This window comes from Pukyongiella litopenaei (assembly GCF_003008555.2).
Taxonomy (GTDB): Bacteria; Pseudomonadota; Alphaproteobacteria; order Rhodobacterales; family Rhodobacteraceae; genus Pukyongiella; species Pukyongiella litopenaei.
In genome coordinates this window covers 2,067,738-2,120,335 of the sequence record NZ_CP027665.1, presented here as the reverse complement: position 1 = coordinate 2,120,335, position 52,598 = coordinate 2,067,738, and the positions used below count along the sequence as shown (strand labels likewise).

The window sequence follows — 52,598 nt, the reverse complement described above, 5'->3', positions numbered from 1 at the left end:
TGGGGCACAACCCCGGCATAGGCTGGTTCGCGGAACGCCTGCTGGCGGTGCCGCCCGATCATCCCCGGTTTGCCGACTATCCCACCTGCGCGACGCTGGTGGCCCGGTTCCCCATTCAGGACTGGGCCGATCTGGCCTGGGGCACCGGCAAGGCGCTGGATTTCGTGATCCCGCGCGATTTGCCCGCCGCCTGAGCCCCGCTGCCCCGAGCGAACGGAAAACGCGCCGCCCGAACCGGGCGGCGCGTTCGTTGTCATGCCGGTTGACGGCCAGAGGCTGCGTCAGTGCCCGAGGTCAGTGCCCGAGATCAGTGCCCGAGGATCTGGCTGAGGAACAGCTTGGTCCGTTCGTTCTGCGGATTGTTGAAGAACTCCTCGGGCTCGTTCTGTTCGACGATCTGCCCGGCATCCATGAAGATAACCCGGTTGGCCACCTGCCGCGCGAACCCCATTTCATGGGTCACGCAGAGCATGGTCATGCCCTCCTCGGCCAGTTCGATCATGGTGTCGAGCACCTCCTTGATCATCTCCGGGTCGAGCGCCGATGTCGGTTCGTCGAACAGCATGATCCGCGGTTTCATGCACAGGCTGCGCGCGATTGCCACGCGCTGCTGCTGCCCGCCGGACAATTGGCCGGGGTATTTGTCGGCCTGTTCGGGGATCTTCACCTTTTCCAGGAAATGCATCGCCGTTTCCTCGGCCTCCTTGCGGGGCGTCTTGCGCACCCAGATCGGCGCCAGCGTGCAGTTTTCCAGGATGGTCAGATGCGGGAACAGGTTGAAATGCTGGAAACACATCCCGACCTCGGACCGGATCTTGTCGATGTTCTTGAGATCCGACGACAGTTCGGTGCCGTCGACGATGATCTTGCCCTTCTGGTGTTCCTCCAGCCGGTTGATGCAGCGGATCAGCGTCGATTTGCCCGACCCCGACGGGCCGGCGATGACGATGCGTTCGCCTTCATAGACCGTCAGGTTGATGTCGCGCAGGACGTGGAACGCCCCGTACCACTTGTTCATGCCGGTGATCTCGATGGCGACCTGGTCCGAGACATGCATCTTGGAACGGTCGATATTACGGTCGATTGCCAGTTCAGACATGGTGTCGGTTCCTTACCTGTGGCCGGTCTGAAGCTTGCGCTCCAGATACATGGAATAGCGGGACATGGAGAAGCAGAGGATGAAGAACACCGCCGCGATGAACCCGTAGAGTTCCCACACGATGCCGTTCCACGCCGAATCCGCGCGAATGTTGTTGGACAGGCCCAGCGGGTCCATCAGCCCGATGATCGAGACCAGCGTGGTATCCTTGAACACCCCGATGAAGGTCGAAACGATGCCGGGGATCGAGATCTTCAGCGCCTGCGGCATGATGATCAGACGCTGCGCCTGCCAGTAGTTCAGGCCCAGGCTGTCCGCGCCTTCATACTGGCCCTTGGGCAATGCCGCCAGGCCGCCGCGGATCACCTCGGCCATATAGGCCGACGCGAACAGCGTCACCATGATCAGCACCCGCAGGATGATATCGAAATCCGTGCCCGGCGGCATGAAGATGTTCAGCAGCAGCGAGGCCACGAACAGCAGCGTGATCAGCGGCACGCCGCGGACGAATTCGATGAACCCGACCGACAGGTATTTGACGATCAGCAGGTCCGACTGCCGCCCCAGCGCCAGCACGATGCCCAGCGGCAGCGAACAGGCGATGGCCACGACCCCGATGGTGATCGACAGCATGAAGCCGCCGAATTTCCGGCTTTCCACCGGTTCCAGCCCGATCGGCAGGATACCCGACAGCATCTCTGCCGCCGCGCCGGCCAGGAACAGCCACCAGATCGCCGCGGCCAGCACGCCGAGGATCAGCCCCAGCAGCGTGCTCATGGCGTTGTTGACGGCGGCAAAGACCGCGTAGCCGATGACGAAGCCCAGGAGCGCCATGACCGGCCCCCAAATCGGGCCGCCCCACAGCAGCCAGGGAAACAGGAACGGATAGAGCGCACTGAACCATAGCAGTTTCGCCGGCATCTTGTCGGCGAACAGCACCGGTGCCAGCGCGACCCCCAGCAGGAGGAAGGCCGCGATCGGGCGCCAGTAAAGCTCGGCCGGGTAGAAACCGAAGATCAGTTGCAGCCAGCGGTCATGGATCACGCCCCAGCAGGCGCCCGAGAAATGGCCCTCGCGGCCGGCCTCGGCCAGGATATCGCGGCAATCGGCCAGCGATGTGCCCGACCATGTCGGCGACAGCACCCAGGGGATGATGCCCGCCAGCACATAATAGATCAGCGCCAGCGACAGGATGGTCAGGATCGCGTTGAGCCAGGTCGAGAACAGGTTGTGACGGATCCACCCCAGGACGCCGATCTCGGAGGCCGGAGGTTCCCGTTCGGGAAGCATTTCGGTGCGGGAATAGGCGATGTCGGACATCTCAGCGCTCCTTCAGCTTCACGGATTCGTTGTACCAGTTCATCACCGCCGAGATGGTCAGCGAGATGGCGAGATAGACCAGCATCAGCAGCAGAACGCATTCCAGTTCGCGCCCGGTCTGGTTCATGGTGATCCCGCCCAGCGTGCCGGTGATGTCCATGTAGCCCACGGCGATCGCCAGCGACGAGTTCTTGGTCAGGTTCAGGTAGTTCGAGATCAGCGGCGGGATGATCACCCGCAGCGCCTGCGGCAGGATCACCAGGCTCATCACCCGGCGCGGGCGCAGGCCCAGCGCGGATGCGGCTTCGGTCTGCCCCCTGGAGATGGCCATGATGCCGCCGCGCACGATCTCGGCGATGAAGGCCGCGGTATAGAGCGACAGGGCCAGCCACAGCGCGATCAGCGAATTGCGCAGATGGGTGCCACCGCTGAAGTTGAAGCCCTTCAGCGCGGGCATGCCGAAATGAAAGCCCAGCGCGATCAGCAGGATCGCCAGCGGCACCGCCACCACGCCGAGACGCAGATACCAGGTCGTCGGCCGTGTCCCGGTCTGTTCCTGGATGCCGTCCGCCCGGTGCTTGATCCGCCGCGAGACCCACAGCCCCGCCCCCAGCACGATCAGGATCGCGATCAGGTCGAGGCTGACATCGAAGCGCAGGCTGGAATTGCCGAACAGGTGCAGGTCGCCCAGGCTGCGCGAAAACAGCACCTCGGGGATATAGACCCCGCGATTGGTGACCGCCACGCTGTCGCCCAGCATCATGCTGGCGGTGGCGTCATCGCCCCGGAAGGCACGCGGCGATGGCAGGGTTTCGATCAGGATCGCCATGATGAACACGATCCACAGCAGCACCGGCACGTTGCGGAACATCTCGACATAGACGGTCATCAGCCGGGCCACCAGCCAGTTCGGCGACAGCCGCAGAACCCCGATGACCACGCCCAGGACGGTTGCGGTCACGCAGCCCAGAAAGGCCACCACCAGCGTGTTGAGAAGCCCCACGAAAGATGCGCGCAGATGCGTATCGCGGGAATTGTAATCCAGCAGGCGCTGGTTGATGTCATAGCTTGCCGGTTCGCTGAAAAACCCGAAATCGATCGGTTTGCCCAGCGCGGCGAGGTTCTGGATCGTGTTGTTGAGCAGCCATGCCGCAAGCAGCATGAAGCAGAACAGCGCGACGACCTGGATGGTGCCGGACCGATACCGCGTATCGTAGAGCAGCATCGACAGGCGAAAGCCTTCCTTCGGCGGGTCGCTCAGTGTTGTCATTGTCAGACGTCCCTGTTTGGTCCCGGTCCCGTCTGCCGGCAGGGTTTCTTCCCCGCTCCCCGATGGCCGGGTTTATCGTTGATGGAAAAAGGGCGCAGGATGACCTGCGCCCTTTCCCTTGGTATCTTACCGGAACGGCGGGGCGTACATCAGCCCACCGTCGGTCCATTGCGCGTTCAGGCCGCGCGCCAGGCCGATCGGGGTTTCCTCGCCGATATTCTTGGCAAAGATCTCGCCATAGTTGCCGCCGACGGAAATTGCCCGCTTGGCCCAGGCCGCGTCCAGGCCCAGCATTTCGCCCAGCGTGCCTTCGGTGCCCAGCATCCGGTTGATTTCCGGTTTGTCGCCGGCTGCCGCCGACATTTCCTCGACATTGGCCGAGGTGATGCCCAGTTCTTCGGCCGCGATCAGCGTGTTGAGGGTCCAGCGCACCACGTCGCCCCATTCGTCGTCGCCATGACGCACCAGCGGGCCGAGCGGCTCCTTGGAGATGATCTCGGGCAGGATCACATGATCGCCGGCATTCTCGAAGGACGCGCGGGTCGCCGCCAGGCCGGAGGCGTCCGTGGTATAGACGTCGCAGGCACCGGCCAGGTATTGCTGCTGGGCCTCGGCATTGGTTTCGATCGGCACCGGCTCATAGCTGATGTTGTTGATGCGGAAGAAATCCGCGAGGTTCAGCTCGGTGGTGGTGCCGGTCTGGATGCAGACGGTCGCGCCGTCCAGTTCCTTGGCCGAGGACACGCCCAGTTCCTTGGGCACCATGAAGCCCTGGCCGTCATAATAGTTGATGCCGACGAAGGTGAATTTCAGGTCCACGTCGCGCGAAAACGTCCAGGTGGTGTTCCGGGCCAGCATGTCGATTTCGCCGGATGCCAGCGCGGTAAAGCGCGTCTTGCCGGTCGTGGGCACGAATTCGACGGCGGTGGCGTCGCTCAGCACCGCGGCGGCCACGGCGCGGCAGACCGCCACGTCAAAGCCCTGCCAGTCGCCATTGGCATCGGTGAACGCGAACCCGGGCACGCCGGTTGCGACACCACAGTTCAGCTTGCCGCGCGCCTTCACATCGTCGAGCGTACCCGCCGCAGCCGCGCCGGCTGCCAGGCCCGCCACGGTGAGCGCGCCGAAAATTACCGATTTTTTCATTTGTACCTCTTCCTGATCTTCCGCCCCGTCGTGCGGTTTATGCATCGGCCATTGCAAGCCGTATTGCTGTTCTGGAGGAACTCCCCCTCCGGTAGCGCGAGTTTGGGCGGAATTGCCGATGAAGGTCAAGGGTCGGTTCCGGATTTTGCCCCGCAACCGCCACAGAGGGTAAACGACACCGAATTTGTCGCGATACGCGGGGGTTGGACCCCTCAGCACATGTCCCAGAATCGCTTGGCATGAAGGAATGCGGCGCGTTTCACCTCGGACGCGTCATGCGCCTCGTCGTCGCGACCCCATTGGTCTTCCTGCCACGATTCATCGAGCCGTGAGAGCCGCCAGATGGCGTCGGCATCGCGCCAACCCTGCGCCGCCGCGAAGCCCAGCACCAGCGATCCCGACAGGCTGACGAGATCGTGAAAGGCGGTCAGGCGGAAATCGTCCAGCGCATGCACCTGTGCGGCCAGCCGCGCCAGCCCGTCCGGGTTCTGCGCCGCGTGGACCACGCCGGCGCGGATGTGCAGCCGGACCCCCAGCGCGGTTTCCGCCCAGTCCAGCGCCGGGTCCCAGTCCTCGGCCTGGCGCGCCGCCAGTTCGGCCGGGCTGGCCGCGCGGTAACACAGCAGGTCGGCATCGCCATAGGCGGCCAGCATGTCGGCCACCTCGGCATGTTGCGGATGCACCTTGTCCAGCGCCGAATTGGCCGAGCGTGTCACCGGCATCGACAGCGGGTCGATATTCTCGTGCTGCGCGTCCCATTCCGCGGCCACCGCCTCGGCCATCGGGCGCGTCGGCAGCACCAGCGCGGTCTTGCCCGGCGTGCGGATGCCGCGCCCGTCCAGATGCACGGCAAAGCCGTCATCCGCCTCGGCGACCGTGGTTGCGGTCCAGAACCGCCTGGCCTTCCATTCGCTCATTGCCGTGCCGCCCAGATGTCGTCCAGCGCCCGCGGCAGCGCCTCGAAATCCTCGATCACCCGGTCCGCCGCCGCCAGCGCCGGGGCCGGGTGATAGCCCCAGTCGACACCGATCGCCGCGACCCGCGCCGCGCGGGCCATGTCGATGTCGAAACTCGTGTCCCCGATCATCACCGTGTCCCCGGGCCCGACCCCGGCCTCGGCCATCGCCGTCTCGATCATCGACGGGTGCGGTTTCGACGGGTGGTGATCCGCCACCTGGGTGGTGGCAAACACCCCGTCCAGCCCATGCGCCCCGATCAGCGCCGCCAGCCCGCGGGCGGATTTTCCGGTGGCGATGCCCAGGATGTTCTCGGGCACCCCGGCCAGCCGGTCCAGCACGGCGCGCGCGCCGGGAAACAGCGGCGGCAGATCGCCCCGCTCGCGCCCGGACCTGAAACTGTCGCGATAGGCGTCGGCCAGCCGCGCGTGGCAGGCCGGGTCCCGCCCGGGCGCCAGCCGCGCCATCGCCACCTCGAGCGAAAGGCCGACGATCCCCAACAGTTCCGCGCGCGGCGGCAACGGCATGTCCAGCGCCGCGAAGGCGGCCTTCATCGCCGCGACGATGCTGTTCTGGCTGTCCACCAGCGTGCCGTCCACGTCGAAGATGATCAGGCGAAGCGGCGCGCTCATGCCTCGTCCTCGAACGGGTCGTCGGGCACATCCGCCGGTTTCCACTGGAACAGGTCCCAGGTGCGGGCCATGTGCTCGGGCAGCGGCGCGGTCAGGTGCAGCATCGCCCCGGTCACCGGGTGTTTCAGCCGCAGCGACCGTGCGTGCAGGTGCAGCTTGCGGCTGACATCGCCGCCCAGCTGCGCGCCCCAGCCATCGCCCATGTTGTCCTGCCCCGACCCGCCATATTTGCCGTCGCCCACGATCGGGTGGCCCAGCTCGGCCATATGCGCGCGCAGCTGGTGGGTCCGCCCGGTGACCGGGATCAGCGCCATCCACGCCGCCCGCCGCGCCGCCGCCTCGAGCACCGCGTATTCGGTGACCGCGCGTTTCGCGCCGGGCGTGCCGTCGATGTCGCGCGGATGGATGCAGTGCATCCGTTCGCCTTCGCCGCCGCGCCCGTGGCCGGGCGCCTTGACCAGCCCGGTGCGGATCTCGCCCATTTTGGGATGCGGCACGCCCGCGACCGCCGCCCAGTAGATCTTGCGCGCGGCCCGGTGCCGGAAGGAGGCGGTCAGACCGGCCGCGACCGCACGGCTGCGCGCCAGCAGCAGCACGCCTGAGGTATCCTTGTCGAGCCGGTGCACGAGGCGGGGCTTTTCGTCCAGCCCGAACCGCAGCGCATCTGCCAGCCCGTCCACATGCCGGCGCTGGCCGCTGCCGCCCTGCACCGGCAGGCCCGGCGGCTTGTTCAGCGCCAGGATGTGATCGTCCCGGTAGATCACGCAGGACCGGATCATCTCGGCATCGGAGCGGGAAACCCCGGTCCGCGCCGGTTCGGGGCGCTCGCCGGGCTCGGGCAGCGGGGGCAGGCGGACGCTCTGGCCCTCCTCCAGCCGGGCGCTGGCCTTCACGCGCCCGCCATCGACGCGCAGTTCACCCTTGCGGCACATCTTTTCGATCCGGCCCTGCCCGACATGTGGAAACCGCCGCCGCAGCCAGCGGTCCACCCGCTGGCCGGCCTCGTCGGCGGTGACGGTGACGGTCTGCACGCCGCTCACGCGAACACCCCGCGCGCCGCCCAGAGGCCCAGCAGCAGCCCGCCCACCGACAACAGCACCGACAACAGCACATAGAGCGCCGCCTGCCCGTGCGCGCCGCGCTCGATCAGCGTTACCGTTTCCAGCGAGAAGGCCGAGAAGGTGGTGAACCCGCCCAGGAACCCGGTCATGACCAGCGGGCTGTACTGGGTCAGCCCGCGCTGCGCGGCGAGAACCACGAACACGCCCATCAGGAACGACCCGATCACGTTCACGGTGATGATCGCGACGGGAAAATCATGGTGGCCGAACCGGCGCAGCACCGCCAGCCCGGTCAGATAGCGCAGCGCCGCGCCGGCCGCGCCGCCAACCGCCACATGAAACACCGTTGAAACCATGGCGGGTCTGTCGCGCGGGACGCTGGCAAAGTCAAGCGGGGCAGACCCGGTGTTCAGGCCAGCCGTTCAGACCCCACGTTTCCCGCGCAGCCGGGCAAAGTAGTCCAGCCGCTTCTTCAGGTCGCGTTCGAACCCGCGCTCGACCGGACTGTAGAGCACCGGGCGTTTCACCCCCTCGGGAAAATAGTTCTGCCCCGAAAACCCGTCCTCGGCGTCGTGGTCATAATCATAGCCGGCGCCATAGCCCTGATCCTTCATCAGGCCGGTCGGCGCGTTCAGGATATGTTTCGGCGGCATTTCCGACCCGGTTTTCCGCGCCAGTTTCGCCGCCGCCTTGAACGCGACATAGCCCGCGTTCGATTTCGGGGCGAGCGCGAGATAGATCACCGCCTGCCCCAGCGCCAGTTCGCCCTCGGGACTGCCGAGCCGTTCATAGCTTTCCCAGGCCTGCAGGCAGATCGCCTGCGCCTGCGGGTCGGCCAGCCCGATATCCTCGACCGCCATGCGCGTGATCCGCCGCGCCAGGTATCGCGGGTCCTCGCCCCCGGCCAGCATCCGCGCCAGCCAGTAGAGCGCCGCGTCCGGGTCCGACCCGCGCACCGATTTGTGCAGCGCCGAGATCAGGTTGTAATGCTCGTCGCCGCCCTTGTCGTATTTCGCCGCCCGCCGCATCAGCCGCGTGGTCAGCGCCCCGGTATCCAGTTTTACATCCGTTTTCCACGCCGCCACCTGTTCGACCAGGTTCAACAGCGCCCGCCCGTCGCCATCGGCCATCTCGATCAGCGCGTCGCGCGCGGCACCGGTCAGCGGCAGCGCCGCGCCCAGTTCCTTTTCCGCCCGCTGCGCCAGCCGTTCGAGATCGGCGGGCGACAGGCGCTCCAGCACCAGCACCTGTGCGCGGCTGAGCAGCGCCGCGTTCAGTTCAAAGGACGGGTTCTCGGTGGTGGCGCCCACCAGCAGGATGGTGCCGTCTTCCATATGGGGCAGGAACCCGTCCTGCTGGGCCTTGTTGAACCGGTGGATCTCGTCGACGAAAAGCAGCGTGCCCTGCCCGTTGCCGCGCCGCATCCGCGCGGCCTCGAACACCTTGCGCAGTTCCGGCACGCCGGTGAAGATCGCGCTGATCTGCACGAAATGCAGGTCGCTTTCATCGGCCAGAAGCCGCGCGATGGTGGTCTTGCCCACCCCCGGCGGCCCCCACAGGATCAGCGAGGACAGGCTGCCCGCCTCCAGCATCGCGCCCAGCGGCCCGTCGGACCCCAGCACCTGGTCCTGCCCGATCACCTCGGCCAGCCGGGCCGGGCGCAGCCGGTCCGCCAGCGGTCGCGGCGTGGTGGCGGGTGCCGGATCGCCGGGGCTGTCGAACAGGTCCGCCATCGGCGTCAGAGCCGGAAGCGCAGGCTGACGCGCTTGCCCCGGCGGTCGAGCTCGATCAGCAGCCGCCGGCCCGGTCGCGTCAGCAGATCACGCACGTCATCGCTGGTGATGACGAGGGTGCCGTTGATCGCCAGCACCACGTCGCCGTCCCGCAGGCCGGCCCGCCCGCCTGCCGGACCGGTATCGGTGACGACGACACCCGAGGTCGACAGTGGCAGGCCCAGCCGCGCGATCACCGCCGGGTTGGCCTGCGCCACGGCAATGCCGGGCAGCACGGTATCGTCGCCCAGCGTGATCTCGCGCGCGGGGGGATCGTCGGGGGCAGAGATCATCGCCACGGTGATGTCATCCTCGTCGCCACCGCGCAGGCGGGTGACCTGCGCCTGCTTGCCGATCCCGGCCACGGTCATGCGAAAGATCATCTCGGCCGGCGTGTTCACCGGCTGGCCATCGACGCGGGTGATCACGTCGCCCACCGCGAAACCGGCATCGGCAAAGGGGCTGGAAGGGTGCAGGTCGGAAATCACCATGCCTTCGGGCACCACCTGGCCGAAACCCTCGGCCAACCCGGCATCGACCGGCTGCCCCGTCATGCCCGCCCAGGGACGTTCGAACCGGTCGCGCCCGTCGCGGGCCTGTTCGACGAACTCGGCCACCAGGTTCGCCGGAATGGCGAACCCGATGCCGTTCGACCCGCCCGAGCGCGACAGGATCGAGGTGTTGATGCCGATCAGGTCGCCGTTCACGTCGATCAGCGCGCCGCCGGAATTGCCCGGATTGATCGGCGCGTCGGTCTGGATGAAATAGCCGCGCGCCTGCCCGGTGGCCAGGCCGGTGCGCGCCAGCCCCGAAACGATCCCCGAACTGACCGTCTGGCCGACACCGAACGGGTTGCCGATGGCCAGCGCCAGTTCGCCCACCTCGACATGATCGGAATCGCGCAGGGTCAGGAACGGCAGGTCCTCGGCCTCGTCCAGCTGCAGGATCGCCAGGTCGGCCTCTTCGTCGCCCAGCACCACCCGGGCGGCATATTCGCGGCGGTCGGTCGTGACCACGCGGATGTCGGTGGCCATGCCCACCACATGGTAGTTCGACACCACGATCCCGTCCGCCGACAGGATCACCCCCGACCCGAGCGAATTCTGCACCCGCGACCGGGGCGTGCCGAAACCGCGAAAGAACTCGCTGAAGAACGGATCGTCCATGAACGGGTTGCGGCGGGTTTCGACGACGCGGCGGGCATAGATGTTGACCACCGCCGGCGCGGCCTGCTTGACCACGGGCGCGAATCCCAGCGCGATCTCGGCGCGGTTTCCGGGCACCTGCGTTTCGGCCCCCAGCGGCAGGGCGAGGCAGAGAAGGGCGGCAAGAAAGGCGGCGCGGATCATCGGACCTCCGGAACTGTTCCGTCCGTGGATATGAGCCGCGCGCCGCGCGATTGCAAGCGCGGCCCGGAAATGAAAACCCCCGCCCGGATGGGCGGGGGTGATGACATCGGCGCGCGGGCCGGGGTCCTATTCGTCGTCGGCGTCCTCGGCGGCGACGCGGGCCTTGTCGGCGGCGCCCTTCGCATCGACATCGCGGTCGACGAACTCGATGATCGCCATCGGCGCCATGTCGCCATAGCGGAAACCCGCCTTGAGGATGCGCACATAGCCGCCCTTGCGGTCGGCATAGCGCGGGCCGAGAACCTCGAAGAGCTTGGCCACGTCCTTGTCTTCCTTCAGCCGCGCCGCGGCCTGGCGGCGGGCGTGCAGGTCGCCGCGCTTGGCCAGCGTGATCAGCTTTTCGACGACCGGGCGCAGTTCCTTGGCCTTGGGCAGGGTGGTCTTGATCTGCTCATGTTCGATGAGCGAGCCGGCCATGTTCGCAAACAGCGCCTTGCGGTGCTCATGGGTGCGGTTCAGGCGGCGGTATCCTCGTGCGTGACGCATGGTTTCAATCCTTCTTCATCATTTTGCTTTGTCCGGGGGCCGGTGCGCGCCGGCCCCTCACCTTGGGGCACCATTGCCCGGGGTTGATGTAGGATGGGGTTGAACCCCATCCTACGGGATCAGAACGAATCCTCGAATTTCTTGGCGAGGTCCTCGATGTTGTCGGGCGGCCAGTCCTCGACATCCATGCCCAGGTGCAGGCCCATGCCCGAGAGCACTTCCTTGATCTCGTTGAGCGACTTGCGGCCGAAGTTCGGGGTCCGCAGCATCTCGGCCTCGGTTTTCTGGATCAGGTCGCCGATATAGACGATGTTGTCGTTCTTCAGGCAGTTTGCCGACCGGACCGACAGCTCCAGCTCGTCCACCTTCTTCAGCAGCAGCGGGTTGAACTCGAGCCCGTCATCGTCGTCCTGGCGGGCGGCGTTTTCGGGTTCGTCGAAGTTCACGAAGATCGACAGCTGGTCCTGCAGGATGCGCGCGGCAAAGGCGACGGCATCGTCGGGCGTGATCGCACCGTCGGTTTCCACCTTCATGGTCAGCTTGTCATAGTCCAGCACCTGGCCCTCGCGGGTGGGCTGCACGTCATAGCTGACCCGCTTGACCGGCGAATAGATCGCGTCGATCGGGATCAGGCCGATCGGGGCGTCCTCGGGCTTGTTCTTCTCGGCCGAGACATAGCCCTTGCCGGTGTTGACGGTCAGTTCCATGTAGAGGTCGGCGCCGTCATCCAGATGGCAGACCACATGGTCGGGGTTCAGCACCTCGATGCCCGCGCTTTCGCTGATGTCGGCGGCGGTGACGACCGCCGGGCCCTTGGCCGAGATGGTCAGGCGCTTGGGGCCCTCGACTTCCATCCGCAGGCTGACGCCCTTGAGGTTGAGGATGATGTCGGTCACGTCCTCGCGCACACCGGCGACCGAGGAAAACTCGTGCAGAACGTTGTCGATCTGCACCGAGGTGATGGCCGCGCCCTGAAGCGAGCTCATCAGGATACGGCGCAGCGCGTTGCCCAGGGTCAGGCCGAAACCGCGTTCCAGCGGTTCGGCGACCACGGTGGCCTGACGTGCGGGATCGTTGCCGGGCTTGACGTCAAGCTGCGTGGGCTTGATCAGTTCCTGCCAGTTCTTGTGGATCATGTGTGCCTCCATTCCTGTCCGCGCCCCATGTCCGGGAAGGCGCGAACGCCCGAGGTTTTGAATGACGTATCGGGGCCGCGCGCGATGCGGCGGCCCCGAAAGCAGTCGGTTCCGATCAGACCCGGCGACGCTTCGGCGGGCGGCAGCCGTTATGGGCGATCGGGGTCACGTCACGGATCGAGGTGATGTTGAACCCCACCGCCGCGAGCGCGCGCAGCGCGCTTTCACGGCCCGAACCGGGCCCCTGCACTTCGACCTCGAGCGTCTTCACGCCATGTTCCTGCGCCTTGCGGCCGGCATCTTCGGCGGCCAGCTGTGCGGCATAGGGGGTCGATTTGCGCGAGCCCTTGAAGCCCATGGTGCCGGCGGACGACCACGAGATCGCGTTGCCCTGCACGTCCGAGATCAGGATCTTGGTGTTGTTGAACGAAGAATTCACATGCGCCACGCCGGTGGCGATGTTCTTGGAGACCTTTTTCTTGCCTCCGCGGCGGGTATCGCGTGCCATCGGTGCGTCTCCTTATTTCTTCTTGCCGGCGATCGGCTTCGCCGGGCCCTTGCGGGTGCGGGCGTTGGTGTGGGTCCGCTGGCCGCGAACCGGCAGGTTGCGGCGGTGGCGCAGGCCACGGTAGCAGCCCAGGTCCATCAGGCGCTTGATGTTCATCTGCACTTCGCGGCGCAGGTCGCCTTCGACGGTAAAGTTGGCGTCGATATGTTCGCGGATCTGCAGAACCTCGGCGTCGCTCAGTTCATTGACCCGGCGGGCGTGGTCGATGCCGACCGCGTCGCAGATGGCCTTGGCCGAGGTGTTGCCGATACCGGTGATATAGGTGAGGGCGATGGGAACCCGTTTGGCAGTCGGGATGTTTACGCCGGCAATACGTGCCACGTGTCACTTTCCTTTCGTTGCGGTTCCGTAGCTCCAGAACCTTTTTTCACAACGCTTGGGCCTTGGCAGTGCCGCCAGCGGGCCGCAGCATTTCATGAGGTGATCCTGCCGGGCGAACGAATCCGACCCCCGGCAAGGCGATTCCCCTGCGGGATGGGGGTCGATAAGGGGTTTTTCCGGGCGGGTCAAGCCCCGGCGGGCACCGCGTCCAGCGCGGCGGCGATCGCCGCCTGCACGTCGCCGATCTCGCCCAGCCCGTTCACCTTCGCCAGCTTGCCCTTGGCGTGGTAATAGCCGATCAGCGGCGAGGTCTTCTTGTAATATTCCATCAGGCGGTTGCGCAGCGAATCCTCGTTGTCATCCGCCCGGCGCGTGAACTCTGTGCCGCCGCAATTGGCGCAGGCGCCATCGGCCGGGATCGGCCTGGACAGGTCGTTATAGACCTCGCCGCACCCCGCACAGGTCGACCGCGCGGTGATCCGCGCCACCAGCGCGGCATCGTCGACATCCATCTCGATCACGGCGTCGAGGCTCTGGCCGGTGGCGTCGAGCAGGTCGCCCAGCGCATCGGCCTGGGCCAGGGTGCGCGGGAAGCCGTCGAAGATGAACCCGCCGCCATTGGCGCCATCGAGCTTCTCGCGGATCAGGCCGATCACGATCTCGTCGGTCACCAGGTCGCCACGGGCCATCACCTCGGCCACGACCCGGCCCATCTCGGACCCGCTTTCACGGGCTTCGCGCAGCATGTCGCCGGTGGACAGCTGCACCATGCCGCGGCTCTCGACCAGATGGCGTGCCTGGGTGCCCTTGCCCGCACCCGGCGGGCCCAACAATATGATATTCATCGACGCGCCGGCCCTTTTCTTCCCCGTTTCCGTCCACCCTTGCCTCGCAGCTGGGATTTCTCGATCAGCCCTTCGTATTGATGCGCCAGAAGGTGGCTCTGGGCCTGCTGGATCGTGTCCATCGTGACGCTGACCACGATCAGCACCGAGGTGCCGCCGAAATAGAACGGAATGGCGAACTGGCCGCGCAGGATCTCGGGCAGCATGCAGACCGCCGCCAGATAGGCCGATCCCAGCACCAGCACCCGGTTCACGACATATTCGAGATATTCCGCCGTCTTCTTGCCGGGCCGGATGCCGGGCACGAACCCGTTCTGCTTCTTCAGGTTGTCGGCCACGTCATCAGGTTTGAACGACACGTTGAAGGTGTAGAAATAGGTGAAGAACACGATCATCGCGGTGAAGAACAGCAGGTAGAGCGGCTGGCCAGGACCGAAATTGGCCAGCAGCCAGGACATCACCGGACCGGTGGCGGTGGACTGGCTGAAGGTCGAGATGGTCACCGGCAGCAGCAGCAGCGACGACGCGAAGATCGCCGGGATCACGCCGGCCGGGTTGACCTTGACCGGCAGGTGCGACGACCCGCCGTCATAGACCTTCATGCCGACCTGGCGGCGCGGATACTGGATGTGGATCTTGCGCAGGGCGCGTTCCATGAACACCACGAAGGTGATCGTCACCAGAACCATCAGGATGACGCCGACGATGACCGCAGGCGACAAGGCGCCCGAGCGGCCCGAGGCAAAGAACTGGGCCAGCGCCGCCGGGATCTCGGCGATGATGCCGACGAAGATGATCAGCGAAATGCCGTTGCCGATGCCGCGGGCGGTGATCTGTTCGCCCAGCCACATCAGGAACATGGTGCCGCCCACCAGCGTGATCATGCAGGCCATGCGGAAGAACATGCCCGGATCGGTGGCCAGTTCGCCCGATTCCAGCGAGACCGCCAGCGCGTAGGCCTGCAGGGTTGCCAGCGCCACGGTGCCGTAGCGGGTATACTGGTTGATCTTCTTGCGGCCCTGTTCGCCCTCTTTCTTGAGCTGTTCGAGCTGCGGGACCATCGCGGTCAGCAGCTGCACGATGATCGAGGCCGAGATATAGGGCATGATGCCGAGGGCAAAGATGCCCATCCGCCCCAGCGCGCCGCCGGTGAACATCGAAACCATGCCGCCGATGCCCTGGCCGGCCTGTTCCATGAACTCGCGCAATGCCGCGCCGTCGATGCCCGGAACCGGAATGAACGTGCCGAGGCGATAGACGATCAGAAGCCCCAGCGTGAACAGGATGCGGTTGCGCAGATCGGTTGCCTTGCCGAGCGCGGCCCAGCTCGTGTTGGCCGCCATCTGTTCTGCTGCTGATACCATGTAAGCGGTCTCTTTTGCGAAAAACGCCGCCCGGAACCGTTTTCCGGCTCGGGCGGCGCTTCAGGAAAACTCAGAGGCTATGTAAGCGGCGCGGACGCCGCCCACAAGCCGTTACTCGGCCGCGGCCGCGACCTTCAGCGAACCGCCCGCCTTTTCAACCGCCTCGATGGCAGCCTTGGACGCGCCGGTCACCTCGAGGTTCACCGCCGAGGTGATCTCGCCCTTGGCCAGGATACGGACGCCATCGAGCTTGCGGCGCACCAGGCCGGATGCGACCAGCGCATCCTCGGTGACTGCCGAACCGGCGTCGATCTTGCCCGCGTCGACGAATTTCTGGATCAGGCCGAGATTCACCACCGCGAAGGCCTTGCGGTTCGGCTTGTTGAAGCCGCGCTTGGGCAGGCGCTGGTAGAGCGGCATCTGGCCGCCCTCATAGCCGTTGATCGCCACACCCGAACGGGATTTCTGACCCTTGATGCCACGGCCGCCGGTCTTGCCGGTGCCGGACCCCGGCCCGCGGCCCACGCGTTTGCGGGATTTGACCGCGCCGGGATTGTCACGAAGTTCGTGCAGTTTCATGTCGCTTCTCCATTGCCGGATGTGACCCCCGAAGCGTGTGGGGCCAACCACGGCGTTTCTTGATTGATTCCCGTGGCCGCTGCGGACCACCGGGGGCGTATAGACCCACGCCCGGCGGGGATCAAGGGCAAAGCCGCCGGCGACCGGATGCCCCAGATACCCCGGATGTCCATGCGGCAGTGGCAGCCCTCCAGCCCACCCCGATGCCGGCAGGTCGCGGGTCCGCAAAGCGGAACGCCCCGGGTTTCCCCGGGGCGCTCTCCTTCCTCCCATTCAACCTTGCGCAGGCGGCGGTCAGCCGCGCTCCTCGACGATCTCGACGAGGTGCGGGATCTTGTTGATCATGCCGCGCACCGACGGGGTGTCCTCGAGTTCGCGGGTCTTGTGCATCTTGTTCAGGCCCAGGCCGATCAGCGTTTCACGCTGCTTGGCGGGGCGGCGGATCGGCGAGCCGATCTGCTTGACGACGATGGTTTTTGCCATGGTCCGGTCTCCTTACGCTTCGGCCGGCTCGGCCGGAGCCGCGTCCCGCTTGGGCAGGATGTCGGCCACTTTCTTGCCGCGACGCTGCGCAACCGAACGGGGGCTCTGTTCTTTCTTCAGCCCGTCGATGGTGGCGCGGATCATGTTGTAGGGGTTCTGCGACCCGATCGACTTGGACACCACGTCCTTGATGCCCAGCATCTCGAACACGGCCCGCATCGGACCACCGGCGATGATCCCGGTCCCTTCCGGCGCGGTGCGCATGACCACCTTGCCGGCACCGTGGCGACCTTCGATGTCATGGTGCAGGGTGCGGCCTTCGCGCAGCTGTACGCGGATCATCTGGCGCTTGGCCTGTTCGGTCGCCTTGCGGATTGCCTCGGGCACTTCCTTGGCCTTGCCCTTGCCAAAGCCGACACGGCCTTTCTGGTCGCCGACCACGACGAGCGCGGCAAAGCCGAAGCGCTTGCCACCCTTCACGGTCTTGGACACGCGGTTGATCGCAACCAGGCGATCTGCGAATTCCGGGGCTTCTTCGCGGTCGCGGCCACGTCCCCGGCGGTTGTCACGTTCTGCCATCAGGCATTCCTTTCTGTCAGGCGCTCGGCGCCGGTCGTTCAATCGCAGTGGGCCGCGCGGCCCCCCGATCATCGAGGCAGGCAAGCCCGCCTTCACCATGGATGGGGTTGAACCCCATCCTACCGCGGCCGGTGGCCGGTAGGATGGGATTTGATCCCATCCTAGATCTTCAGCCCGCCTTCACGCGCGGCGTCGGCGAGTGCCTTCACCTTGCCGTGAAACAGGAAACCGCCACGGTCGAAATAGGCTTCCTCGACCCCGGCCGCCTTGGCGCGTTCGGCGATCACCGAACCGATCCTGGTTGCCGCTTCGACGTTGTTCTTGCCGACGAGGCCCAGATCCTTTTCCATGGTCGAGGCCGCGGCAAGGGTCACACCGCGCACGTCGTCGATCAGCTGCACGCTGATGTTCTTGTTCGAGCGGTGGACGGACAGCCGGGGGCGGCCCGCATTGACCTTGCGGAGCTTGTTCCGAACGCGCAGGCGGCGTTTCAGAAACAGGGTGCGTTTGCTGTTTGCCATTGTTGCGTTCCTTACTTCTTCTTGCCTTCCTTGCGGAAGATATACTCGTCCTTGTACTTGATACCCTTGCCCTTGTAGGGCTCGGGCTTGCGCCAGGCGCGGATGTTCGCCGCAACCTGACCGACGAGCTGTTCATCGGTGCCTTCGACCACGATCTGCGTCTGCTTGGGCGCGGTCACGGTGACGCCTTCGGGCGCCTCGAAATCCACGTCATGCGACAGGCCGAGGTTCAGCTTCAGCGTGTTGCCCTGCATCTGGGCACGATAGCCCACACCGTTGATCTCCAGCTCTTTCTTGAAGCCTTCGGTCACGCCGGTCACCAGGTTGGCGACCATGGTGCGGGACATCCCCCATTGCTGGCGGGCACGCTTGGATTTGCCGCGCGGATCGACCTTGACCACGTTGTCTTCGACCGTGATCGTCACGTCGTCGGTCGCGGTGAAGCTGCGGGTGCCTTTCGGTCCCTTCACCTCGACGGTCTGGCCGGACACGGTGGCGGTGACGCCACTGGGCAATTCGACCGGTTTCTTGCCAATACGAGACATTTGCCGGACCTCCTCAGAAGACGGTGCAGAGCACTTCGCCGCCAATATTCTGGCTGCGAGCGTTCGCATCCGACATCACGCCCTTCGGCGTGCTGACAATCGACACGCCCAGGCCCTGACGGACCTGCGGGATGTCCTTGACGCCCATGTAGACGCGACGGCCGGGCTTGGAGACCCGCTTGAGTTCGCGAATGACAGGTTCGCCTTCGTAGTATTTCAGGCTGATCTCGATCGCCGGGTGGCCATTGGCGCCGGTGGTTTTCTCGTAGCCGCGGATGTAGCCTTCGTCCGCGAGCACGTCCAGAACCCAGCCGCGCAGCTTCGAGCCGGGCGTCGACACGGTGGACTTGCCGCGCATCTGCGCGTTGCGGATGCGGGTGAGCATATCGCCGATAGGATCGTTCATATCACTCTCTCCCTTACCAGCTCGATTTCACCATGCCGGGGATCTGCCCGGCCGAGCCGAGGTCGCGCAGGGCGATCCGACTGATTTTCAGCTTGCGGTAATAGGCATGCGGACGCCCCGTCAGCTGGCAGCGGTTGTGCAGACGGGTCGCCGAGCTGTTGCGCGGCAGCTTGGCCAGTTTCAGACGCGCCTTGAAGCGCTCTTCCATCGGGCGGCTTTCGTCATTCGCGATCTCTTTGAGCTCGGTGCGCTTCGCGGCATATTTGGCCACCAGGCGCTCGCGCTTCTTTTCGCGTTCGATCATTGCTTTCTTAGCCATGTCTTCTCTCTCCCCGCGCTTCAGCTGTTGAAGGGCATGTTGAAATGCTTCAACAGCGCCTTGGCTTCCGCGTCGGTTTTCGCGGTGGTGGCAATTGCGATGTCCAGGCCCCAGGCTTCGTCGATCTTGTCAAAGTCGATCTCGGGGAAGACGATGTGTTCCTTGATGCCCATGGCATAGTTGCCGCGGCCGTCGAAGGACTTGCCGGACACGCCGCGGAAGTCACGCACGCGCGGCAGCGCGATGGTGATCAGGCGGTCGAGGAATTCATACATGCGGTCGCCACGCAGGGTCACCTTGGCCCCCAGCGCCATGCCTTCGCGGACCCGGAAGCCGGCGATGGATTTCTTGGCGGCGGTCACCACGGCATTCTGGCCGGCAATCGCGGTCAGGTCCGCCTGGGCCGACTTGGCTTTCTTGGAGTCCTTCACCGCCTCGGCACCGCAGCCGATGTTCAGGACGATCTTGTCCAGACGCGGGATCTGCATGTCGTTGGCATAGCCGAACTCTTCCTTCAGCGCCGCGCGGATGCGGTTGCGGTAGTCGGCCTTCAGGCGCGGGGTGTAGTTCGCGGAATCAAGCATCGATCACGTCCCCCGTGGTCTTGGCAAAGCGGACCTTCTTGTCGCCGTCCATGCGGAAGCCGACGCGGGTCGGTTTGCCGTTTGCGTCCAGGATCGCCAGGTTCGACAGGTCGATCGGCATCGCCTTGGGCAGGCGGCCGCCCTGGCTGGTCTGGCTCTGGCGGGTGTGGCGGATGGCGATGTTGAGGCCATCGACAACGGCCTTGCCGGCCTTGGGGTCAACAGAGGCGATGGTGCCTTCCTTGCCCTTGTCCTTGCCGGCCAGCACGACGACCTTGTCGCCCTTTTTCAGTTTCGCAGCCATCTTACAGCACCTCCGGGGCGAGCGAGATGATCTTCATGAAGTTCTTGGCGCGCAGTTCGCGCACGACCGGCCCGAAGATACGGGTGCCGACGGGCTCCATGTTGTTGTTGAGGATGACGGCGGCGTTGCGATCGAAACGGATCGCGGTGCCGTCTTCGCGGCGCACTTCCTTGGCGGTGCGCACGACGACGGCCTTGCGCACGTCGCCCTTCTTGACGCGGCCGCGCGGGATGGCTTCCTTGACCGAGACGACGATGATGTCGCCCACGGACGCATATTTGCGCTTGGAACCACCCAGGACCTTGATGCACTGAACCCGGCGGGCGCCGGAGTTGTCAGCGACATCCAGATTGGTCTGCATCTGGATCATGTGGTTTCTCCCGACCTATGGGGGCTGGTCTCTTTCTGTCCCCCAGGGTTTCGCTGATACCGAAAGGCTCTGCCGGCTTACGCCTCCAGAACCTCCCAGCGTTTGGTCTTCGATTTCGGCGCGCATTCGATGATGCGGACCGAATCACCTACCTTGTAGGTGTTCTTCTCATCGTGAGCCCGGTACTTCTTGGACTTGCGGATGGTCTTTTTCAGAACCGGGTGGGTGAAACGGCGTTCCACCAGCACCGTGACGGTCTGCGCGTTGGTGTCCGAGGTGACGGTTCCCTGCAGGATACGCTTGGGCATTGGATTACTCCTCCGATGCCGCGGCAGCGGCCTTTTCGTTCAGGATCGTCTTGACGCGCGCGGCATTGCGGCGCGCGGCACGGATGCCGGCGGTGCTTTCCAGCTGGCCGGTGGCCTGCTGGAACCGCAGGTTGAAGCTCTCTTTCTTCAGGCTGGCCAGCTCTTCGCGGAGCTGGTCCGGCGTCTTGTCACGCAGTTCGTTGGCGTTCATCGCCCATCTTCCTTTCTCAAAACACCAGAGAGCCCCGGTTTCCGGGTCACCCTCGACCTGGTGGATGACTGACAGACATGCGAATCCCCCGCCATGGCGGGTGATCGCAGGATGCCGCTCTATAGGGGAGTTGCCGCAACAGGGCAAGGGGGTGATTTCATCGCCGCCGCGAACCCTGTTCCGCAGGCCGTCTGGCGGTCAGGGCGCCTGGGCGCCAGCGGCAAAAACCGGCGCGTTGCAGGGGAACGCAGGTTCCGCCGGCAGGTGCGCCCGGCCGCAGCGGCGGATGCGGGGCGATCCCGGCGCCGTTTCACATGACGGCTCACAGGGCGGAGCGCGTGGCGACCCGCCCGTGACCCGGGGTGAACGGGCGGCCCGTGGCCGGGCCGCCCGTCAAAACCTTATTGCGCGATCGGGGCGCAGACGGTTGCGCCCTCGTCGGTCACCGCGACTTCATAACCGGCAACGCAGCTCGGGGTCCCTACCTTGTCATAGGTCGGCTGCAGGTAAACAGGCTCGGGTTCCTTTGCACAGGCTGCAACGCCAAGAACGAACGCGCCAAGCACGATATGCTTCAGTGTCATGGTCTTCTATCCCTCGTTTATCGAGTATGTGCCCCGGATGATTCCCGGAAGAGGAGAATTCCTCAGGCGCAGTTTTACACTTTCAGCGGTTTCTGTCGATGCGTCGATCCGTATCCGGGGCCACATGAGCGAATCGTTGCACGCAGCGCACAGGAAACGGAAAACCCCCGCCGGCATCCCGGCGGGGGTTTCTGTTTCCTGCATCCGGTGCCGCCCGCACGGGCGGCGGCGGTTTACCAGTCCTCGCGGACCACGACGCGGGTCTTGATCGGCAGCTTCATCGCCGCCAGGCGCAGGGCCTCGCGGGCGATGCTGTCCTCGACACCGTCGATCTCGAACATCACGCGCCCCGGCTTGACCTTGGCCGCCCAGAAATCGACCGAGCCCTTGCCCTTGCCCATCCGGACCTCGGTGGGTTTGGAGGTCACCGGCGTATCCGGGAAGATCCGGATCCAGACGCGGCCCTGGCGTTTCATGTGCCGGGTCATGGCACGGCGCGCGGCTTCGATCTGGCGTGCGGTAACGCGCTCAGGCTGCAGCGCCTTGAGCCCGTAGGATCCGAAGTTCAGATCCGAACCGCCCTTGGCCAGGCCGTGGATGCGGCCCTTGTGCTGCTTGCGGAATTTGGTTCGCTTTGGTTGAAGCATCTTTCATTCCTCCTCAGCGACGGCCACCGGCGCCACGGGGGGCCGGACCATCCTGGAGTTCCTGCGCCTTGCGGTCCCGCGCGGACGGATCATGTTCCATGATCTCGCCCTTGAAGATCCAGACCTTGATGCCGATGATGCCATAGGGCGTCGAGCCTTCGGCATTGGCGTAATCAATGTCTGCCCGCAGGGTATGAAGCGGCACGCGGCCTTCGCGGTACCATTCGGTCCGGGCGATCTCGGCGCCGCCGAGGCGGCCCGCGACGTTCACCCGGATACCCAGGGCACCCATGCGCATGGCGTTCTGCACCGCGCGCTTCATGGCGCGGCGGAACGACACCCGGCGTTCCAGCTGCTGGGCGATCGATTCCGCCACCAGCTGGGCGTCCAGTTCCGGCTTGCGGACCTCGACGATGTTCAGGTGCAGTTCGCTGTCGGTCATGGCCGCCAGCTTCTTGCGCAGGGCTTCGATATCCGCGCCCTTCTTGCCGATGATCACGCCCGGACGCGCGGTGTGCACCGTCACCCGGCACTTCTTGTGCGGGCGTTCGATGATCACGCGGGCGACACCGGCCTGCTTGCACTCGGCCTTGATGAAATCGCGGATCGCGATGTCCTCGAGCAGCAGATCACCGTAATCCTTGGTGTCCGCATACCAGCGGCTGTCCCAGGTGCGGTTGACCTGAAGGCGCATGCCGATCGGATTGACTTTCTGTCCCATTAGGCTTGCTCCTCAACTTGACGCACCTTGATGGTGAGTTCCGAGAACGGCTTGATGATCTTGCCGAACCGGCCACGGGCCCGCGGGCGACCGCGTTTCAGGGTCAGGTTCTTGCCCACATAGGCCTCGGCGACGACCAGTTCGTCCACGTCCAGGTTGTGGTTGTTCTCGGCGTTGGCGATCGCAGACTGAAGGCATTTCTTCACGTCCTGCGCGATCCGCTTGTTCGAGAAGGTGAGATCGGTCAGCGCCTTTTCCACCTTCTTGCCGCGGATCATCGCCGCCACCAGGTTCAGTTTCTGCGGGGACGTGCGAAGCATACGGGTCTTGGCCATTGCTTCGTTTTCGGCCACGCGGCGGGGGTTCTTTGCCTTGCCCATGACTTACTTCCGCTTCGCTTTCTTGTCGGCCGCGTGCCCGTAATAGGTGCGGGTCGGCGAATATTCACCGAACTTCTGGCCGATCATGTCTTCGGACACCGACACCGGAACGTGCTTGTGGCCGTTGTAGACACCAAAGGTGAGCCCCACGAACTGGGGCAGGATGGTCGAACGCCGCGACCAGATCTTGATCACGTCGTTGCGGCCGGATTCGCGCGCAGCCTCGGCTTTTTTCAGCACATAGGCGTCGACGAAGGGGCCTTTCCAAACAGAGCGGGTCATCTATCAGCGCCCTTTCTTCTTGGCGTGCCGCGAGCGGATGATCAGCTTGCTGGACGCCTTGTTCTTGTTGCGGGTGCGCGCACCCTTGGTCGGCTTGCCCCACGGGGTCACCGGGTGACGACCGCCGGAGGTCCGGCCTTCGCCGCCGCCATGCGGGTGGTCGATCGGGTTCATCACGACACCGCGGACAGACGGGCGCACGCCCTTGTGGCGCATGCGGCCGGCCTTGCCGAAATTCTGGTTGCTGTTGTCGGGGTTCGACACCGCGCCCACGGTAGCCATGCATTCCTGGCGCACCATCCGCAGCTCGCCCGAGCTCAGGCGGATCTGGGCGTAACCGCCATCGCGGCCGACGAACTGGGCATAGGTGCCCGCGGCGCGCGCGATCTGACCGCCCTTGCCGGGCTTCATCTCGATGTTGTGAACGATGGTGCCGATCGGCATGCCCGCGAACGGCATCGCGTTGCCGGGCTTGATGTCGGCCTTGGCGCTGGCGACGACCTTGTCGCCCACGGCCAGACGCTGCGGCGCCAGGATATAGGCCTGTTCGCCATCGTCATATTTGATCAGCGCGATGAAGGCGGTCCGGTTCGGGTCGTATTCGATCCGCTCGACGGTTGCCGCCACATCCATCTTGTTCCGTTTGAAGTCAACGATCCGGTAGAGACGCTTTGCGCCACCGCCACGGCGGCGAGAGGTGATCCGTCCGGTGTTGTTCCGGCCGCCCGACTTGGTCAGACCCTCTGTGAGGGATTTGACCGGACGCCCTTTCCAAAGCTCCGAACGGTCGATCAGCACCAGCCCGCGCTGGCCCGGCGTCGTCGGCTTGTACGACTTGAGTGCCATGCTTTCTGTCTTCCGTTTAGCGTGCAGGCCCTTGGGTTGTTGTCTTTGGACCCGCTATGTTGAAAGCCCCCTGTGCATCTTGCCACGCAAGCGCACGAGGTTGCCAAAGTATAGGGCCCCGAAGGTCCCCGGTTGCAAAAATCACGGGCCCCGGAACGAATCCGGGGCCACGGGATTGGGCGGAGTTAGCAGAGAACGCACCGGCCGTCCATAGCCGCGTCGGTTTTTTGTGACGCCGTCCCGCCCACCACCTGCCGCGCGGCGCCAGCGGGCTGGACGGCCCGTCGCCGGTATGCAACCTCTTTCCCAAGCGCGGGGCTTTAGGCGACATGAAACCCAAGATCCTGACCACACTCCGGACCTATGACAGGCAGCTGTTTTCCGCGGACCTCGCAGCGGGGATCACCGTTGCGATGGTGGCCCTGCCGCTGAGCCTCGCGATCGCGATAGCCTCTGGCGCCGAACCGGCCAAGGGCCTCGTCACCGCCATCGTCGCGGGGTTCCTGATCTCGCTGCTGGGGGGCAGCCGGGTCCAGATCGGCGGGCCGACCGGGGCGTTCATCGTCGTCGTGTTCGGTGTCATCGCCGAGCACGGCCATGACGGGCTCGTCATTGCCACCTTCATGGCCGGGCTGATCCTGCTGGTGGCCGGGTTCCTGCGGGCCGGGCGGCTGATCCAGCTCGTCCCCGAGCCGGTCATCAATGGCTTTACCATCGGGATCGCCATCATCATCGCCACCAGCCAGCTCAACGACCTGTTCGGGCTGTCGATGTCAGAGGTTCCCGCCGAGTTCTTCGGCAAGCTCGGGGCCCTGTGGCACGCGCGCGACAGCCTGAACGTGCCGACGCTCGCGATCGGGCTGGTCACCATGGCCCTGATCGTCGTGCTCAGACGCGCCGCGCCGCGCTGGCCGGGCCTGATCGTGGCGGTCGCGATCACCTCGGCCCTGGTGGCGCTGTTCGATCTGCCGGTCGACACGATCCAGTCGCGGTTCGGGGACCTGCCGCGCGGCCTGCCGGCCCCCACAATTCCGGCGCTGGACACGGCCCGCGTGGTGGAATTGCTGCCATCGGCCTTCATCATCGCCTTCCTGGCGGGTGTCGAATCGCTGCTGTCGGCGATGGTCGCGGACCGGATGATCGCCGGCCGGCACCGCTCCAACGCCGAACTGATCGCGCAGGGCGCGGCCAACCTGGGCTCGGCGCTGTTCGGCGGCCTGCCCGCGACCGGGGCCATCGCGCGGACCGCGACCAATATCCGCGCCGGCGGCAAGACGCCCGTCGCCGGGCTGGTTCACGCGCTGACGATCCTGCTGGTCATGCTGGTTGCGGCGCCTCTGGCGGGATACCTGGCCATGCCCGCGCTGGCCGGGTTGCTGATCCTGACCGCATGGAACATGAGCGAACCGCACCGCTGGCCCGATTACCTGCGTGACCGCCGCTCGGAACAGTTCCTGCTGGTCGTGACGCTGGTGCTGACGGTGGTCGCGGACCTGACCATTGCCATCGGCGTCGGCGTGGCGATGGGGCTGGCGATCCGGTTGCAGCGCCGCGCGGTTCCGCCCTCGGACTGGAAGCCGCCGCAGCGCTAGCGCGTCTGGAAGGCGCGGGTCACGGGGAACCGACCGGGCAGCGGCGGATGAAACTTGATCGAGGTCAACGATTCCCGCTTTATTCCCGCCTAAATCTGTCGGAAAAGGAGCGGGACATGCGAGCGACCTGGCCAACCCTGATTCTCGGTGCCGCGCTGGCCGCCGGTGCGGTCGCGGCGACGCGCGGCGGCACACCCTATACGGTCGAGACTCTGGGCGAGGCGCTGTTCTTCGACACCAACCTGTCGGCGAACCGGACCCAGTCCTGCGCCAGTTGCCACGATCCCGACTATGCCTTCGCCGATCCGCGCGGCATGGCCTCGCCCGGCGATGACGGCGTGTCGCTGGGCGACCGCAACGCGCCCACGGCGAGCTACGCGGCCTTCAGCCCCGTCTTTCACCGCAATGATGACGGCGACTGGGTCGGCGGCCAGTTTCTCGATGGCCGCGCCGCCACGCTGGAGGACCAGGCCGGCGGCCCTCCGCTGAACCCGCTGGAAATGGGCATGCCCGACAAGGGCGCGGTCGTCGCACGGCTGCGCGAAAACCCCGATTACGTCAGCGCCTTTCCCGCGCTGTTCGGCGCCGGTGTCCTGGACGACGCCGAAACCGGTTACGCGGCGATGACCAAAGCCATAGCCGCGTTCGAACGCACGCCGCTGTTCAGCCCGTTCGATTCCAAATACGACCGTTTCCTGCGCGGCGAGGCCGAGCTGACCGACGAGGAGGAACTGGGCCGGCTGCTGTTCTTTTCCGAGCAGTTCACCAACTGCAACCAGTGCCACCAGCTGTCGCGCAGCCAGATAGACCCGCGCGAAACCTTCACCGACTACCGCTATCACAATATCGGAACGGCCGAGAATACCCGGCTGCGGGCGCTGAACGGGGTGGCGCCGGGCACGGTGGATGGCGGGCTGGCCGACAACCCGCAGGCCGCCGATGATCCTGCCGCCAGAGGCAGGTTCAGGACCCCGACGCTGCGCAATGTCGCCGTCACCGCCCCCTATATGCATAACGGCATCTTCAACGAGTTGCGCACGGTGGTGCGGTTCTACAATATCTACAACACCAAGAACGAGGCGATGCGGATCAACCCGGAAACCGGCCGGCCCTTTGGCCCGCCGATGGTGCCGCAGACGCTGTCGGCAAAGGAACTGACCCACGGCCCCGCCCTCGACGACCGCCGCATCGACGCGCTGGTGGCGTTCCTGAAAACCCTGACGGATGCGCGCTACGAGCACCTGCTCGAGGACTGACGCGGCCCCGGTCGCCTGACCGGCCAGTGCCCGCATCGATCCCGCAAGCACAAAAAAACCCCCGCTTGCGCGGGGGTTTCCTTATTGTCACGAGGCCCTCGGTCAGAGACCGGTGGTCACGTCGATCGTGTTGCCCTCTTCCAGGGTCACATAGGCCTTCTTGACGTCTTTCCGCTTGCCGGGACGGCCGCGGAAACGTTTGACCTTGCCCTTGGTGATGGTGGTGTTGACCGCCTTCACCTTGACCCCGAACAGTGCCTCGACCGCTTCCTTGATCTGCGGCTTGTTGCTGTCGATCGCCACCTCGAACACGACGGCACCGGCTTCGGATGCCATGGTCGATTTCTCGGTGATGACCGGCTTGCGGATCACGTCGTAATGTTCTGCCTTCGCGCTCATTTCAGACGAGCCTCCAGTGCTTCGACACCCGCCTTGGTGAGCACCAGCGTGTCACGGCGGAGGATGTCATAGACGTTTGCGCCCATTGACGGCAGCACATCGAGACCCTCGATGTTGCGGGCGGCGCGGGCGAACGCTTCGTTCACCTGAGCCCCGTCGATCACCAGCGCGCGCTTCCAGCCCAGGTTCGCGACCTGCTTGGCCAGCGCACCGGTCTTGCCGTCCGCCTCGGCGGTGTCGATCACCACCAGTTCGCCGGCTTTCGCCTTCGCGCTCAGCGCGTGGCGCAGGCCCAGCTTGCGGAACTTCTTGGGCAGGTCGTGGCCGTGGCTGCGCGGGGTCGGACCCTTGTAGATACCACCCTTGCGGAAGATCGGCGCGTTGCGGTCGCCGTGGCGGGCGCCACCGGTGCCCTTCTGGCGATAGATCTTCTTGGTGGAATACGAGGTTTCCGACCGGGTCTTGACCTTGTGGGTGCCGGCCTGCGCGTTGTTGCGCTGCCAGCGCACCACTCGGTGCAGGATGTCCGCGCGCGGTTCCAGCCCGAACAGCTCGGCGTCCAGCTCGATGTCGCCGGCCTTGCCGCCGTCAAGCTTGATCACATCGAGTTTCATGCTTCACCCCCTTCCGCGGGTGCTTCTTCCGCGGGAGCTTCGGTTGCGGCCTTGAGACCAGCCGGGAACGGCACGCCCTCGGGCAGCTTCTTCTTCACGGCGTCCTTGACGGTGACCCAGCCACCCTTGGACCCCGGCACGGCGCCCTTGATGAACACCAGGCCGCGATCCGCGTCGGTCTTGACGACCTCGAGATTCTGGGTGGTCACGCGGGCAGCGCCCATGTGTCCGGCCATCTTCTTGCCCTTGAACACCCGGCCCGGTTCCTGGCACTGACCGGTCGAACCGTGCGAACGGTGCGAGATCGACACACCGTGCGACGCCCGCAGGCCGCCGAAATTGTGCCGTTTCATGGCACCGGCGAAACCCTTGCCGATCGAGGTGCCCGACACGTCGACCTTCTGGCCTTCGAGGAAATGGGTGGCCGAGATCTCGGCACCGACCTCGATCAGGTTGTCCGCGGACACCCGGAATTCGGCCAGCTTCCGCTTCGGCTCGACCTTGGCGGCCGAGAAATGGCCGCGCATGGCCTTGGACACGCGGTTGACCTTCGGCGAACCGGCGCCCAGCTGAACGGCGGTATAGCCGTCCTTGTCGGCGGTGCGCTGCGCGACAACCTGCAGGCCGTCCAGTTGCAGCACCGTCACCGGCACCTGCTTGCCATCTTCCAGGAACAGCCGGGTCATGCCGACTTTCTTTGCGATGATACCAGAGCGCATCTTCAATACCCTCCGATCTTACGACTGCAGCTTGATCTCGACATCCACGCCGGCCGCGAGGTCGAGCTTCATCAGCGCGTCCACGGTCTGCGGGGTCGGATCCACGATGTCCAGCAGCCGCTTGTGGGTGCGGATCTCGAACTGGTCGCGAGATTTCTTGTCGACGTGAGGCCCACGAAGAACCGTGAACTTCTCGATCTTGTTCGGCAGCGGGATCGGGCCGCGCACCTGCGCGCCGGTCCGCTTGGCGGTGCTCACGATTTCCTTGGTGCTGGCATCCAGCACGCGGTAATCGAACGCCTTAAGCCGAATACGGATGTTTTGGCTTTGCATTGTTATCGCCCTTTCAGGCCTTGGAGTTGATAGGAGGAGCGGCGGACCATCCGCCGCCCCTCGTCGAACCCGAGTGTGTTACTCGATGATCTTGGACACAACGCCCGCGCCGACGGTGCGGCCGCCTTCGCGGATGGCGAAGCGGAGGCCGTCTTCCATCGCGATCGGCGCGATCAGTTCCACCGTGAAGCCCACGTTGTCGCCCGGCATCACCATCTCGGTGCCTTCCTTCAGCGACACCGTCCCGGTCACGTCCGTGGTGCGGAAGTAGAACTGCGGGCGGTAGTTGCCGAAGAACGGCGTGTGGCGGCCGCCCTCGTCCTTGGTCAGGATATAGGCCTCGGCCTCGAACTTGGTGTGCGGGGTCACCGAACCCGGCTTGCACAGCACCTGGCCGCGCTCGACGCCGTCACGGTCGACGCCACGCAGCAGCGCGCCGATGTTGTCGCCGGCCTCGCCGCGGTCCAGCAGCTTGCGGAACATCTCGACACCGGTGCAGGTGGTCTTCTGGGTGTCGCGGATGCCGACGATCTCGATCTCGTCGCCCACGTTGATCACACCGCGTTCCACACGGCCGGTCACAACCGTGCCGCGGCCCGAGATCGAGAACACGTCCTCGATCGGCATCAGGAACGGCTGGTCCACCGCGCGCTCGGGCGTGTCGATATAGTCGTCGACCGCCTGCATCAGCTCGCGGATCTTGTTCTCGCCGATCTCGGGGTTGTTGCCCTCCAGCGCCGCCAGCGCCGAGCCGGCCACGATCGGGGTGTCGTCGCCCGGATACTCGTAGCTGTCCAGCAGCTCGCGGATCTCCATCTCGACCAGTTCCAGCAGTTCCTCGTCGTCGACCTGGTCCACCTTGTTCATGAACACCACGATCTTCGGAATGCCGACCTGGCGGCCCAGCAGGATGTGCTCGCGGGTCTGCGGCATCGGGCCGTCAGCGGCCGAACACACCAGGATCGCGCCGTCCATCTGCGCGGCACCGGTGATCATGTTCTTCACATAGTCCGCGTGGCCGGGGCAGTCCACATGCGCATAGTGGCGCGCGTCGGTCTCGTATTCCACATGCGCGGTCGAGATCGTGATCCCGCGCGCCTTCTCTTCCGGAGCGCCGTCGATCTGGTCATAGGCCTTGAAATCGCCGAAATACTTCGTGATCGCAGCCGTCAGCGTCGTCTTGCCGTGGTCAACGTGACCGATCGTGCCGATGTTCACATGCGGCTTCGTGCGTTCAAACTTTTCCTTTGCCATTGCAAAGCTCCTTTTCCTTGTTCGGATGGCGGGGTGAACTCCGCCCTACAGCTGGTGGGTAGGGCGGGGTTCCGGGCGGGTTTCCCCGCACATCCCCGCCACCCGGGTTACGCGTATTTCGCCTGGATCTCGTCGCTGATGTTCTGCGGCACCGGATCGTAATGGTCGAACTGCATGGTGAACTGGGCGCGGCCCGAGCTCATCGAACGCAGGGTGTTGATGTAGCCGAACATGTTGGCCAGCGGCACCATCGCGTTGATGGCGATGGCGTTGCCGCGGGTTTCCTGCCCGGTCACCTGGCCCCGACGCGAGGTCAGGTCGCCGATGATACCGCCGGTATATTCTTCCGGGGTCACCACCTCGACCTTCATGATCGGCTCCAGCAGCTTGGCGCCGGCCTTTTTCAGACCTTCGCGCATGCACATCCGGGCGGCGATTTCAAAGGCCAGCACCGAGGAGTCCACGTCGTGGAACTTGCCGTCGATCAGCGCCACCTTGAAGTCGATCACCGGGAAGCCGGCGAGCGGACCGGAATCCATGACCGACTGGATGCCCTTTTCGACGCCGGGGACATATTCCTTCGGCACCGAGCCGCCGACGATACGCGATTCGAACGAATAGCCTTCGCCCGGTTCCGTCGGCGAGATGACCATCTTCACCTCGGCGAACTGACCCGAACCACCCGACTGTTTCTTGTGGGTGTAGGTATGTTCGATCTCATGGCCGATGGTTTCGCGATAGGCCACCTGCGGCGCACCGATATTGGCCTCGACCTTGAATTCGCGCTTCAGGCGGTCGACCAGGATGTCCAGGTGAAGTTCGCCCATGCCCTTCATGATGGTCTGACCCGATTCCAAGTCGGTTTCCACGCGGAAGGACGGGTCTTCGGCGGCCAGACGGGCCAGACCCTGGGACATTTTCTCCTGGTCGCCCTTGGTCTTGGGCTCCACGGCGATCTCGATCACCGGATCGGGGAAGGTCATGGTTTCCAGCACCACCGGAGCGGCCGGGGCACACAGGGTGTCGCCGGTGGTGGTGTCCTTCAGGCCCGCCAGCGCGATGATGTCGCCCGCGAACGCTTCCTCGATCTCCTGGCGGTCGATCGCGTGCATCAGCATCATCCGGCCGACGCGCTCTTTCTTGCCCTTGGTCGAGTTCAGCATCTGGTCGCCCTTGCTGATCACGCCGGAATAGATCCGGGTGAAGGTCAGCGAGCCGACGAACGGGTCGTTCATGATCTTGAACGCCAGCGCCGAGAACGGATCGGCGTCATCCGCCTTGCGGGGAATGTCGCGTTCCTCGTTCTCGTCGTCCGGCGAGAACCCCATCAGGGTCGGCACGTCGAGCGGCGAGGGCAGGAAATCGACAACGGCGTTCAGCAGCGGCTGCACACCCTTGTTCTTGAACGCCGACCCGGCCAGCATCGGGAAGAACGACAGCGACAGGGTGCCCATGCGGATCAGTTTCCGCAGGGTGGCCTCGTCGGGCTCTTCGCCTTCCAGGTAGGCTTCCATCGCATCGTCGTCCTGTTCGACGGCGAGTTCGATCATGTTGTCGCGCCATTCCTGGGCGAGTTCCTTCAGCTCGTCGCGGATCGGCTGACGGGTCCAGGACGCGCCGAGATCCTCGGAGTTCCAGACCCATTCTTCCATCTTGATCAGGTCGACGATGCCTTCGAGCGTGTCCTCGGCACCGATCGGCAGCGCGATCGGCAGCGGGGTGCCGCCGGTGCGTTCCTTGACCATCTTCACGCAGTTGAAGAAGTCGGCGCCGATCTTGTCCATCTTGTTGACGAAGACCAGGCGCGGAACCTTGTAGCGGTCGGCCTGGCGCCAGACGGTTTCGGTCTGCGGCTCGACACCGGCGTTGCCGTCCAGCAGCGCGACCGCGCCGTCGAGAACCGCCAGCGACCGCTCCACCTCGATGGTGAAGTCGACGTGGCCGGGCGTGTCGATGATGTTGAAGCGGGTCTTCATGTCCGACGTCCCTTCCGGGGTCGGGTCCTCCTGGCGCTGCCAGAAGGTGGTGGTCGCCGCCGAGGTGATGGTGATGCCGCGTTCGGCTTCCTGCTCCATCCAGTCCATGGTGGAGGCGCCGTCGTGGGTTTCACCGATCTTGTGGTTCTTGCCGGTATAGAACAGGATCCGTTCGGTCATCGTGGTCTTGCCCGCATCGATGTGGGCCATGATGCCGAAGTTACGGTACCGTTCCAGGGGATATTCGCGTGCCATGGGTCCGAGCCTCTGAGGGGTTTACCAGCGGTAATGCGAGAAGGCCTTGTTGGCCTCTGCCATCTTGTGGGTGTCTTCGCGTTTCTTCACGGCGGAACCGCGCGACTGAACCGCGTCCAGAAGCTCGCCCGCGAGGCGTTCTTCCATGGTGTTCTCGTTGCGCGACCGCGATGCGTTGATCAGCCAGCGGATCGCCAGCGCCTCGCGGCGCTCGGGGCGCACTTCGACCGGCACCTGGTAGGTGGCACCGCCGACGCGGCGCGACCGCACCTCGACCGAGGGCTTGATGTTGTCGAGCGCCTCGTGGAACACCTCGACCGGCGCGCGTTTGATCTTGACCTCGATCCGGTCAAGCGCGTTGTAGACGATCTTTTCCGCAACCGACTTCTTGCCGTCGATCATCAGGTTGTTCATGAACTTCGTCAGAACCCGGTCGCCATATTTGGCGTCGGGCAGAATTTCGCGCTTCTCGGCGGCGTGACGGCGGGACATGCTCGCTTCTCCTTACTTGGGACGCTTGGCGCCGTATTTCGAACGGCGCTGCTTGCGGTCTTTGACGCCCTGGGTATCCAGAACACCGCGCAGGATGTGATAACGGACACCCGGAAGGTCCTTGACCCGGCCACCGCGAATCAGGACGACCGAGTGTTCCTGCAGGTTGTGGCCTTCGCCGGGGATGTAGGAAATGACCTCGAACCCGTTGGTCAGGCGCACCTTGGCAACGCGCCGCATGGCCGAGTTCGGCTTTTTCGGCGTGGTGGTATACACCCGCGTGCAGACGCCGCGCTTCTGCGGGCTCTCCTGCAGGTGAACGGATTTCGAGCGTTTGATTTTCGGCTGCCGCGGCTTGCGGATCAGCTGCTGGATCGTTGGCATTCCGGTTCTTTCCCCGTCTCAACAACACATGTGTCATGCACGGGGCAGCCCCCATGCGGTTCATCCAAACACGCCTTGCGCGTCCGCAAAGCGCAAAAACCGCATCCGCCCCCATCTGCGGGACGACGCGGTGGGTTTCCAGAGGATCGGGCCGTCACCGGCCGGATCGTGTCCACTTCAGTCCTGAAGCCGGCACGGAGAAAGCCTCCGGCCGGGATAGCGGGCGTATAGGGGGAGTCGCCATGCCTGTCAACAGGCCCTCGCGCTTGCAACCCGCCGTCCGCGCTGCAAGTGTGATCTGGGGCGGACCACGCCCGGTTCAAGGCTGAAACGGTGCGACACAAATGCAGGTGATCGGGATCTGCCGCTTTTCCTGGCCGGGTATCGGCGGGTTCCAGGTCGAGCATGAAACGCTGCGGGAACGCGCCGCCTATCTCTACGATCCGGCGCGGTTGGAACAGCGGTTCCGCTATTTCGAGTGTTTCACCCTGCCCTGCATCCGCGCCCAGTTCGATCCCGATTTCACCTTTCTGGTCGTGATCGGTCCCGACCTGCCGGCGCCGTGGCGGCAGCGGCTGGAGCGGCTGGTCGCGGATATCCCGCAGGCCGTGATCGACGCCCGCCCGCCGGGTCAGCACCGCGCCGCGATGCAGGCGGCGATCAACGCGGTGCGGCGCGACACGGGCGAACCCTGCCTGCAATTCCGGCTGGATGACGACGACGCGGTTTCGGTCGGTTTCGTGCACCATCTGCGCGCCGCCGCCGCCGAGGTGGCCGGGCTGCTGCGGGACAACCGGCATGTGGCGATCGATTTCAGCGACGGCCACATCGCCCGGCCGTCGGCATCGGGCATCGCCGCGCAGCGCATCCACAAGCCGTTCTGGACCGCCGGGCTGGCGGTGATGTTCCGCCCCGACGTGCCGCTGTCGGTGATGAATTTCAGCCACAACCGGCTGGCCCGCCGGATGCCGTCGCTGCAATTCCCCGACCCGGACATGATGCTGCGCGGGTTCTCGGACGGCAACGATTCCCGGCAGAAACCCGGTGTCGCGCAACCCGACCTGGAACCGCTGGATGCCGAGGGCGAGATGCGGTTCCGCATCGCCTACAACATCGACGCCGACCATGTGCGCGCCGTGTTCGGCGCGGCGGGCGGCCAGGGTCAGGCCGGGCCGACCATCCCCACGATGTCATAGGTGCGGCGCAGGATCGGCGCGGTGATCTCGCGGGCGCGCTGCGCCCCGCGCGTCAGGATGCGGTCGATCTCGGCCGGGTCGGCCATCAGCCGCGCCATTTCCGCCGAGATCGGCGCCAGTTTCTCGACCGCGATTTCGGCCAGCATCGGCTTGAACTCGGAAAACTGGCGCCCGCCCATCTCGGCCAGGACCGTATCGGCATCGCTGTCGGTCAGCGCCGCGTAGATGCTGACCAGGTTGCGCGCCTCGGGCCGGTCTTCGAGCCCCGCCGCCTCGGACGGCAGCGGTTCGGGATCGGTCTTGGCCTTGCGGATCTTTTTCGCGATGGTATCGGCATCGTCGGTCATGTTGATCCGGCTCATGTCGGACGGGTCGGATTTCGACATCTTCCTGGCGCCGTCACGCAGGCTCATCACGCGGGTCGCGGCGCCTTCGATCACCGGTTCGGTGAGCGGGAAGAAATCGACGCCATAGTCATGGTTGAACTTGGCGGCAATGTCGCGCGTCAGTTCCAGGTGCTGCTTCTGGTCCTCGCCCACCGGCACATGGGTGGCGTGATAGATCAGGATGTCGGCGGCCATCAGCGACGGGTAGGCCAGCAGCCCCAGCGACGCGTTCTGCGCGTTCTTGCCCGCCTTGTCCTTGAACTGGGTCATCCGCTGCATCCAGCCCATCCGGGCGACGCAATTGAACACCCAGGCCAGCTGCGCGTGTTCGGGCACCTGGCTCTGGTTGATCAGGATCGACTGTTCCGGGTCGATGCCGCTGGCGATGAACCCGGCGCAGAGTTCGCGGGTCGACCGGGTCAGGTCCGCGGGATCCTGCCAGACGGTGATCGCGTGCAGGTCGACCATGCAATAGACGGTTTCGATCCCCTGCCCCTGCATGTCGACGAACCGCTTGATCGCGCCCAGGTAGTTGCCCAGGTGCAGGTTGCCCGACGGCTGAATGCCCGAGAACACGCGCGGCGTGAAGGTGGCGGCGGACATGGTGGCGACTCCTGTCTGGAAAATTGGCCCCGTGTCGCTTACCGATGGGGCCGGGCATCGTCAACACGAACAGGGGCAGGCACGGATGGAGCAGCAGGACAACGAAATGGCGGTCAATCCGTTGCCGCCGGTGATTGCCGCGCTGTTCCTCGTGATCATCGGCATCGAGGTGACGTTCTTTCTGGGCAACCACGGCATGATCGGCGGTCCGCAGGCGGTCGGCTGGCGGCTGGCGGCGGTCCAGAAATACGCGTTTTCCGGCGAAATCCTGGACTGGATGATCGCCACCGGGCGCTGGCCGGCGGAACATATGATCCGTTTCCTGTCCTACCCGTTCGTGCATGGCGGGTTCGGCCATGCGCTGATCGCGGGCGTGATCCTGCTGGCCATGGGCAAGATGGTCGGCGACCTGTTCGGGTCGCTGGCCACGCTGGTGATCTTCCTGGCCTCGGCGGTCGGCGGGGCGCTGGCCTACGGGCTGATCCTCGACGACCCGCTGCCGCTCTTGGGGGCATTCCCGGCGGTCTACGGGCTGATCGGGGCCTATACGTTCATCCTGTGGGTGTCGCTGGGATCGATCGGCGCCAACCAGGTGAACGCGTTCCGGCTGATCGCGCTGCTGATGGCGATACAGCTGGTGTTCGGGCTGCTGTTCGACACCAGCAACGACTGGCTGGCCGATCTCGCCGGGTTCGGCACCGGTTTCCTGCTGTCCTTTGTCGTGTCGCCCGGCGGCTGGGCGCGGGTGCGCGCCCGGATCAGGCGCGGCTGATACGGCCGCAACGATGCCCGCGGACACACCCAATGTCGTCTTGCGTGATTACCGCCGCCGGGACCGGGCGTGGGTGACGGCGGCGAACCTGCGGCATTACCGGACCGTCGAAGGCTTTGACGCCGGTTTCGAGGATGCCATCGTCGCGGCGCTCGACCTGCTGGAACGCCATATCGACGACGAAACGAGCACCTTCCTCATCGCCGAGGCAGACGGCCGCCCGGTCGGCTGCGTCTTTTTCTGTGCCGACACCGGGACCGCGGGCCGGGTTCGCCTGTTCTACCTGGACAAGGCGCAGCGCGGCCGTGGACTTGGCCGGCGCATGATGACCCGGATCATCGACCGCGCACGCGCGAGCGGGTTCGAGACCATCCGGGTGTCGACCTTCGACCGCCACCGCGCGGCCTGCCGCCTCTATGCCGCGCTGGGATTTGACCGGACCACCAGAGCCCGTGCGACCGTGTTCGGCCAGCCGATGCGGCAGGTGGATTTCGAACTCGGCCTGACCGGCCCACGCGCCGATGAACATACCGGGTGACCCGGTTCTTCCGGTGCCGGATCAGCCCCGGATCAACCGCGGCGCAGGGCGCCCCGGAACTCGGCCAGCCGGAAGGCACCGATGGCCTGACCGGTGCCGAAATAGACCGCCATGCCCAGCCCGACCAGAACGGCGAGCGCCAGATAGCGCCAGCCCGGCGCCTGCAACAGCGGCCCAAGCACCAGCGCCGCCGCCCAGAGCACCACGCCCATCACCACCGATGCCGCGCAGATACGCCAGATCCGGCTGCGAAACCGGGTGTCGAACCGGGCGACATCGCCCATCGGGCGGGATCCGCGCATCAGCATGACCACCATCGACCAGCCGGCGATCGTGGTGGCGATGGCGGGCGCGAACCAGCCCAGCACCGGCGCCAGGCTGATGGCGATCGCCGCGTTCACTACCATCGCCACCACCGCGTAGCGAAACGGCGACCGGGTGTCTTCGCGGGCGAAAAACAGCGGTTGCAGGATCTTCTGCAACACGAAGGCGGGCAGCCCCAGCCCGTAGATCGCCACCGCCACCGCGATGGCCGCGCTGTCGTCGCTGGTGGTGGCGCCGCGTTCGAACAGCACCGACACCAGCGGCAGCGGGATCACCATCAGCGCCACCGCCGAAGGAATGGTCAGCGCCAGCGACACCTCGCCGGCCCGGCTCAGCGCCGCGCGCGCGCCGCTGCCGTCTTCCGCCGCCAGCCGCCGCGACAGGTCGGGCAGCAGCACCACGCCGACCGCGATCCCGACCACGCCCAGCGGCAACTGGTAGAGCCGGTCGGCCGCATAGAGCCAGCCCACCGCCCGGTCGAAGAACGACGCCACCTGCTGCCCGACCAGCAGGTTCACCTGCACGACGCCACCGGCAAGCGCGGCGGGGATCGCGATGCGGATCAGCCGGCCCAGTTCCGGCGTCCAGCGCGGCCGCCGCAACCGCAGCGGGAACCCCGCCCGCGCCGCCGCCCACCAGACCAGCACCAGCTGCGCGACCCCGGCGACCGGTATCGCCCAGATCAGCGCGCGGGCGACATCCGCCCCGGCCATCGCCGCCGCCGCCATCGCCGAGACCAGGATCACGTTCAGCAGCACCGGCGCGGCGGCGGCGGCGGCGAAACGGCCGGTCGCGTTCAGCACGCCCGACAGCAGCGCCGCCAGCGAAATGAACAGGATATAGGGAAAGGCGATGCGCCCGAATTCGACCGCCAGCACGAACCGGTCCTGCCCCGCGAACCCGCTGGCCAGCGCATATATCAGCCACGGCATGGTCGCCATCGCCACGAGGGTCAGCACGATCAGGACGGTGGCCAGCCCCGCCTGCGCCTCTTCGGCAAAGACGCGGGCATCCTCGCCGCGTTCCAGTTTCTTGGAAAACATCGGCACGAAGGCCATGTTGAACGCGCCTTCGGCAAAAAACCGGCGGAACATGTTGGGCAGCCGGAAAGCGACCACATAGGCCTCGTAGGCCGGGCCGGTGCCCAAAAACGCCAGGATCATCGCATCGCGGACGAACCCCAGCACGCGGCTGAGCATGGTCCAGGCGCCCACGGTCAGAAAGCCCGAGATCAGGCGGATCGGCTTCATCTGCGCATGTCGCTGTGGCTGGTGGTCACGGCCGTGCCTTCCGCCCTGTTCCGGTTGCGTGAGCCATAGCCGGTTCGCGGGCCGGGGAAAACGGGAAAACCCGGCCCGCTATCGCTGTCAGAGCGTGCGTTCGACCATCATCTTCTTGATCTCGGCAATCGCCTTGGCCGGGTTCAGCCCCTTGGGGCAGGTCTTGGCGCAGTTCATGATCGTGTGGCAGCGGTAGAGCTTGAACGGATCTTCCAGTTCGTCCAGCCGTTCGCCGGTGGCCTCGTCGCGGCTGTCGATGATCCAGCGATAGGCATGCAGCAGCGCCGCCGGCCCCAGATAGCGGTCGCCGTTCCACCAGTATGACGGGCAGGAGGTCGAACAGGACGCGCACATCACGCATTCATAGAGGCCGTCGAGTTTCCTGCGGTCCTCGATCGACTGTTTCCATTCCTTCGCCGGGCGGTTGGTCGTGGTTTCCAGCCACGGCATGATCGAGGCGTGCTGGGCGTAGAAATGGGTCAGGTCGGGGATCAGGTCCTTGACCACCGGCATGTGCGGCAGCGGATAGATCTTCACGTCGCCCTTGATCTCGTCCATGCCGTAGATACAGGCCAGCGTGTTGATCCCGTCGATATTCATCGCGCAGGACCCGCAGATGCCTTCGCGGCAGGAACGGCGGAAGGTCAGCGTCGGGTCGACCTTGTTCTTGATGTAGATGAGCGCGTCCAGGACCATCGGCCCGCAATCGTCCATATCGACGAAATAGGTGTCGACGCGCGGGTTCTGCCCGTCATCCGGGTTCCAGCGATAGATCTGGAACTTGCGCACATTGGCCGCGCCCTGCGGTTTCGGCCAGGTCTTGCCGGTGGTGATGCGGCTGTTCTTGGGAAGCGTCAGTTGAACCATGGTCGTGCCTCCTCAGAAGGTCCGCGCCTTGGGCGCGATCTTTTTCAGTGAAATGCCGCCATCGGCTTCCGTGGACAGCGGATCGACGATCACCGGGCGATAGCTCAGCTCGACCGCGTTGCCGGTCACATGCGACACGGTATGCACGCGCCAGTTCTCGTCGTCGCGGGCGGTATGGTCCTCGTGGGCGTGGGCGCCACGGCTTTCCTTGCGCGCCTCGGCGCCGACGATGGTGGCCAGCGCGTTGGGCATCAGGTTGGTCAGTTCCAGCGTCTCCATCAGGTCGCTGTTCCAGACCAGGCTGCGGTCGGTGACCTTCAGGTCGTCGAGCTTGGCGGCGATGGCGGTCATCTTCTCAACACCTTCGGCCAGCGTCTTCGAGGTGCGGAACACCGCCGCGTCGGCCTGCATCGTCTTCTGCATCTCCAGCCGCAGGTCGGCGGTGGCGATACCGCCATCGGCGTGGCGCAGCCCGTCGAAGCGGTCGAACGCCGCGTCGACGCTGGCCTGGTTCAGGACCGGGTTCGGCGCCTCGGCGTCGACCACCTTGCCGGCGCGGATCGCGGCGGCCCGGCCGAACACCACCAGGTCGATCAGCGAATTCGAACCCAGCCGGTTGGCGCCATGCACCGAGGCGCAGCCGGCCTCGCCCACGGCCATCAGCCCCGGCACCACGGCGGTGGGGTCGCCGGCGGTCGGGTTCAGCACCTCGCCCCAGTAGTTGGTCGGGATGCCGCCCATGTTGTAATGTACCGTCGGCAGCACCGGGATCGGTTCCTTGGTCACGTCGACCCCGGCAAAGATCTTGGCGCTTTCGGAAATCCCCGGCAGCCGTTCGGCCAGCGCCTCGGGCGGCAGGTGGTTCAGGTTCAGGTGGATGTGGTCGCCTTCGGCGCCCACGCCACGGCCTTCGCGGATCTCCATCGTCATCGACCGCGAAACATAGTCGCGCGGCGCGAGATCCTTGTATTGCGGCGCATAGCGTTCCATGAACCGCTCGCCCTCGGAATTGGTGAGATACCCGCCCTCGCCGCGCGCGCCCTCGGTGATCAGGCAGCCGGACCCGTAGATGCCGGTCGGGTGGAACTGCACGAATTCCATGTCCTGCAGGGCCAGGCCCGCGCGCGCCACCATGCCGCCGCCGTCGCCGGTGCAGGTATGCGCACTGGTGGCGCTGAAATAGGCCCGCCCGTAACCGCCGGTGGCCAGCACCACCATCTTGGCGTTGAAGACATGCATGGTGCCGTCATCGAGCTTCCAGCACACCACGCCCTGGCACTGCCCGTCATCGGACATGACCAGGTCGATGGCGAAATACTCGACATAGAATTCGGCGTTGTTCTTCAGCGACTGGCCGTAAAGCGTGTGCAGGATCGCGTGGCCGGTGCGGTCGGCGGCGGCGCAGGTGCGCTGCACCGGGGGGCCTTCGCCGAACTCGGTGGTGTGGCCGCCGAACGGGCGCTGATAGATCTTGCCCTCTTCGGTGCGCGAAAACGGCACGCCGTAATGTTCCAGCTCATACACCGCCTTGGGCGCCTCGCGGGCGAGGTATTCCATCGCATCGGTGTCGCCCAGCCAGTCCGAGCCCTTCACCGTGTCATACATGTGCCACTGCCAGTGGTCGGGGCCCATGTTCGACAGCGACGCGGCGATACCGCCCTGCGCGGCCACGGTATGGGACCGGGTCGGGAACACCTTGGTCACGCAGGCGGTGCGCAGCCCCTGTTCGGCCATGCCCAGCGTCGCCCGCAGACCGGCACCGCCGGCGCCGACAACCACCACGTCATAGTCGTGGATCTCGTATTCGTAAGCAGCCATTGTCCTAATGCTCCGATCCTAAAGCGCGAGACGCGCGATGGCGAAAACGCCGGTGGCGGCGGCGCCGTAGCACAGGCAGACCAGCCCGATGATCAGCACCTTCTGCGCCAGCCCGTGCACATAGTCCTCGATCATCACCTGCGCGCCGTCGCGGAAATGCTTGAAGCCGACGATGATCGTCAGCGCCGCGACGATGGCCGGGAACGGCCGCGCGAAATAGGCGACGACCTCGGCATGGGGCGCGCCCAGCATCGGGCCGAACGTGAATATGAACAGCGGCACCAGGATCAGCAGGGCGGCGGCCGAGAGCTTCATCTCCCAGAAATGGGCGGTGCCGGTTTTCGCGGCCCCGAGCCCGATGGCGCGCTTGCGGTCGGTCAGATAACGCATGTCCGGCCTCCTCAGATGATGACGAGCGTGATCAGGGTCAGCAGAACCGATCCCCCGATGCAGGCCCAGCCCAGTTTCTCGGCGGTGGGAATATCCAGCCCCATCGCATTGTCAAAGATCAGATGCCGGATGCCCGCCAGCAGGTGATACCACAGCGCCCAGAGCGACGCGGTCATGACCAGGTCGCCCAGCAGGCTGGTCACGATACCGTCGACCACGGCGAAATATTCGGCCGAACTGGACGCGGCGAGGAACCACCAGACGGTCAGCAGCGCGGCGAGCATGAGCGCGTTGCCCGTGATCCGTGTCAGGATGGACGTGATCGACGTCAGCTGCGGGCGATAGACGGACAGGTGAGGCGACAGCGGGCGGTTGCCCCGGTTCACATCGGCCATGGCTGGTCCTTTCGGGTTGGCTTCCCCGCTGGTTTTACCGGATTTCACGCCGCTGTCACCCGCAGGAAGCGGATGCGGGCGCGGTTTTTTGGCGCGGTTGCGCGATTGGTGCCGTTTTTTGTGATCACGGCGCCCCGCGTGTGATCACAGCTAGGGGCGCAACCCGGCGCTGGCCCGCGTGACCTCGCGCATCAGCTTGCGGCGAATCCGTGCGGGGTAGTCGCGGAAATCGGCGGCGGTGACCACGAACGCCCCTTCGCCCGTGATCACGTTCTCGAAGAAATAGGCCGTCAGGTCGGGTTCGCTGGCCTCGATCGCCAGCGCGTTCACGGTGATGCCCGCCATGCGCAGGGCCGGGTGCAGCCCGGCGGGCGGCGCCCCCTCGTTCGAGATGCCGTCGCCGGAGAGGTCGATCAGATGTCGGTCGCAGTCGGCGACCTGCCCGAACGCCGCCATCGTGTGCGACAGCGCCTCGCCGATGGCGGTGGAATAGTTGCGCCAGATCCGCGGATCGGCGGCCACGCGATCCGCCAGCGCGTCCACGTCGTCAAAGCTCTCCATCGCCGTCCACGGAATGGTGATGCGCTGGCGCGATGCCCCGGTCCATTGCACCAGCATCAGCCGCGCCCGCGCCCGCACCAGCGCCTCGGAAATCACCGGGTCGCGCAGCGCCTGCGCCAACCCGTCCATCTGCAGCCGGTATTCCTGGTGATCGACCGAGCCGGACACGTCCACGGCCAGCGCAAGCGCGAGATCGCAGGCCCGCGCCGCCCCCGGCGCGACCGCAAGCCAGATCGAGGCAAGACAACTGCACAGGCTCCGCATGGGCCGAGCCTAGCAAAGCAACGCGCCACCGCCCATCACGATTGCGCCAGTTTCCGGTCGGTTTCTGCCGAAACGCGGACGGGCGGGTCAGGTCGGCATCAGCGCCCAGTAATCCAGATCGAGCAGCACATGCGGCAGGTATTTCCCGTCATCGCCCTTCAGCGTGAACGGCTCGCCGCCCCTGGTCGCCACCAGCCGCAGCCGGATCGCCCCCACGCCCGGCGCGCCGGTGTCGGCCTTGTCCAGAACCTCGGACCACGCCCGCACCGTGTCGCCCGCGAAACAGGGATTGGCATGGGCTCCGCCGTTCAGCCCCACCATCATCTGTGCGTTGGCCAGCCCGTTGAAGGACAGCGCCCGCGCCATGCTGATGACGTGACCGCCATAGATCAGGCGCTTGCCATCCTCTCGGTTGGTGGCGTCGAAATGGACCTTGGCGGTGTTCTGCCACAGCCGCGTGGCCATCATGTGTTCGGCTTCCTCGATGGTCACGCCGTCGACATGGTCGATCGTTTCGCCGATCTCGTAGTCGCTCCAGCGATGCGGTTCGCCCGCCAGCGCGAAATCGTAGGACGAGAAATCGAGCCCGTCGAACGTGACCAGGTCCGGGGCCGCGATGGTTGCATCGAGCTGCGGCACCACGGTTTCGGGGGCGGGCGCATCGGCGTCGCGCTTGCGCACCATCACCCAGCGCACATAGTCGATCACCGTTTCGTCGCGCTGGTTCAGCCCGCGCGTGCGCACCCAGACCACGCCGGTCCGGCCGTTGGAGTTCTGTTTCAGCCCGATGACTTCCGATTCCGACCGCAGCGTATCGCCGGGCCAGACCGGTTTCAGCCAGCGCCCCTGCGCATAGCCGAGATTGGCCACCGCATTGAGCGACACGTCCGGCACCGATTTGCCGAACACGACATGGAACGCCGCCAGATCGTCGACAGGGGCCGCGGGCAACCCGCAGGACCGGGCAAATTCATCCGAGGAACAGAGCGCGTGGCGCGCCGGATAGAGCGCGTGATAGAGCGCCCGTTCGCCCCCCGACACCGTGCGCGGCACCGCATGGGTCAGGATCTGCCCGACCCGGTAATCTTCGAAAAACCGGCCCGCGTTGGTCTTCGCTGTCATCTATTGCTCTCCCAGCTTCATCTCGGGGGCATAATCCGCGTCAACCCGTTTGGTCACCGCCTGCCCGCAGCGCATCACGCCGCGCGCGGCGTCAAAGCTCATCACCGGGCCGCCATGCAGGACCCATCCCTTGGCCAGCGCATCCGACACCTTGTGGCAGAAGGCCGATGTGTCATCCTCGGTCAGCAGGCGGTAGAGCGTCGACATCATCTGATCCTCACATCGGGAACGGGCTGGGGCCGACGAGGCCGTGGATATAGCCGATCACCGCCAGCAGCAGCACCGACGCGGCCATGAACATCGCGTCCTTGCCCAGCGTGCCCGGTTCGCCCGGCTGCCAGCCGGGTTCGGCGCGGTTGATCACCGCCATCTCGGCCAGCGCCCAGACCAGCAGCCCGCCGAACAGGACGATCGCCGCCAGATCGCCGTTGACCAGCAGGTGCGCCACGGCCCAGAGCGCGAAGCCCGTCAGCATCGGGTGGCGAAAACCGTTCAGCAGCCGGCCCTTGGCGCCGGCGGGGCTCATCATCCAGATCGCGACCAGCACCAGCAGGTTGTTGACGTGGACCATGAACGCGGGCGGGGTCCAGACCGCGACATAGGCGGTCATGCGGAACCCCAGCACCATCAGCACGATCGCCGCGACCAGGTCCAACGTCACAAGGATCCTGGCCTTGTCGCCCAGCCGCGCGCGCGGCCCCGGTGCGATGCGTTTGAACAGATGCGCCAGTGCCCACAGCACGACGCCGAGAATCAGAAGCCACCATCCCATGATGGGTTACCCCGCTTGCAAAGCCTCTATTGCCTCGGCTTTTGCCAGAACCGCCCGCGCGGTGGCAACATGAAGGTTCTCGACGATCCGGCCATCGACCACGGCGACGCCCTGCCCTGCGGCCTCTGCCGCGTCAAAGGCGGCGATCTGGCGGCGGGCCAGGTCGATCTCGGCCTCGGACGGAGCAAAGGCGGCGTTGGTCACGTCGACCTGGGCCGGGTGGATCAGGGTCTTGCCGTCGAACCCCATGTCGCGGCCCTGCGCGCATTCCGCGGCCAGGCCCTCGTCATCCTTGAAGGCGTTGTAGACGCCATCGACGATGATCCGCCCATGCGCCCTGGCCGCAAGCAGGCACAGGCCCAGCCCCGCCATCAGCGGCATCCGGTCCGCGCGGAACCGCGTGTTCAGGTCCTTGGCCAGATCGTTGGTGCCCATCACCATGCCCTGCAGGCGCGGGTGGGCGGCGATTTCGGCCGCGTTGAGCATGCCCAGCGGCGTTTCCATCATCGCCCAGACCGGCAGATCGCCGGTGATCGCGGCCAGCGCGTCGATATCGGCGGCGGCGCCCACCTTGGGCAGCAGCACCGCGTCGGCCTCCATGTCGCGCATGGCGGCGGCGTCATCGGCGCCCCATTCGGTGTCCAGCCCGTTGATGCGCACGATCCTGACCCGGTCGCCGTAGCCGCCCTGCGCCAGCGCCTGCTTCAGGGTGTCGCGGGCGTTCGCCTTTTCCTCGGCGGTCACCGCGTCCTCGAGATCGAAGATGATCGCGTCCACCGGCAGCCCGCGGGCCTTGTCCAGCGCGCGCGGCTTGGAGCCGGGAATATAGAGAACCGATCGGAACGGGCGGGTTTGCGGGTCCATGGGGCCTCCGGTCGTGGCGCTTGAGTCACAATGTTGCGCGGACAGGGCCATTTTCGAGCGGAAAGTTCAAGGGGGAATCGCCGCAGCGCAGCGAAAAGGCGCCGCAACGGGGGGCCGAACGCGCCGTTAACCATATTGCAGCACCTGCCCGGCAGGCTTTCCGACCATCGGAACCTCCTATCGAAAGGGCAGCATGATGACAGGCATCAAGGGGCTCACACTGGGGTTCGGGATCTGCGCGGCGGCGCTGGCGGCGAAAATGGCAGCCGCGGAAAACGACCGCAACTGCGCCCCCCGCACGCTGGTCCTCGAACGGCTCGCGAACAGCTATGGCGAAACCCGGCAGAGCATCGGGCTGGGCTCGAACAACGCGGTGGTCGAGGTGTTCGCCTCGCAGGAAACCGGCTCGTGGACCATCACCGTGACCCTGCCGACCGGCATGACCTGCCTGGTCGCATCGGGGCAATCCTTTGAAACGCTGGCCGAGGCGTTGCCGGCCAGGGGCAACGACGCCTGACCCCGCCGGCACGGCTCAGCTCAGCGCGTCGACGATCAGCTTGGTGCCGGTCACCGACAGCAACACATAGGTGATGGCAAAGAACAGCCGCTCCGGCACCAGCCGGTGCGCGCGCACCCCGGCCCAGGCCCCCAGCAGGGCGAAGGGCGCCAGGGCGAGGTTGGCCAGCGCGGTCTGCGCGGTGAACAGGCCCAGCATGGCATAGGGGATCGCCTTGGCGATGTTGACCGCCCAGAACAGCACCACCGTCGTGGCCTGATAGGTGGTCTTGGACAGCCCGCGCGACAGCAGCCATACCGCCGCCGGCGGCCCGCCCGCATGGCTGACGAAGCTGGTGAACCCGGCAACCGTTCCGGCCAGCGCCCCGGCCCAGACCGGCAGGTCCACCCCCTGCAGGCGCATCCAGCCCCGCGCCCGCGCCAGTTGCCAGAGCACGAACCCCACCGAAACCGCCCCGATCAGCAGCCGCAGCAGGTCGGCATCGGCGCGGGTATAGAACAGCGCGCCCAGCACCACGCCGGGCACCGCGCCCAGAATCAGCAGCCGCGCATCCGGCGCGCTCCATTGCCGCCAATAGGGGCGCAGGGTCGCGACGTCGATCAGCATCAGCAGCGGCAGCATCACGCCCAGCGCCTGTCCCGGCTCCAGCACCAGCGCCAGAATCGCCGCCGACGCAAAGGCCGCGCCCGAGCCGAAACCGCCCTTGGATATGCCGGCGAACAGCACCGCGGGGGCGGCTACCGCGAAAAATCCCGCGTCCAGGTCCAGCATTTTTCCTCCGATTCCGGATCCTGCCATAGCGCAGGATGCAGGTTCCGGACAATGCGCGCGACCGCGACCCGGCGCGCGGCCCTTGCGCGGCGCGGCCTTTGGCACTAGGCAATCCGCGAGTTTCAACCGGAACGGAGACCTATCCCATGGCCAGACCCAAGATCGCGCTGATCGGCGCGGGCCAGATCGGCGGCACGCTCGCCCACCTCGCAGCCATCAAGGAACTGGGCGATGTCGTCCTTTTTGACATTGCCGAGGGCATCCCGCAGGGCAAGGCGCTCGACCTCGCCGAATCCGGCCCCTCCGAAGGGTTCGATGCCGCACTGAAAGGCACCCAGAGCTATGAGGACATCGCCGGGGCCGACGTGTGCATCGTCACCGCCGGTGTGCCGCGCAAGCCCGGCATGAGCCGCGATGACCTGCTGGGCATCAACCTGAAGGTCATGAAATCGGTCGGCGAAGGCATCCGCGACAACGCCCCCGACGCCTTCGTGATCTGCATCACCAACCCGCTCGACGCGATGGTCTGGGCGCTGCGCGAATTCTCGGGCCTGCCCCACAACAAGGTCTGTGGCATGGCCGGCGTGCTGGATTCGGCCCGGTTCCGTCACTTCCTCGCCGAGGAATTCAACGTTTCCATGCGCGACGTGACCGCGTTCGTGCTGGGCGGCCACGGCGACACCATGGTGCCGCTGGCGCGCTATTCGACCGTCGCCGGCATCCCGCTGCCCGACCTGGTCAAGATGGGCTGGACCAGCCAGGAAAAACTGGACGCGATCGTGCAGCGCACCCGCGACGGCGGCGCCGAGATCGTCAACCTGCTGAAAACCGGGTCGGCCTTCTATGCCCCGGCCACCAGCGCCATCGAGATGGCCGAGGCCTATCTGAAGGACCAGAAGCGGGTTCTGCCCTGCGCGGCCTATGTGGACGGCGCGTTCGGGCTGGACGGGCTCTATGTCGGCGTGCCCACGGTGATCGGCGCCGGCGGTGTCGAGCGGGTCGTGAACATCCGCATGAGCAGCGACGAACAGGCGATGTTCGACAATTCGGTGAACGCCGTGAAAGGCCTGGTCGACGCCTGCAAGGGGATCGATTCGTCGCTGGCCTGATACCGGGTCACCCGCCCACAGGACTTTGGCAGCCGCGCCCCGCCGGGCGCGGCTGTTGCCGTTCCGGGCCGGGGCGGGCTTGCAGAATCCGGCGCGACCTGCGACCCAAGACCATCCGCCCGACACTGACCGGGCGCTGGTGATGCTGGCCGGGTGCGCGAAAGGACCGATGATGACCCGCGGGAAATGGCTGCCGCTTCTTCTGACCGGCCTCGGCGCCGTTGCCGCCGCACCTCTGGCTGCCGGGGACACGACCGGGGACACGACCGACAGCGGGGCGGGTCTGCGGATCGAACTGAATGCGGCCGAGCAGCGCGACGATGCCTGCCTGCTGACCTTCGTGGTCGAGAATCGCCAGGACGGCGATATCGACAGAGCGGTCTATGAAACCGTTCTGTTCGACACCGAGGGCCGGGTCGACCGGCTGACCCTGTTCAACTTTGCCGACCTGCCCGCCGGGCGGGTGCGGGTGCGGCAGTTCGCGGTGCCGGAGCTGAGCTGCGCCAGCCTCGGCCGGGTGCTGATCAACGGCGTCAGCAGTTGCGAGGCGGGGGACACCGGCGCCGATGCCTGCGACGGCGCCCTGGAACTGGACAGCCGCACCGCGATCGAAGTGCTGGGCTGAACCCGCGGCGGGCCGTGGGCCATGTCAGGCCAATGCGCCGTCGCCCTTGGGCAGGCGGATCTCGAACACGGTGCCGTCGGGGCCGGTGCTGCGCAGATCCAGCGTGCCGCCATGGCCGCGCACGAGATCGGCGGCAATCGCCAGCCCCAGCCCCGAGCCGCCCTTGCGCACCCCGCCCTGAAACGGCTGGAACAGGTGGTCGCGGGCCTTGTCGGGCAGACCGGGCCCGGTATCGGCAACGGTCACGACCCAGTTGTCGTCATCCTCGCGGGCCGAAACGGTGACCTGCCCCGGCCGCCCGGTGGCGGCAATCGCCTGGTGGGCATTGCGCACGAGGTTCAGGATCACCCGGAACAGCTGCTCGGAATCCGCGCGCAGGGTCATCTGCGGGGGGATGTCGCGCCGGAACTCGACATGGGTTTCGTCGGCGGTCAGGGTCTCGTTCTCGATCACGTCCGCGACCAGCGCCGAGAGCTGCACCAGCCCCAGCGTCGGCGGCGGTTCCTCGGCGCGGCCGAATGCCAGCGTGCTTTCGCACAGGCTCACCGCGCGGGTGATCGAGCCCACCAGCTTGGGGGCCAGCCGGCGCACCAGCGGGTCTTCGCTGGATTCGATCCTGTCGGTAAACAGCTGGGCGCTGGTCAGGATGTTGCGCAGGTCATGGCTGACGCGGGCCACGGCGCTGCCCAGATCGGCCAGCCGCTTGCGCTGCCTGAGCGCCTGCGTCAGTTCCGTCTGCATCTTGTTCAGCGCCGTCTCGGCCTCGCGCAGCTCCTTGAGCGACGCCTTGGGGCTGATGATCTGGCGCGCGTCCTCGGGGGCGGCGGCATAGCGCTGCATGTAGTTCACCACGCCCTTGATCGGGCGCACCACGACGGCGCGCACGGCGAAAAACAGCAGCAGCGCGGTGATCGCGGCGATCGAGGCAGACAGCGTCAGCACCCGCAGCCCATAGCGGATCATCGCCTCGCGCAGCGGCGCGGTTTCCATCGTCACCTCGATCAGCAACCCGGCCTCGCGCACCGGCGCGCCGATCACGCGGATGATCTCGTTCTGCGGGTCGAACAGCCGGTGCAGCGCGTCACGGATCAGCACCACCGCACCCGGGTCGCGAATGTCATAGGTGGCCGAGATCGGCGCCGGCAGCGGCGAGGACAGCACCAGCTGGCGCATCGCATCCCGGCGCAGCACCACGTTGAACACCTCGGCGTTCTCCAGCAGTTCAGCTTCGAGATCGGCGGACAGCATCTCGTCGGCCAGCAGCGCCAGCGATGCGATCTGCGCCCGTTCCAGCCGGTCGCCTAGGTAATCGACCCGGAACCGGGCAATCGAGGGCACGAAGATCAGCAACTCGGCCAGCATCAGGAAGGCCGCCGTCAGAATCAAAAACCGCCCCGAAAGCGTATTCAGCATATTGCAACTGCCCCGGCCCACGGTCAGGGGATCGGAAAGTGCGATGCCCCAACCACCTGTTCGACGGAAGGAATATCAAACAACCCCGGCAAGAAACAGGCCCTGCCGCACCGCCCGCCCCCCCGGCGCGGCGGCGCGATCGGGACGCCGGCCGCGTTTTCCGCGACCTTGGGGTTTGACATGCCGCCAAAGGCGCAGTAGAGGACGGGCTTCGAACAAACCGGGGGCGAATCCGCGCCGAACCCGACCGCAAGACTGGAGACGGAGCGATGAAACGCACCTATCAACCCTCGAACCTGGTCCGCAAGCGCCGCCACGGGTTCCGTGCCCGCATGGCCACCAAGGCGGGCCGCAAGATCCTGAACGCGCGCCGCGCACGCGGTCGCAAGGCGCTGAGCGCCTAGGCACCACCTTTCGAGCAATGCCCATGACACCGCCGGAGGCCCCACGGGATACGCCTCCGGCGGTTTTCTCGCGCCCGGACGCAACCGCGCCGGCGCCCGGCCTGGCCACCTTGCGCAAGCGCGCCGATTTCCTGCGCGCCGCCCGTGCCCGCCGCCAGTCGGCGGGGTCGATGATGCTGCAGGCCCGCCAGCGCCGCGACGGCGAAGCGGCCGGCATCCGCGTCGGGTTCACCTGTTCCAAAAAGGTCGGCAACGCGGTTGCCCGCAATCGCGCCAAGCGGCGCCTGCGCGAAGCGGCGCGCATCGTGCTGCCCGAACTGGGCCGCGACGGCTGGGATTATGTGCTGATCGGCCGCCGCGACGCGACCGCCGCACGCGGTTTCGACGATCTGCTGGACGACCTGCGCAAGGCCCTGCGCCGCATTCACGGAACCGCGCCATGACCCCGCTGGCGCATCTGGCGGCGCTGCCGGTCCGGGCCTACCGGCTGCTGCTGTCGCCCTGGGTCGGGTTCAACTGCCGCTATCAGCCCACCTGTTCGGCCTATGCGCTCGACGCGCTGGAAACCCATGGCGCGATCCGGGGCACGGCGCTGGCCGCACGGCGGATCGCGCGGTGCCACCCGTGGGGCGGGTCCGGCTATGACCCGGTGCCTGACCGCGAGGGCGAAACCGACGAGGTGCCGCCTCCGCGCGCCTGACCCGAGGTCAATAGCAATCTGTCACACGGCGTTTACAAGGCTGTCGTCTAACGCGCCGGGGCGGATTTTTCCGCGTCGTCAAAACCACTTGGCAGACCCCCGCCGCAACCGCTAGGCTGCTGGCGCAAGGAAAGGACTAGGGGAGGCAACCATGACCAACAAATTCGCATTCGCCACCGCGGCATCGGTGTTCGCGCTCAGCATGCTGGGCGCCACGGCGCAGGCGCAGACCGAAATCCAGTGGTGGCACGCCCATGGCGGCCGGCTGGGTGAGCTGGTGGACGAGATCGCCAAGGGCTTCAACGAAAGCCAGGGCGACTTCGTGGTGACGGCCACCCACAAGGGCAACTACTCGGAAACGCTGAATGCGGGCATCGCCGCCTTCCGCGCCGGCGAACAGCCGCACCTGCTGCAGGTGTTCGAGGTCGGCACCGCGACGATGATGGCCGCCAAGGGGGCGATCAAGCCGGTCTATGAGCTGATGGCCGAATCCGGCGCCGACTGGGACCCGGATGCCTATATCGGCGCGGTGAAGGGCTATTACACCACCACCGACGGCGAAATGCTGTCGATGCCGTTCAACTCGTCGACCCCGGTTCTGTGGGTCAACCGCGACGCGCTGACCGCGGCCGGGCTGGACCCGGACATGGATCTCGCCACCTGGGAACAGGTGGGCGAGGCGCTGGACAAGCTGAAAGAGGCCGGCAGCGAATGCCCGCTGACCACCGCCTGGCAGAGCTGGATCCACCTGGAAAACCTGTCCGCCTATCACAACGTGCCCTTCGCCACCCAGGAAAACGGCTTTGCCGGGCTGGACACCGAGCTGGCCTTCAACAGCCCGGTGCAGGTCAAGCATATCCAGACCATGGGTGACTGGGCCAGGGACGGCAAATTCTTCTACGCCGGCCGCCGCAACGAGGGCGGCGCCAATTTCCGCGGCGGCGAATGCGCGTTCTTCACCGAAAGCTCGGCCGGCTATGCCGGGATCAAGTCCGAGGCCAAGTTCGAGTTCGAAACCCGCCCGCTGCCCTATTGGGGCGACGTCGAGGGCGCGCCGCAGAACACCATCATCGGCGGCGCTTCGCTGTGGGTCATGGCGGGGCATGACGATGCCGAATACAAGGGCGTCGCGACCTTCCTGAACTACCTGTCCTCGGCCGAGGTGCAGGCCAAGTGGCACCAGGATACCGGTTACCTGCCGATCACCAAGGCCGCCGGAGAACTGACCCGCGAACAGGGGTTCTATGACGCCAATCCGGGCACCGACATCGCGGTGATCCAGATGACGACGAACGAACCGACCGCCAATTCGAAGGGCCTGCGCCTGGGCAGTTTCGACCAGATCCGCGGCATCATCGACGAGGAACTGGAAGCGGTCTGGGCTGGCGACAAGGACGCGCAGACGGCACTGGACAGCGCGGTGGAGCGCGGCAACCAGCTGCTGCGCCGCTTCGAACAAGCCAACAAGTAAGACCCCTGCCCCCGCCTGCCCGCGGGCGGGGGCATTTCCGCCGGGCATTGTTGTGAACCGGGCCCGGCGACCGGAGCGAGAGCATGGAGAAGCGTGTCACCTTCAAGG

Annotated in this window: 69 protein-coding genes (2 of these 69 cut by a window edge); 14 read left to right on the top strand and 55 right to left on the bottom strand. The window is 65.9% G+C overall.

What is annotated here, in order from left to right; translation table 11 throughout:
* On the top strand, positions 1-194 hold the 3' portion of the coding sequence (locus tag C6Y53_RS10625) for a SixA phosphatase family protein (protein WP_106472414.1). 304 nt of this gene lie to the left of the window's left edge; only the last 194 of its 498 coding nucleotides appear in the window; its start codon lies off the left edge, out of view; the stop codon is at positions 192-194.
* 113 nt (positions 195-307) lie between these two features.
* On the opposite strand, the gene C6Y53_RS10620 is transcribed toward C6Y53_RS10625, so the two are convergent.
* The 34 genes from C6Y53_RS10620 to rplB all read right to left on the bottom strand — a co-directional run bounded on the left by C6Y53_RS10620 (position 308) and on the right by rplB (position 24,054).
* Positions 308-1,099 carry an amino acid ABC transporter ATP-binding protein gene (locus tag C6Y53_RS10620; RefSeq protein WP_106472413.1) on the bottom strand — a complete coding sequence of 264 codons (792 nt, stop codon included), beginning with the start codon at positions 1,097-1,099 and terminating at the stop codon, positions 308-310.
* Between the two features lie 12 nt (positions 1,100-1,111).
* Positions 1,112-2,419, bottom strand: a complete 1,308-nt coding sequence (locus tag C6Y53_RS10615; protein WP_106472412.1) for an amino acid ABC transporter permease — start codon at positions 2,417-2,419, stop codon at positions 1,112-1,114.
* 1 nt (position 2,420) lies between these two features.
* Positions 2,421-3,689, bottom strand: coding sequence for an amino acid ABC transporter permease (locus C6Y53_RS10610; protein ID WP_106472411.1), 1,269 nt, complete (start codon positions 3,687-3,689; stop codon positions 2,421-2,423).
* A 126-nt stretch (positions 3,690-3,815) separates the two neighbouring features.
* Entirely contained in the window at positions 3,816-4,835 is a 1,020-nt protein-coding gene (locus tag C6Y53_RS10605) for an amino acid ABC transporter substrate-binding protein (protein ID WP_106472410.1), read from the bottom strand.
* Between the two features lie 212 nt (positions 4,836-5,047).
* The gene (locus C6Y53_RS10600) at positions 5,048-5,752 is read right to left on the bottom strand and encodes an ATP12 family chaperone protein (RefSeq protein WP_106472409.1); all 705 of its coding nucleotides are present in this window, start codon (positions 5,750-5,752) and stop codon (positions 5,048-5,050) included.
* On the bottom strand, positions 5,749-6,423 hold the full coding sequence (locus tag C6Y53_RS10595) for an HAD-IA family hydrolase (protein WP_106472408.1): 675 nt from the start codon (positions 6,421-6,423) through the stop codon (positions 5,749-5,751). Before C6Y53_RS10595 ends, C6Y53_RS10600 begins: the two co-directional genes overlap by 4 nt.
* Positions 6,420-7,463: an RluA family pseudouridine synthase gene (locus C6Y53_RS10590; RefSeq protein ID WP_106472407.1), complete on the bottom strand. Its 1,044-nt coding sequence runs from the start codon at positions 7,461-7,463 to the stop codon at positions 6,420-6,422. The genes C6Y53_RS10595 and C6Y53_RS10590 overlap by 4 nt, the downstream gene beginning before the upstream one ends.
* Positions 7,460-7,840 (bottom strand): fluoride efflux transporter CrcB, encoded by a 381-nt coding sequence (gene crcB / locus C6Y53_RS10585; RefSeq protein ID WP_106472406.1) that lies wholly within the window; start codon positions 7,838-7,840, stop codon positions 7,460-7,462. Before crcB ends, C6Y53_RS10590 begins: the two co-directional genes overlap by 4 nt.
* Before the next feature lie 66 nt (positions 7,841-7,906).
* Positions 7,907-9,217 (bottom strand): replication-associated recombination protein A, encoded by a 1,311-nt coding sequence (locus C6Y53_RS10580; RefSeq protein ID WP_106472405.1) that lies wholly within the window; start codon positions 9,215-9,217, stop codon positions 7,907-7,909.
* Positions 9,218-9,222: 5 nt separating this feature from the next.
* Positions 9,223-10,605, bottom strand: a complete 1,383-nt coding sequence (locus tag C6Y53_RS10575; protein WP_106472404.1) for a trypsin-like peptidase domain-containing protein — start codon at positions 10,603-10,605, stop codon at positions 9,223-9,225.
* Positions 10,606-10,731: 126 nt separating this feature from the next.
* Complete coding sequence (gene rplQ, locus C6Y53_RS10570; protein WP_106472403.1) at positions 10,732-11,151, bottom strand: 50S ribosomal protein L17; 420 nt, start codon at positions 11,149-11,151, stop codon at positions 10,732-10,734.
* Between the two features lie 119 nt (positions 11,152-11,270).
* Entirely contained in the window at positions 11,271-12,287 is a 1,017-nt protein-coding gene (locus C6Y53_RS10565) for a DNA-directed RNA polymerase subunit alpha (protein ID WP_106474045.1), read from the bottom strand.
* Positions 12,288-12,402: 115 nt separating this feature from the next.
* Entirely contained in the window at positions 12,403-12,795 is a 393-nt protein-coding gene (gene rpsK, locus C6Y53_RS10560) for a 30S ribosomal protein S11 (protein ID WP_106472402.1), read from the bottom strand.
* 12 nt (positions 12,796-12,807) lie between these two features.
* Positions 12,808-13,176, bottom strand: coding sequence for a 30S ribosomal protein S13 (rpsM, locus tag C6Y53_RS10555; protein WP_106472401.1), 369 nt, complete (start codon positions 13,174-13,176; stop codon positions 12,808-12,810).
* 185 nt (positions 13,177-13,361) lie between these two features.
* A complete protein-coding gene (locus C6Y53_RS10550; protein WP_106472400.1) occupies positions 13,362-14,021 on the bottom strand; it encodes an adenylate kinase in 660 nt (219 codons plus the stop codon).
* On the bottom strand, positions 14,018-15,385 hold the full coding sequence (gene secY / locus C6Y53_RS10545) for a preprotein translocase subunit SecY (RefSeq protein ID WP_106472399.1): 1,368 nt from the start codon (positions 15,383-15,385) through the stop codon (positions 14,018-14,020). The genes C6Y53_RS10550 and secY overlap by 4 nt, the downstream gene beginning before the upstream one ends.
* A gap of 111 nt (positions 15,386-15,496) precedes the next feature.
* Positions 15,497-15,964, bottom strand: coding sequence for a 50S ribosomal protein L15 (gene rplO, locus C6Y53_RS10540; RefSeq protein ID WP_106472398.1), 468 nt, complete (start codon positions 15,962-15,964; stop codon positions 15,497-15,499).
* A gap of 294 nt (positions 15,965-16,258) precedes the next feature.
* Entirely contained in the window at positions 16,259-16,447 is a 189-nt protein-coding gene (rpmD, locus tag C6Y53_RS10535) for a 50S ribosomal protein L30 (RefSeq protein ID WP_089883735.1), read from the bottom strand.
* 12 nt (positions 16,448-16,459) lie between these two features.
* Complete coding sequence (gene rpsE / locus C6Y53_RS10530; protein WP_106472397.1) at positions 16,460-17,026, bottom strand: 30S ribosomal protein S5; 567 nt, start codon at positions 17,024-17,026, stop codon at positions 16,460-16,462.
* Positions 17,027-17,187: 161 nt separating this feature from the next.
* On the bottom strand, positions 17,188-17,547 hold the full coding sequence (gene rplR, locus C6Y53_RS10525; RefSeq protein WP_106472396.1) for a 50S ribosomal protein L18: 360 nt from the start codon (positions 17,545-17,547) through the stop codon (positions 17,188-17,190).
* Between the two features lie 11 nt (positions 17,548-17,558).
* Positions 17,559-18,092, bottom strand: coding sequence for a 50S ribosomal protein L6 (gene rplF / locus C6Y53_RS10520; RefSeq protein ID WP_106472395.1), 534 nt, complete (start codon positions 18,090-18,092; stop codon positions 17,559-17,561).
* A 13-nt stretch (positions 18,093-18,105) separates the two neighbouring features.
* Positions 18,106-18,498, bottom strand: coding sequence for a 30S ribosomal protein S8 (gene rpsH, locus C6Y53_RS10515; protein WP_106472394.1), 393 nt, complete (start codon positions 18,496-18,498; stop codon positions 18,106-18,108).
* A 13-nt stretch (positions 18,499-18,511) separates the two neighbouring features.
* Positions 18,512-18,817 carry a 30S ribosomal protein S14 gene (rpsN, locus tag C6Y53_RS10510; RefSeq protein ID WP_106472393.1) on the bottom strand — a complete coding sequence of 102 codons (306 nt, stop codon included), beginning with the start codon at positions 18,815-18,817 and terminating at the stop codon, positions 18,512-18,514.
* A gap of 20 nt (positions 18,818-18,837) precedes the next feature.
* Positions 18,838-19,401, bottom strand: a complete 564-nt coding sequence (gene rplE / locus C6Y53_RS10505) for a 50S ribosomal protein L5 (protein WP_106472392.1) — start codon at positions 19,399-19,401, stop codon at positions 18,838-18,840.
* Positions 19,394-19,705, bottom strand: coding sequence for a 50S ribosomal protein L24 (rplX, locus tag C6Y53_RS10500; RefSeq protein ID WP_106472391.1), 312 nt, complete (start codon positions 19,703-19,705; stop codon positions 19,394-19,396). Before rplX ends, rplE begins: the two co-directional genes overlap by 8 nt.
* A 1-nt stretch (position 19,706) precedes the next feature.
* Positions 19,707-20,075 carry a 50S ribosomal protein L14 gene (gene rplN / locus C6Y53_RS10495; protein ID WP_106472390.1) on the bottom strand — a complete coding sequence of 123 codons (369 nt, stop codon included), beginning with the start codon at positions 20,073-20,075 and terminating at the stop codon, positions 19,707-19,709.
* A 77-nt stretch (positions 20,076-20,152) separates the two neighbouring features.
* On the bottom strand, positions 20,153-20,383 hold the full coding sequence (gene rpsQ / locus C6Y53_RS10490) for a 30S ribosomal protein S17 (RefSeq protein ID WP_106472389.1): 231 nt from the start codon (positions 20,381-20,383) through the stop codon (positions 20,153-20,155).
* 4 nt (positions 20,384-20,387) lie between these two features.
* Entirely contained in the window at positions 20,388-20,594 is a 207-nt protein-coding gene (rpmC, locus tag C6Y53_RS10485; RefSeq protein ID WP_106472388.1) for a 50S ribosomal protein L29, read from the bottom strand.
* Positions 20,595-20,995: 401 nt separating this feature from the next.
* Positions 20,996-21,178 (bottom strand): hypothetical protein, encoded by a 183-nt coding sequence (locus C6Y53_RS10480; protein WP_106472387.1) that lies wholly within the window; start codon positions 21,176-21,178, stop codon positions 20,996-20,998.
* Between the two features lie 233 nt (positions 21,179-21,411).
* Positions 21,412-21,825 (bottom strand): 50S ribosomal protein L16, encoded by a 414-nt coding sequence (gene rplP / locus C6Y53_RS10475; protein WP_106472386.1) that lies wholly within the window; start codon positions 21,823-21,825, stop codon positions 21,412-21,414.
* Positions 21,826-21,838: 13 nt separating this feature from the next.
* Positions 21,839-22,546 (bottom strand): 30S ribosomal protein S3, encoded by a 708-nt coding sequence (gene rpsC, locus C6Y53_RS10470; protein WP_106472385.1) that lies wholly within the window; start codon positions 22,544-22,546, stop codon positions 21,839-21,841.
* On the bottom strand, positions 22,546-22,926 hold the full coding sequence (gene rplV, locus C6Y53_RS10465; RefSeq protein ID WP_106472384.1) for a 50S ribosomal protein L22: 381 nt from the start codon (positions 22,924-22,926) through the stop codon (positions 22,546-22,548). Before rplV ends, rpsC begins: the two co-directional genes overlap by 1 nt.
* Positions 22,927-22,929: 3 nt before the next feature.
* Positions 22,930-23,208 carry a 30S ribosomal protein S19 gene (gene rpsS, locus C6Y53_RS10460; RefSeq protein WP_106472383.1) on the bottom strand — a complete coding sequence of 93 codons (279 nt, stop codon included), beginning with the start codon at positions 23,206-23,208 and terminating at the stop codon, positions 22,930-22,932.
* Between the two features lie 3 nt (positions 23,209-23,211).
* On the bottom strand, positions 23,212-24,054 hold the full coding sequence (rplB, locus tag C6Y53_RS10455) for a 50S ribosomal protein L2 (protein WP_106472382.1): 843 nt from the start codon (positions 24,052-24,054) through the stop codon (positions 23,212-23,214).
* 329 nt (positions 24,055-24,383) lie between these two features.
* Here rplB and C6Y53_RS10450 point away from each other — a divergent pair, with 329 nt between their 5' ends.
* Positions 24,384-25,646, top strand: a complete 1,263-nt coding sequence (locus C6Y53_RS10450; RefSeq protein ID WP_106472381.1) for a SulP family inorganic anion transporter — start codon at positions 24,384-24,386, stop codon at positions 25,644-25,646.
* A 116-nt stretch (positions 25,647-25,762) separates the two neighbouring features.
* Positions 25,763-26,902 (top strand): cytochrome-c peroxidase, encoded by a 1,140-nt coding sequence (locus C6Y53_RS10445; protein ID WP_106472380.1) that lies wholly within the window; start codon positions 25,763-25,765, stop codon positions 26,900-26,902.
* 102 nt (positions 26,903-27,004) lie between these two features.
* On the opposite strand, the gene C6Y53_RS10440 is transcribed toward C6Y53_RS10445, so the two are convergent.
* The 8 genes from C6Y53_RS10440 to rpsL form a co-directional block, all read right to left on the bottom strand.
* Positions 27,005-27,301, bottom strand: a complete 297-nt coding sequence (locus tag C6Y53_RS10440; RefSeq protein WP_106472379.1) for a 50S ribosomal protein L23 — start codon at positions 27,299-27,301, stop codon at positions 27,005-27,007.
* On the bottom strand, positions 27,298-27,915 hold the full coding sequence (gene rplD, locus C6Y53_RS10435) for a 50S ribosomal protein L4 (protein WP_106472378.1): 618 nt from the start codon (positions 27,913-27,915) through the stop codon (positions 27,298-27,300). Before rplD ends, C6Y53_RS10440 begins: the two co-directional genes overlap by 4 nt.
* Positions 27,912-28,634 carry a 50S ribosomal protein L3 gene (gene rplC, locus C6Y53_RS10430; RefSeq protein WP_106472377.1) on the bottom strand — a complete coding sequence of 241 codons (723 nt, stop codon included), beginning with the start codon at positions 28,632-28,634 and terminating at the stop codon, positions 27,912-27,914. The genes rplD and rplC overlap by 4 nt, the downstream gene beginning before the upstream one ends.
* 18 nt (positions 28,635-28,652) lie before the next feature.
* Complete coding sequence (gene rpsJ, locus C6Y53_RS10425) at positions 28,653-28,967, bottom strand: 30S ribosomal protein S10 (RefSeq protein WP_106472376.1); 315 nt, start codon at positions 28,965-28,967, stop codon at positions 28,653-28,655.
* A 78-nt stretch (positions 28,968-29,045) separates the two neighbouring features.
* Positions 29,046-30,221, bottom strand: coding sequence for an elongation factor Tu (tuf, locus tag C6Y53_RS10420; protein WP_106472375.1), 1,176 nt, complete (start codon positions 30,219-30,221; stop codon positions 29,046-29,048).
* A 107-nt stretch (positions 30,222-30,328) separates the two neighbouring features.
* Positions 30,329-32,452, bottom strand: coding sequence for an elongation factor G (gene fusA / locus C6Y53_RS10415; RefSeq protein WP_106472374.1), 2,124 nt, complete (start codon positions 32,450-32,452; stop codon positions 30,329-30,331).
* A 21-nt stretch (positions 32,453-32,473) separates the two neighbouring features.
* Positions 32,474-32,944: a 30S ribosomal protein S7 gene (gene rpsG / locus C6Y53_RS10410; protein ID WP_106472373.1), complete on the bottom strand. Its 471-nt coding sequence runs from the start codon at positions 32,942-32,944 to the stop codon at positions 32,474-32,476.
* A 12-nt stretch (positions 32,945-32,956) separates the two neighbouring features.
* Positions 32,957-33,328, bottom strand: a complete 372-nt coding sequence (gene rpsL / locus C6Y53_RS10405) for a 30S ribosomal protein S12 (RefSeq protein WP_106472372.1) — start codon at positions 33,326-33,328, stop codon at positions 32,957-32,959.
* A gap of 344 nt (positions 33,329-33,672) precedes the next feature.
* On the opposite strand from rpsL, the gene C6Y53_RS10400 reads away from it, so the two are divergent.
* A complete protein-coding gene (locus tag C6Y53_RS10400) occupies positions 33,673-34,524 on the top strand; it encodes a putative rhamnosyl transferase (protein ID WP_106472371.1) in 852 nt (283 codons plus the stop codon).
* On the opposite strand, the gene trpS is transcribed toward C6Y53_RS10400, so the two are convergent.
* Positions 34,491-35,513: a tryptophan--tRNA ligase gene (trpS, locus tag C6Y53_RS10395; protein WP_106472370.1), complete on the bottom strand. Its 1,023-nt coding sequence runs from the start codon at positions 35,511-35,513 to the stop codon at positions 34,491-34,493. The two genes, C6Y53_RS10400 and trpS, sit on opposite strands and share 34 nt — an antisense overlap.
* A gap of 85 nt (positions 35,514-35,598) precedes the next feature.
* Between trpS and C6Y53_RS10390 the strand changes: the two genes are divergently transcribed.
* Entirely contained in the window at positions 35,599-36,285 is a 687-nt protein-coding gene (locus C6Y53_RS10390) for a rhomboid family intramembrane serine protease (protein ID WP_106472369.1), read from the top strand.
* A 13-nt stretch (positions 36,286-36,298) separates the two neighbouring features.
* Positions 36,299-36,823 carry a GNAT family N-acetyltransferase gene (locus C6Y53_RS10385; RefSeq protein WP_106472368.1) on the top strand — a complete coding sequence of 175 codons (525 nt, stop codon included), beginning with the start codon at positions 36,299-36,301 and terminating at the stop codon, positions 36,821-36,823.
* Positions 36,824-36,855: 32 nt separating this feature from the next.
* On the opposite strand, the gene murJ is transcribed toward C6Y53_RS10385, so the two are convergent.
* From murJ to C6Y53_RS10335, 10 genes are all read right to left on the bottom strand, one after another.
* Positions 36,856-38,397, bottom strand: coding sequence for a murein biosynthesis integral membrane protein MurJ (gene murJ, locus C6Y53_RS10380; protein WP_106472367.1), 1,542 nt, complete (start codon positions 38,395-38,397; stop codon positions 36,856-36,858).
* Between the two features lie 117 nt (positions 38,398-38,514).
* Positions 38,515-39,294: a succinate dehydrogenase iron-sulfur subunit gene (locus C6Y53_RS10375; protein WP_106472366.1), complete on the bottom strand. Its 780-nt coding sequence runs from the start codon at positions 39,292-39,294 to the stop codon at positions 38,515-38,517.
* Positions 39,295-39,306: 12 nt separating this feature from the next.
* On the bottom strand, positions 39,307-41,112 hold the full coding sequence (sdhA, locus tag C6Y53_RS10370) for a succinate dehydrogenase flavoprotein subunit (protein WP_106472365.1): 1,806 nt from the start codon (positions 41,110-41,112) through the stop codon (positions 39,307-39,309).
* 18 nt (positions 41,113-41,130) lie between these two features.
* A complete protein-coding gene (gene sdhD / locus C6Y53_RS10365; RefSeq protein WP_106472364.1) occupies positions 41,131-41,502 on the bottom strand; it encodes a succinate dehydrogenase, hydrophobic membrane anchor protein in 372 nt (123 codons plus the stop codon).
* An 11-nt stretch (positions 41,503-41,513) separates the two neighbouring features.
* Positions 41,514-41,897: a succinate dehydrogenase, cytochrome b556 subunit gene (gene sdhC / locus C6Y53_RS10360; protein WP_106472363.1), complete on the bottom strand. Its 384-nt coding sequence runs from the start codon at positions 41,895-41,897 to the stop codon at positions 41,514-41,516.
* Positions 41,898-42,047: 150 nt separating this feature from the next.
* Complete coding sequence (locus tag C6Y53_RS10355) at positions 42,048-42,722, bottom strand: DUF1194 domain-containing protein (RefSeq protein WP_106472362.1); 675 nt, start codon at positions 42,720-42,722, stop codon at positions 42,048-42,050.
* Positions 42,723-42,809: 87 nt separating this feature from the next.
* On the bottom strand, positions 42,810-43,844 hold the full coding sequence (locus C6Y53_RS10350; protein WP_106472361.1) for a MaoC family dehydratase: 1,035 nt from the start codon (positions 43,842-43,844) through the stop codon (positions 42,810-42,812).
* A complete protein-coding gene (locus C6Y53_RS10345) occupies positions 43,845-44,051 on the bottom strand; it encodes a DUF1737 domain-containing protein (protein WP_106474044.1) in 207 nt (68 codons plus the stop codon).
* A gap of 10 nt (positions 44,052-44,061) precedes the next feature.
* Positions 44,062-44,616 carry an NnrU family protein gene (locus tag C6Y53_RS10340; RefSeq protein WP_106472360.1) on the bottom strand — a complete coding sequence of 185 codons (555 nt, stop codon included), beginning with the start codon at positions 44,614-44,616 and terminating at the stop codon, positions 44,062-44,064.
* Positions 44,617-44,622: 6 nt separating this feature from the next.
* Positions 44,623-45,480 carry an HpcH/HpaI aldolase/citrate lyase family protein gene (locus tag C6Y53_RS10335; protein ID WP_106472359.1) on the bottom strand — a complete coding sequence of 286 codons (858 nt, stop codon included), beginning with the start codon at positions 45,478-45,480 and terminating at the stop codon, positions 44,623-44,625.
* A gap of 193 nt (positions 45,481-45,673) precedes the next feature.
* Between C6Y53_RS10335 and C6Y53_RS10330 the strand changes: the two genes are divergently transcribed.
* Positions 45,674-45,997: a hypothetical protein gene (locus tag C6Y53_RS10330; protein WP_106472358.1), complete on the top strand. Its 324-nt coding sequence runs from the start codon at positions 45,674-45,676 to the stop codon at positions 45,995-45,997.
* Between the two features lie 15 nt (positions 45,998-46,012).
* Here the strand turns inward: C6Y53_RS10330 and C6Y53_RS10325 are convergent, their stop codons facing one another.
* Positions 46,013-46,768 carry a sulfite exporter TauE/SafE family protein gene (locus C6Y53_RS10325; RefSeq protein ID WP_106472357.1) on the bottom strand — a complete coding sequence of 252 codons (756 nt, stop codon included), beginning with the start codon at positions 46,766-46,768 and terminating at the stop codon, positions 46,013-46,015.
* A gap of 146 nt (positions 46,769-46,914) precedes the next feature.
* On the opposite strand from C6Y53_RS10325, the gene mdh reads away from it, so the two are divergent.
* Complete coding sequence (gene mdh, locus C6Y53_RS10320; protein WP_106472356.1) at positions 46,915-47,877, top strand: malate dehydrogenase; 963 nt, start codon at positions 46,915-46,917, stop codon at positions 47,875-47,877.
* Positions 47,878-48,049: 172 nt separating this feature from the next.
* The gene (locus C6Y53_RS10315; protein ID WP_244614803.1) at positions 48,050-48,502 is read left to right on the top strand and encodes a hypothetical protein; all 453 of its coding nucleotides are present in this window, start codon (positions 48,050-48,052) and stop codon (positions 48,500-48,502) included.
* A gap of 24 nt (positions 48,503-48,526) precedes the next feature.
* Here C6Y53_RS10315 and C6Y53_RS10310 read toward each other — a convergent pair whose 3' ends face one another.
* On the bottom strand, positions 48,527-49,915 hold the full coding sequence (locus tag C6Y53_RS10310; protein ID WP_106472355.1) for a sensor histidine kinase: 1,389 nt from the start codon (positions 49,913-49,915) through the stop codon (positions 48,527-48,529).
* Between the two features lie 269 nt (positions 49,916-50,184).
* On the opposite strand from C6Y53_RS10310, the gene rpmH reads away from it, so the two are divergent.
* From rpmH to ugpA, 5 genes are all read left to right on the top strand, one after another.
* On the top strand, positions 50,185-50,319 hold the full coding sequence (rpmH, locus tag C6Y53_RS10305) for a 50S ribosomal protein L34 (RefSeq protein WP_072791770.1): 135 nt from the start codon (positions 50,185-50,187) through the stop codon (positions 50,317-50,319).
* A 23-nt stretch (positions 50,320-50,342) separates the two neighbouring features.
* Positions 50,343-50,762 carry a ribonuclease P protein component gene (gene rnpA, locus C6Y53_RS10300; protein WP_106472354.1) on the top strand — a complete coding sequence of 140 codons (420 nt, stop codon included), beginning with the start codon at positions 50,343-50,345 and terminating at the stop codon, positions 50,760-50,762.
* Positions 50,759-51,019 (top strand): membrane protein insertion efficiency factor YidD, encoded by a 261-nt coding sequence (gene yidD / locus C6Y53_RS10295; RefSeq protein ID WP_106472353.1) that lies wholly within the window; start codon positions 50,759-50,761, stop codon positions 51,017-51,019. The genes rnpA and yidD overlap by 4 nt, the downstream gene beginning before the upstream one ends.
* Positions 51,020-51,221: 202 nt before the next feature.
* Positions 51,222-52,490 (top strand): sn-glycerol-3-phosphate ABC transporter substrate-binding protein UgpB, encoded by a 1,269-nt coding sequence (ugpB, locus tag C6Y53_RS10290; RefSeq protein ID WP_244615006.1) that lies wholly within the window; start codon positions 51,222-51,224, stop codon positions 52,488-52,490.
* A gap of 83 nt (positions 52,491-52,573) precedes the next feature.
* Positions 52,574-52,598, top strand: partial view of a sn-glycerol-3-phosphate ABC transporter permease UgpA gene (gene ugpA, locus C6Y53_RS10285; protein ID WP_106472351.1) — the beginning only. It continues 857 nt past the right edge of the window; the window shows 25 of its 882 coding nt (coding positions 1-25); it begins with the start codon at positions 52,574-52,576; the stop codon falls past the right edge of the window.

Bases quoted from the DNA above. Each gene is read 5' to 3' on its own strand.
- C6Y53_RS10620 (WP_106472413.1), bottom strand. From the start codon at position 1,099: ATGTCTGAACTGGCAATCGACCGTAATATCGACCGTTCCAAGATGCAT.
- C6Y53_RS10615 (WP_106472412.1), bottom strand. From the start codon at position 2,419: ATGTCCGACATCGCCTATTCCCGCACCGAAATGCTTCCCGAACGGGAA.
- C6Y53_RS10610 (WP_106472411.1), bottom strand. From the start codon at position 3,689: ATGACAACACTGAGCGACCCGCCGAAGGAAGGCTTTCGCCTGTCGATG.
- C6Y53_RS10605 (WP_106472410.1), bottom strand. From the start codon at position 4,835: ATGAAAAAATCGGTAATTTTCGGCGCGCTCACCGTGGCGGGCCTGGCA.
- C6Y53_RS10600 (WP_106472409.1), bottom strand. From the start codon at position 5,752: ATGAGCGAATGGAAGGCCAGGCGGTTCTGGACCGCAACCACGGTCGCC.
- C6Y53_RS10595 (WP_106472408.1), bottom strand. From the start codon at position 6,423: ATGAGCGCGCCGCTTCGCCTGATCATCTTCGACGTGGACGGCACGCTG.
- crcB (WP_106472406.1), bottom strand. From the start codon at position 7,840: ATGGTTTCAACGGTGTTTCATGTGGCGGTTGGCGGCGCGGCCGGCGCG.
- C6Y53_RS10580 (WP_106472405.1), bottom strand. From the start codon at position 9,217: ATGGCGGACCTGTTCGACAGCCCCGGCGATCCGGCACCCGCCACCACG.
- C6Y53_RS10575 (WP_106472404.1), bottom strand. From the start codon at position 10,605: ATGATCCGCGCCGCCTTTCTTGCCGCCCTTCTCTGCCTCGCCCTGCCG.
- rplQ (WP_106472403.1), bottom strand. From the start codon at position 11,151: ATGCGTCACGCACGAGGATACCGCCGCCTGAACCGCACCCATGAGCAC.
- C6Y53_RS10565 (WP_106474045.1), bottom strand. From the start codon at position 12,287: ATGATCCACAAGAACTGGCAGGAACTGATCAAGCCCACGCAGCTTGAC.
- rpsK (WP_106472402.1), bottom strand. From the start codon at position 12,795: ATGGCACGCGATACCCGCCGCGGAGGCAAGAAAAAGGTCTCCAAGAAC.
- C6Y53_RS10550 (WP_106472400.1), bottom strand. From the start codon at position 14,021: ATGAATATCATATTGTTGGGCCCGCCGGGTGCGGGCAAGGGCACCCAG.
- secY (WP_106472399.1), bottom strand. From the start codon at position 15,385: ATGGTATCAGCAGCAGAACAGATGGCGGCCAACACGAGCTGGGCCGCG.
- rplO (WP_106472398.1), bottom strand. From the start codon at position 15,964: ATGAAACTGCACGAACTTCGTGACAATCCCGGCGCGGTCAAATCCCGC.
- rpmD (WP_089883735.1), bottom strand. From the start codon at position 16,447: ATGGCAAAAACCATCGTCGTCAAGCAGATCGGCTCGCCGATCCGCCGC.
- rpsE (WP_106472397.1), bottom strand. From the start codon at position 17,026: ATGGCAGAACGTGACAACCGCCGGGGACGTGGCCGCGACCGCGAAGAA.
- rplR (WP_106472396.1), bottom strand. From the start codon at position 17,547: ATGGCAAACAGCAAACGCACCCTGTTTCTGAAACGCCGCCTGCGCGTT.
- rplF (WP_106472395.1), bottom strand. From the start codon at position 18,092: ATGTCTCGTATTGGCAAGAAACCGGTCGAATTGCCCAGTGGCGTCACC.
- rpsH (WP_106472394.1), bottom strand. From the start codon at position 18,498: ATGAACGATCCTATCGGCGATATGCTCACCCGCATCCGCAACGCGCAG.
- rpsN (WP_106472393.1), bottom strand. From the start codon at position 18,817: ATGGCTAAGAAAGCAATGATCGAACGCGAAAAGAAGCGCGAGCGCCTG.
- rplE (WP_106472392.1), bottom strand. From the start codon at position 19,401: ATGCTTGATTCCGCGAACTACACCCCGCGCCTGAAGGCCGACTACCGC.
- rplX (WP_106472391.1), bottom strand. From the start codon at position 19,705: ATGGCTGCGAAACTGAAAAAGGGCGACAAGGTCGTCGTGCTGGCCGGC.
- rplN (WP_106472390.1), bottom strand. From the start codon at position 20,075: ATGATCCAGATGCAGACCAATCTGGATGTCGCTGACAACTCCGGCGCC.
- rpsQ (WP_106472389.1), bottom strand. From the start codon at position 20,383: ATGCCCAAGCGTATCCTGCAGGGAACCGTCACCTCGGACACCAACGCG.
- rpmC (WP_106472388.1), bottom strand. From the start codon at position 20,594: ATGAACGCCAACGAACTGCGTGACAAGACGCCGGACCAGCTCCGCGAA.
- C6Y53_RS10480 (WP_106472387.1), bottom strand. From the start codon at position 21,178: ATGACACTGAAGCATATCGTGCTTGGCGCGTTCGTTCTTGGCGTTGCA.
- rplP (WP_106472386.1), bottom strand. From the start codon at position 21,825: ATGCTTCAACCAAAGCGAACCAAATTCCGCAAGCAGCACAAGGGCCGC.
- rpsC (WP_106472385.1), bottom strand. From the start codon at position 22,546: ATGGGACAGAAAGTCAATCCGATCGGCATGCGCCTTCAGGTCAACCGC.
- rplV (WP_106472384.1), bottom strand. From the start codon at position 22,926: ATGGGCAAGGCAAAGAACCCCCGCCGCGTGGCCGAAAACGAAGCAATG.
- rpsS (WP_106472383.1), bottom strand. From the start codon at position 23,208: ATGACCCGCTCTGTTTGGAAAGGCCCCTTCGTCGACGCCTATGTGCTG.
- rplB (WP_106472382.1), bottom strand. From the start codon at position 24,054: ATGGCACTCAAGTCGTACAAGCCGACGACGCCGGGCCAGCGCGGGCTG.
- C6Y53_RS10450 (WP_106472381.1), top strand. From the start codon at position 24,384: ATGAAACCCAAGATCCTGACCACACTCCGGACCTATGACAGGCAGCTG.
- C6Y53_RS10445 (WP_106472380.1), top strand. From the start codon at position 25,763: ATGCGAGCGACCTGGCCAACCCTGATTCTCGGTGCCGCGCTGGCCGCC.
- C6Y53_RS10440 (WP_106472379.1), bottom strand. From the start codon at position 27,301: ATGAGCGCGAAGGCAGAACATTACGACGTGATCCGCAAGCCGGTCATC.
- rplD (WP_106472378.1), bottom strand. From the start codon at position 27,915: ATGAAACTCGATGTGATCAAGCTTGACGGCGGCAAGGCCGGCGACATC.
- rplC (WP_106472377.1), bottom strand. From the start codon at position 28,634: ATGCGCTCTGGTATCATCGCAAAGAAAGTCGGCATGACCCGGCTGTTC.
- rpsJ (WP_106472376.1), bottom strand. From the start codon at position 28,967: ATGCAAAGCCAAAACATCCGTATTCGGCTTAAGGCGTTCGATTACCGC.
- tuf (WP_106472375.1), bottom strand. From the start codon at position 30,221: ATGGCAAAGGAAAAGTTTGAACGCACGAAGCCGCATGTGAACATCGGC.
- fusA (WP_106472374.1), bottom strand. From the start codon at position 32,452: ATGGCACGCGAATATCCCCTGGAACGGTACCGTAACTTCGGCATCATG.
- rpsG (WP_106472373.1), bottom strand. From the start codon at position 32,944: ATGTCCCGCCGTCACGCCGCCGAGAAGCGCGAAATTCTGCCCGACGCC.
- rpsL (WP_106472372.1), bottom strand. From the start codon at position 33,328: ATGCCAACGATCCAGCAGCTGATCCGCAAGCCGCGGCAGCCGAAAATC.
- C6Y53_RS10400 (WP_106472371.1), top strand. From the start codon at position 33,673: ATGCAGGTGATCGGGATCTGCCGCTTTTCCTGGCCGGGTATCGGCGGG.
- trpS (WP_106472370.1), bottom strand. From the start codon at position 35,513: ATGTCCGCCGCCACCTTCACGCCGCGCGTGTTCTCGGGCATTCAGCCG.
- C6Y53_RS10390 (WP_106472369.1), top strand. From the start codon at position 35,599: ATGGAGCAGCAGGACAACGAAATGGCGGTCAATCCGTTGCCGCCGGTG.
- C6Y53_RS10385 (WP_106472368.1), top strand. From the start codon at position 36,299: ATGCCCGCGGACACACCCAATGTCGTCTTGCGTGATTACCGCCGCCGG.
- murJ (WP_106472367.1), bottom strand. From the start codon at position 38,397: ATGAAGCCGATCCGCCTGATCTCGGGCTTTCTGACCGTGGGCGCCTGG.
- C6Y53_RS10375 (WP_106472366.1), bottom strand. From the start codon at position 39,294: ATGGTTCAACTGACGCTTCCCAAGAACAGCCGCATCACCACCGGCAAG.
- sdhA (WP_106472365.1), bottom strand. From the start codon at position 41,112: ATGGCTGCTTACGAATACGAGATCCACGACTATGACGTGGTGGTTGTC.
- sdhD (WP_106472364.1), bottom strand. From the start codon at position 41,502: ATGCGTTATCTGACCGACCGCAAGCGCGCCATCGGGCTCGGGGCCGCG.
- sdhC (WP_106472363.1), bottom strand. From the start codon at position 41,897: ATGGCCGATGTGAACCGGGGCAACCGCCCGCTGTCGCCTCACCTGTCC.
- C6Y53_RS10355 (WP_106472362.1), bottom strand. From the start codon at position 42,722: ATGCGGAGCCTGTGCAGTTGTCTTGCCTCGATCTGGCTTGCGGTCGCG.
- C6Y53_RS10350 (WP_106472361.1), bottom strand. From the start codon at position 43,844: ATGACAGCGAAGACCAACGCGGGCCGGTTTTTCGAAGATTACCGGGTC.
- C6Y53_RS10345 (WP_106474044.1), bottom strand. From the start codon at position 44,051: ATGTCGACGCTCTACCGCCTGCTGACCGAGGATGACACATCGGCCTTC.
- C6Y53_RS10340 (WP_106472360.1), bottom strand. From the start codon at position 44,616: ATGGGATGGTGGCTTCTGATTCTCGGCGTCGTGCTGTGGGCACTGGCG.
- C6Y53_RS10335 (WP_106472359.1), bottom strand. From the start codon at position 45,480: ATGGACCCGCAAACCCGCCCGTTCCGATCGGTTCTCTATATTCCCGGC.
- C6Y53_RS10330 (WP_106472358.1), top strand. From the start codon at position 45,674: ATGATGACAGGCATCAAGGGGCTCACACTGGGGTTCGGGATCTGCGCG.
- C6Y53_RS10325 (WP_106472357.1), bottom strand. From the start codon at position 46,768: ATGCTGGACCTGGACGCGGGATTTTTCGCGGTAGCCGCCCCCGCGGTG.
- mdh (WP_106472356.1), top strand. From the start codon at position 46,915: ATGGCCAGACCCAAGATCGCGCTGATCGGCGCGGGCCAGATCGGCGGC.
- C6Y53_RS10315 (WP_244614803.1), top strand. From the start codon at position 48,050: ATGACCCGCGGGAAATGGCTGCCGCTTCTTCTGACCGGCCTCGGCGCC.
- C6Y53_RS10310 (WP_106472355.1), bottom strand. From the start codon at position 49,915: ATGCTGAATACGCTTTCGGGGCGGTTTTTGATTCTGACGGCGGCCTTC.
- rpmH (WP_072791770.1), top strand. From the start codon at position 50,185: ATGAAACGCACCTATCAACCCTCGAACCTGGTCCGCAAGCGCCGCCAC.
- rnpA (WP_106472354.1), top strand. From the start codon at position 50,343: ATGACACCGCCGGAGGCCCCACGGGATACGCCTCCGGCGGTTTTCTCG.
- yidD (WP_106472353.1), top strand. From the start codon at position 50,759: ATGACCCCGCTGGCGCATCTGGCGGCGCTGCCGGTCCGGGCCTACCGG.
- ugpB (WP_244615006.1), top strand. From the start codon at position 51,222: ATGCTGGGCGCCACGGCGCAGGCGCAGACCGAAATCCAGTGGTGGCAC.